68 protein-coding genes and 3 pseudogenes are annotated in these 48,181 nt (G+C 39.7%); 62 read left to right on the top strand and 9 right to left on the bottom strand.

The features are described from left to right. From J6O61_RS07360 to J6O61_RS07295, 14 genes and pseudogenes are all read left to right on the top strand, one after another. Positions 1–204 (top strand): AlkZ-related protein (locus J6O61_RS07360; RefSeq protein WP_330613744.1); only part of this gene is annotated, 204 nt, incomplete at its 5' end. Continuing rightward, complete coding sequence (locus tag J6O61_RS07355) at positions 191–442, top strand: hypothetical protein (RefSeq protein WP_292211387.1); 252 nt, start codon at positions 191–193, stop codon at positions 440–442. The genes J6O61_RS07360 and J6O61_RS07355, both read left to right, overlap by 14 nt. 65 nt (positions 443–507) lie before the next feature. Next, positions 508–798, top strand: a pseudogene (locus tag J6O61_RS07350) (DNA polymerase beta superfamily protein); the annotation flags it as partial. A gap of 460 nt (positions 799–1,258) precedes the next feature. Beyond that, positions 1,259–2,023: a YdcF family protein gene (locus J6O61_RS07345; RefSeq protein ID WP_292211385.1), complete on the top strand. Its 765-nt coding sequence runs from the start codon at positions 1,259–1,261 to the stop codon at positions 2,021–2,023. A gap of 574 nt (positions 2,024–2,597) precedes the next feature. Next, the gene (dcm, locus tag J6O61_RS07340; protein WP_292211381.1) at positions 2,598–3,821 is read left to right on the top strand and encodes a DNA (cytosine-5-)-methyltransferase; all 1,224 of its coding nucleotides are present in this window, start codon (positions 2,598–2,600) and stop codon (positions 3,819–3,821) included. 17 nt (positions 3,822–3,838) lie between these two features. Further along, positions 3,839–5,086 carry a type II restriction endonuclease gene (locus J6O61_RS07335; protein WP_292211379.1) on the top strand — a complete coding sequence of 416 codons (1,248 nt, stop codon included), beginning with the start codon at positions 3,839–3,841 and terminating at the stop codon, positions 5,084–5,086. Beyond that, positions 5,079–5,534, top strand: coding sequence for a very short patch repair endonuclease (locus tag J6O61_RS07330; RefSeq protein WP_292211376.1), 456 nt, complete (start codon positions 5,079–5,081; stop codon positions 5,532–5,534). The genes J6O61_RS07335 and J6O61_RS07330 overlap by 8 nt, the downstream gene beginning before the upstream one ends. A 104-nt stretch (positions 5,535–5,638) precedes the next feature. Beyond that, the gene (locus tag J6O61_RS07325; protein ID WP_292211373.1) at positions 5,639–5,869 is read left to right on the top strand and encodes a hypothetical protein; all 231 of its coding nucleotides are present in this window, start codon (positions 5,639–5,641) and stop codon (positions 5,867–5,869) included. Further along, entirely contained in the window at positions 5,845–6,090 is a 246-nt protein-coding gene (locus J6O61_RS07320) for a PaaI family thioesterase (protein ID WP_292211370.1), read from the top strand. The genes J6O61_RS07325 and J6O61_RS07320 overlap by 25 nt, the downstream gene beginning before the upstream one ends. Positions 6,091–6,106: 16 nt before the next feature. Next, positions 6,107–6,229, top strand: coding sequence for a hypothetical protein (locus J6O61_RS07315; protein WP_292211367.1), 123 nt, complete (start codon positions 6,107–6,109; stop codon positions 6,227–6,229). Then, positions 6,226–6,579: an arsenate reductase family protein gene (locus tag J6O61_RS07310; protein ID WP_292211364.1), complete on the top strand. Its 354-nt coding sequence runs from the start codon at positions 6,226–6,228 to the stop codon at positions 6,577–6,579. The genes J6O61_RS07315 and J6O61_RS07310 overlap by 4 nt, the downstream gene beginning before the upstream one ends. Before the next feature lie 395 nt (positions 6,580–6,974). Further along, on the top strand, positions 6,975–7,739 hold the full coding sequence (locus J6O61_RS07305; protein WP_292211362.1) for a prolyl oligopeptidase family serine peptidase: 765 nt from the start codon (positions 6,975–6,977) through the stop codon (positions 7,737–7,739). Between the two features lie 95 nt (positions 7,740–7,834). Then, entirely contained in the window at positions 7,835–8,362 is a 528-nt protein-coding gene (locus J6O61_RS07300) for an NUDIX domain-containing protein (RefSeq protein ID WP_292211361.1), read from the top strand. A gap of 27 nt (positions 8,363–8,389) precedes the next feature. After that, positions 8,390–9,292, top strand: coding sequence for a patatin-like phospholipase family protein (locus J6O61_RS07295; protein ID WP_292211360.1), 903 nt, complete (start codon positions 8,390–8,392; stop codon positions 9,290–9,292). A 9-nt stretch (positions 9,293–9,301) separates the two neighbouring features. Here the strand turns inward: J6O61_RS07295 and J6O61_RS07290 are convergent, their stop codons facing one another. Further along, entirely contained in the window at positions 9,302–9,745 is a 444-nt protein-coding gene (locus J6O61_RS07290; RefSeq protein ID WP_292211358.1) for a hypothetical protein, read from the bottom strand. Between the two features lie 177 nt (positions 9,746–9,922). Here J6O61_RS07290 and J6O61_RS07285 point away from each other — a divergent pair, with 177 nt between their 5' ends. The 8 genes from J6O61_RS07285 to J6O61_RS07250 all read left to right on the top strand — a co-directional run bounded on the left by J6O61_RS07285 (position 9,923) and on the right by J6O61_RS07250 (position 13,484). Beyond that, a complete protein-coding gene (locus J6O61_RS07285) occupies positions 9,923–10,348 on the top strand; it encodes a hypothetical protein (protein ID WP_292211356.1) in 426 nt (141 codons plus the stop codon). A gap of 17 nt (positions 10,349–10,365) precedes the next feature. Beyond that, positions 10,366–10,776 carry a hypothetical protein gene (locus J6O61_RS07280; protein WP_292211354.1) on the top strand — a complete coding sequence of 137 codons (411 nt, stop codon included), beginning with the start codon at positions 10,366–10,368 and terminating at the stop codon, positions 10,774–10,776. Positions 10,777–10,849: 73 nt separating this feature from the next. Further along, positions 10,850–11,080, top strand: a complete 231-nt coding sequence (locus J6O61_RS07275; protein WP_292211351.1) for a hypothetical protein — start codon at positions 10,850–10,852, stop codon at positions 11,078–11,080. Positions 11,081–11,092: 12 nt separating this feature from the next. Next, positions 11,093–11,287 carry a hypothetical protein gene (locus J6O61_RS07270; protein ID WP_292211348.1) on the top strand — a complete coding sequence of 65 codons (195 nt, stop codon included), beginning with the start codon at positions 11,093–11,095 and terminating at the stop codon, positions 11,285–11,287. A gap of 85 nt (positions 11,288–11,372) precedes the next feature. Next, entirely contained in the window at positions 11,373–12,203 is an 831-nt protein-coding gene (locus J6O61_RS07265) for a deoxyribonuclease IV (RefSeq protein WP_292211345.1), read from the top strand. A gap of 182 nt (positions 12,204–12,385) precedes the next feature. Beyond that, complete coding sequence (locus tag J6O61_RS07260; protein ID WP_292211341.1) at positions 12,386–12,604, top strand: macro domain-containing protein; 219 nt, start codon at positions 12,386–12,388, stop codon at positions 12,602–12,604. A gap of 252 nt (positions 12,605–12,856) precedes the next feature. Beyond that, positions 12,857–13,069: a hypothetical protein gene (locus J6O61_RS07255; protein ID WP_292144375.1), complete on the top strand. Its 213-nt coding sequence runs from the start codon at positions 12,857–12,859 to the stop codon at positions 13,067–13,069. A 25-nt stretch (positions 13,070–13,094) separates the two neighbouring features. Continuing rightward, the gene (locus tag J6O61_RS07250; protein ID WP_035764832.1) at positions 13,095–13,484 is read left to right on the top strand and encodes a DUF4342 domain-containing protein; all 390 of its coding nucleotides are present in this window, start codon (positions 13,095–13,097) and stop codon (positions 13,482–13,484) included. A 95-nt stretch (positions 13,485–13,579) separates the two neighbouring features. On the opposite strand, the gene J6O61_RS07245 is transcribed toward J6O61_RS07250, so the two are convergent. Continuing rightward, complete coding sequence (locus J6O61_RS07245) at positions 13,580–14,194, bottom strand: hydrolase (protein WP_292211338.1); 615 nt, start codon at positions 14,192–14,194, stop codon at positions 13,580–13,582. Between the two features lie 295 nt (positions 14,195–14,489). Here J6O61_RS07245 and J6O61_RS19455 point away from each other — a divergent pair, with 295 nt between their 5' ends. From J6O61_RS19455 to J6O61_RS07175, 15 genes and pseudogenes are all read left to right on the top strand, one after another. Then, entirely contained in the window at positions 14,490–14,939 is a 450-nt protein-coding gene (locus tag J6O61_RS19455; RefSeq protein WP_330613742.1) for a hypothetical protein, read from the top strand. Further along, a complete protein-coding gene (locus tag J6O61_RS19450; RefSeq protein ID WP_330613741.1) occupies positions 14,870–15,283 on the top strand; it encodes a class I SAM-dependent methyltransferase in 414 nt (137 codons plus the stop codon). Before J6O61_RS19455 ends, J6O61_RS19450 begins: the two co-directional genes overlap by 70 nt. 173 nt (positions 15,284–15,456) lie before the next feature. After that, positions 15,457–15,954: a hypothetical protein gene (locus J6O61_RS07235; RefSeq protein ID WP_292211336.1), complete on the top strand. Its 498-nt coding sequence runs from the start codon at positions 15,457–15,459 to the stop codon at positions 15,952–15,954. Between the two features lie 32 nt (positions 15,955–15,986). Beyond that, positions 15,987–16,223, top strand: a complete 237-nt coding sequence (locus tag J6O61_RS07230; protein ID WP_292211334.1) for a hypothetical protein — start codon at positions 15,987–15,989, stop codon at positions 16,221–16,223. Between the two features lie 17 nt (positions 16,224–16,240). Next, positions 16,241–17,173, top strand: a complete 933-nt coding sequence (locus J6O61_RS07225; RefSeq protein WP_292211332.1) for a methyltransferase family protein — start codon at positions 16,241–16,243, stop codon at positions 17,171–17,173. Between the two features lie 174 nt (positions 17,174–17,347). Then, a complete protein-coding gene (locus J6O61_RS07220; protein WP_292211330.1) occupies positions 17,348–17,893 on the top strand; it encodes a TIGR00730 family Rossman fold protein in 546 nt (181 codons plus the stop codon). A gap of 4 nt (positions 17,894–17,897) precedes the next feature. After that, entirely contained in the window at positions 17,898–18,200 is a 303-nt protein-coding gene (locus tag J6O61_RS07215; RefSeq protein WP_292211328.1) for a Dabb family protein, read from the top strand. A gap of 3 nt (positions 18,201–18,203) precedes the next feature. Continuing rightward, on the top strand, positions 18,204–18,614 hold the full coding sequence (locus J6O61_RS07210; RefSeq protein WP_292211326.1) for a peptide deformylase: 411 nt from the start codon (positions 18,204–18,206) through the stop codon (positions 18,612–18,614). Next, positions 18,614–18,700: pseudogene (locus J6O61_RS19585) on the top strand (arsenate reductase family protein); the annotation flags it as partial. The gene J6O61_RS07210 and the pseudogene J6O61_RS19585, both read left to right, overlap by 1 nt. A gap of 50 nt (positions 18,701–18,750) precedes the next feature. Beyond that, positions 18,751–19,263 carry an RNA 2',3'-cyclic phosphodiesterase gene (thpR, locus tag J6O61_RS07200; protein ID WP_292211325.1) on the top strand — a complete coding sequence of 171 codons (513 nt, stop codon included), beginning with the start codon at positions 18,751–18,753 and terminating at the stop codon, positions 19,261–19,263. Between the two features lies 1 nt (position 19,264). Then, positions 19,265–19,498 (top strand): purine biosynthesis protein PurH, encoded by a 234-nt coding sequence (locus tag J6O61_RS07195; protein WP_292194150.1) that lies wholly within the window; start codon positions 19,265–19,267, stop codon positions 19,496–19,498. Then, complete coding sequence (locus J6O61_RS07190) at positions 19,495–19,797, top strand: hypothetical protein (RefSeq protein WP_292211323.1); 303 nt, start codon at positions 19,495–19,497, stop codon at positions 19,795–19,797. The genes J6O61_RS07195 and J6O61_RS07190 overlap by 4 nt, the downstream gene beginning before the upstream one ends. Before the next feature lie 27 nt (positions 19,798–19,824). Next, positions 19,825–20,334, top strand: coding sequence for a GNAT family N-acetyltransferase (locus J6O61_RS07185; RefSeq protein WP_292211321.1), 510 nt, complete (start codon positions 19,825–19,827; stop codon positions 20,332–20,334). Positions 20,335–20,352: 18 nt separating this feature from the next. Continuing rightward, positions 20,353–21,093, top strand: a complete 741-nt coding sequence (locus J6O61_RS07180; RefSeq protein ID WP_292211319.1) for a nucleoside/nucleotide kinase family protein — start codon at positions 20,353–20,355, stop codon at positions 21,091–21,093. 267 nt (positions 21,094–21,360) lie between these two features. Next, positions 21,361–21,701 (top strand): annotated as a pseudogene (locus tag J6O61_RS07175) (DUF4869 domain-containing protein). Here J6O61_RS07175 and J6O61_RS07170 read toward each other — a convergent pair. From J6O61_RS07170 to J6O61_RS07155, 4 genes are read right to left on the bottom strand one after another with little or no spacing between them, the layout of a single operon-like run. Next, on the bottom strand, positions 21,625–22,158 hold the full coding sequence (locus tag J6O61_RS07170; RefSeq protein ID WP_292211318.1) for a DsbA family protein: 534 nt from the start codon (positions 22,156–22,158) through the stop codon (positions 21,625–21,627). The pseudogene J6O61_RS07175 and the gene J6O61_RS07170 overlap by 77 nt on opposite strands. 9 nt (positions 22,159–22,167) lie before the next feature. Continuing rightward, on the bottom strand, positions 22,168–22,527 hold the full coding sequence (locus J6O61_RS07165) for a phenylpyruvate tautomerase MIF-related protein (RefSeq protein WP_292211317.1): 360 nt from the start codon (positions 22,525–22,527) through the stop codon (positions 22,168–22,170). Continuing rightward, entirely contained in the window at positions 22,527–23,396 is an 870-nt protein-coding gene (locus J6O61_RS07160; RefSeq protein WP_292211316.1) for a DUF1749 domain-containing protein, read from the bottom strand. Before J6O61_RS07160 ends, J6O61_RS07165 begins: the two co-directional genes overlap by 1 nt. Positions 23,397–23,408: 12 nt before the next feature. Continuing rightward, entirely contained in the window at positions 23,409–24,431 is a 1,023-nt protein-coding gene (locus tag J6O61_RS07155; RefSeq protein WP_292211315.1) for an NADH:flavin oxidoreductase, read from the bottom strand. 131 nt (positions 24,432–24,562) lie between these two features. Between J6O61_RS07155 and J6O61_RS07150 the strand changes: the two genes are divergently transcribed. Further along, positions 24,563–24,919: a winged helix-turn-helix transcriptional regulator gene (locus J6O61_RS07150; protein ID WP_292211314.1), complete on the top strand. Its 357-nt coding sequence runs from the start codon at positions 24,563–24,565 to the stop codon at positions 24,917–24,919. A 143-nt stretch (positions 24,920–25,062) separates the two neighbouring features. On the opposite strand, the gene J6O61_RS07145 is transcribed toward J6O61_RS07150, so the two are convergent. Next, positions 25,063–25,494, bottom strand: coding sequence for a winged helix-turn-helix transcriptional regulator (locus tag J6O61_RS07145; protein ID WP_292211313.1), 432 nt, complete (start codon positions 25,492–25,494; stop codon positions 25,063–25,065). 112 nt (positions 25,495–25,606) lie between these two features. Between J6O61_RS07145 and J6O61_RS07140 the strand changes: the two genes are divergently transcribed. The 19 genes from J6O61_RS07140 (at position 25,607) to J6O61_RS07050 (ending at position 41,042) form a co-directional block, all read left to right on the top strand. Then, positions 25,607–26,443, top strand: coding sequence for an enoyl-CoA hydratase/isomerase family protein (locus J6O61_RS07140; protein ID WP_292211312.1), 837 nt, complete (start codon positions 25,607–25,609; stop codon positions 26,441–26,443). A gap of 15 nt (positions 26,444–26,458) precedes the next feature. Then, positions 26,459–26,746: a DUF1330 domain-containing protein gene (locus J6O61_RS07135; protein ID WP_292211311.1), complete on the top strand. Its 288-nt coding sequence runs from the start codon at positions 26,459–26,461 to the stop codon at positions 26,744–26,746. Positions 26,747–26,833: 87 nt separating this feature from the next. Then, a complete protein-coding gene (locus J6O61_RS07130) occupies positions 26,834–27,487 on the top strand; it encodes a flavodoxin family protein (protein ID WP_292211310.1) in 654 nt (217 codons plus the stop codon). A 42-nt stretch (positions 27,488–27,529) separates the two neighbouring features. Continuing rightward, the gene (locus J6O61_RS07125) at positions 27,530–27,721 is read left to right on the top strand and encodes a hypothetical protein (protein WP_292211309.1); all 192 of its coding nucleotides are present in this window, start codon (positions 27,530–27,532) and stop codon (positions 27,719–27,721) included. Between the two features lie 335 nt (positions 27,722–28,056). Then, a complete protein-coding gene (locus tag J6O61_RS07120) occupies positions 28,057–28,359 on the top strand; it encodes a Dabb family protein (RefSeq protein WP_292211307.1) in 303 nt (100 codons plus the stop codon). 1 nt (position 28,360) lies between these two features. Further along, complete coding sequence (locus tag J6O61_RS07115; protein ID WP_292211305.1) at positions 28,361–29,218, top strand: AAA family ATPase; 858 nt, start codon at positions 28,361–28,363, stop codon at positions 29,216–29,218. A gap of 13 nt (positions 29,219–29,231) precedes the next feature. Next, a complete protein-coding gene (locus J6O61_RS07110; protein ID WP_292211302.1) occupies positions 29,232–29,360 on the top strand; it encodes a hypothetical protein in 129 nt (42 codons plus the stop codon). Next, positions 29,357–29,722: a hypothetical protein gene (locus J6O61_RS07105; RefSeq protein WP_022762088.1), complete on the top strand. Its 366-nt coding sequence runs from the start codon at positions 29,357–29,359 to the stop codon at positions 29,720–29,722. The genes J6O61_RS07110 and J6O61_RS07105 overlap by 4 nt, the downstream gene beginning before the upstream one ends. After that, positions 29,719–29,970, top strand: a complete 252-nt coding sequence (locus J6O61_RS19440; protein ID WP_330613739.1) for a hypothetical protein — start codon at positions 29,719–29,721, stop codon at positions 29,968–29,970. Before J6O61_RS07105 ends, J6O61_RS19440 begins: the two co-directional genes overlap by 4 nt. Before the next feature lies 1 nt (position 29,971). Next, positions 29,972–30,628: a hypothetical protein gene (locus J6O61_RS07095; protein ID WP_292211298.1), complete on the top strand. Its 657-nt coding sequence runs from the start codon at positions 29,972–29,974 to the stop codon at positions 30,626–30,628. Beyond that, positions 30,621–30,749, top strand: a complete 129-nt coding sequence (locus J6O61_RS07090) for a hypothetical protein (RefSeq protein ID WP_292211294.1) — start codon at positions 30,621–30,623, stop codon at positions 30,747–30,749. The genes J6O61_RS07095 and J6O61_RS07090 overlap by 8 nt, the downstream gene beginning before the upstream one ends. Positions 30,750–30,864: 115 nt before the next feature. Further along, complete coding sequence (locus J6O61_RS07085; protein WP_292211292.1) at positions 30,865–31,623, top strand: hypothetical protein; 759 nt, start codon at positions 30,865–30,867, stop codon at positions 31,621–31,623. Between the two features lie 295 nt (positions 31,624–31,918). Beyond that, positions 31,919–35,614, top strand: coding sequence for a DEAD/DEAH box helicase (locus tag J6O61_RS07080; protein WP_292211290.1), 3,696 nt, complete (start codon positions 31,919–31,921; stop codon positions 35,612–35,614). A gap of 563 nt (positions 35,615–36,177) precedes the next feature. Further along, on the top strand, positions 36,178–36,816 hold the full coding sequence (locus J6O61_RS07075) for a hypothetical protein (RefSeq protein ID WP_292211288.1): 639 nt from the start codon (positions 36,178–36,180) through the stop codon (positions 36,814–36,816). A 42-nt stretch (positions 36,817–36,858) separates the two neighbouring features. Then, positions 36,859–37,215 (top strand): helix-turn-helix domain-containing protein, encoded by a 357-nt coding sequence (locus tag J6O61_RS07070; protein WP_292211286.1) that lies wholly within the window; start codon positions 36,859–36,861, stop codon positions 37,213–37,215. Between the two features lie 54 nt (positions 37,216–37,269). Beyond that, positions 37,270–37,971: a metallophosphoesterase gene (locus tag J6O61_RS07065; RefSeq protein WP_292211283.1), complete on the top strand. Its 702-nt coding sequence runs from the start codon at positions 37,270–37,272 to the stop codon at positions 37,969–37,971. A 92-nt stretch (positions 37,972–38,063) separates the two neighbouring features. Then, the gene (locus J6O61_RS07060) at positions 38,064–39,104 is read left to right on the top strand and encodes an ATP-binding protein (RefSeq protein WP_292211281.1); all 1,041 of its coding nucleotides are present in this window, start codon (positions 38,064–38,066) and stop codon (positions 39,102–39,104) included. A 622-nt stretch (positions 39,105–39,726) separates the two neighbouring features. Next, positions 39,727–40,416, top strand: a complete 690-nt coding sequence (locus tag J6O61_RS07055) for a tRNA(His) guanylyltransferase Thg1 family protein (RefSeq protein ID WP_292211278.1) — start codon at positions 39,727–39,729, stop codon at positions 40,414–40,416. Between the two features lie 50 nt (positions 40,417–40,466). Beyond that, positions 40,467–41,042, top strand: a complete 576-nt coding sequence (locus J6O61_RS07050; RefSeq protein WP_292211275.1) for a hypothetical protein — start codon at positions 40,467–40,469, stop codon at positions 41,040–41,042. A gap of 60 nt (positions 41,043–41,102) precedes the next feature. Here J6O61_RS07050 and J6O61_RS07045 read toward each other — a convergent pair whose 3' ends face one another. Next, positions 41,103–41,723 carry a hypothetical protein gene (locus tag J6O61_RS07045; RefSeq protein ID WP_292211273.1) on the bottom strand — a complete coding sequence of 207 codons (621 nt, stop codon included), beginning with the start codon at positions 41,721–41,723 and terminating at the stop codon, positions 41,103–41,105. 86 nt (positions 41,724–41,809) lie between these two features. Here J6O61_RS07045 and J6O61_RS07040 point away from each other — a divergent pair, with 86 nt between their 5' ends. Then, a complete protein-coding gene (locus tag J6O61_RS07040) occupies positions 41,810–43,186 on the top strand; it encodes an MATE family efflux transporter (protein ID WP_292211270.1) in 1,377 nt (458 codons plus the stop codon). 78 nt (positions 43,187–43,264) lie between these two features. Here J6O61_RS07040 and J6O61_RS07035 read toward each other — a convergent pair whose 3' ends face one another. Beyond that, on the bottom strand, positions 43,265–44,131 hold the full coding sequence (locus tag J6O61_RS07035; protein WP_292211268.1) for a LysR family transcriptional regulator: 867 nt from the start codon (positions 44,129–44,131) through the stop codon (positions 43,265–43,267). A gap of 197 nt (positions 44,132–44,328) precedes the next feature. Here J6O61_RS07035 and J6O61_RS07030 point away from each other — a divergent pair, with 197 nt between their 5' ends. The 4 genes from J6O61_RS07030 to J6O61_RS07015 are packed head-to-tail and all read left to right on the top strand — an operon-like array spanning position 44,329 to position 47,870. Continuing rightward, complete coding sequence (locus J6O61_RS07030) at positions 44,329–45,597, top strand: SLC13 family permease (protein ID WP_292211266.1); 1,269 nt, start codon at positions 44,329–44,331, stop codon at positions 45,595–45,597. A 52-nt stretch (positions 45,598–45,649) separates the two neighbouring features. Beyond that, the gene (ttdA, locus tag J6O61_RS07025) at positions 45,650–46,549 is read left to right on the top strand and encodes a L(+)-tartrate dehydratase subunit alpha (protein WP_292211263.1); all 900 of its coding nucleotides are present in this window, start codon (positions 45,650–45,652) and stop codon (positions 46,547–46,549) included. A gap of 11 nt (positions 46,550–46,560) precedes the next feature. Beyond that, positions 46,561–47,187: a L(+)-tartrate dehydratase subunit beta gene (gene ttdB / locus J6O61_RS07020; protein WP_292211260.1), complete on the top strand. Its 627-nt coding sequence runs from the start codon at positions 46,561–46,563 to the stop codon at positions 47,185–47,187. A gap of 44 nt (positions 47,188–47,231) precedes the next feature. Then, on the top strand, positions 47,232–47,870 hold the full coding sequence (locus J6O61_RS07015) for a YoaK family protein (protein WP_292211257.1): 639 nt from the start codon (positions 47,232–47,234) through the stop codon (positions 47,868–47,870). Positions 47,871–48,181: the final 311 nt, after the last annotated feature.

Here is a 48,181-nt window from a genome sequence, read left to right as displayed (position 1 = left end):
GAATGCCTGCATACAGTTCAGGATGCAATTGATTACATAAATGAAGTAGGATTTCTGCCACTTTTTAAGAATGATATTCCGGGATTTTCACTTGAGGAGCGTACTGCAGTTGAGTATTGGTGGTGTGGAAATCCTAAAGTGAACCCATGGGAGTGGCGGGAGCTTATTGCCAGGAGTGGAGAGGTTGCTTATGGCAAAATATGAACAGTCGAAGCAGGTGTATTACGATCTTGGCAGTATTAAAGGCCTTAGTTCCGATAATATCAAATGTCTTTTAAATATGGGAATTGATAACGTGGGGCTGCTTGTTCTTCTTGCCCGTCAAAAGAGATGGGAGTGGCAAGTATTTGGAATTGGTGACTATGCAGCTACGCATATAGAGAAGCTGCTATATGATGAGGGCCTGGATGTGGATATTCAGGATAGAAGTCATTTTGTTTGAGAAGGTTTCCATTTTGGGCAAAGGTTGTATGGGTACATTGTTAAGTAACGAGTTTTTAAATTGTAATGGATTTTAAGGAGTTAATGAACTCGGAGGAGTATGATTTCCTCCGGACAAATGAAAGACTTGGAAATAGAATAATGTTGCTGGGCCTTGGAGGCAGTTATTCATATGGTACCAACAATGAAGGCAGTGATATCGATTTCAGGGGAGTGACACTTCAGATGCCATCTGATCTGTTGGGGATGACTGAATTTGACCAGTACGAAGATGACAAGACAGATACAGTTATTTATGGTTTCAATAAGCTGGTTAAGCTTCTTTTGGAGTGCAACCCAAACACTTGTGAAATGCTAAGTCCCTGTTCATGACACCAAACGGTAGCATCTGAAAGAGCTTTTCCGGCTCTACAAGTCCAGAGTATGAGCTTGTTTCCTGCCGCTTTTTCTTTTAACAGATAGCTGATAAGCCTGGTATTGGGATTACCAAGTTCCGGCCAGTTACTGTAGCAGAGAGTACCATCGAAATCAACGGCTATGATCTTATAATTGTTGTCCATACGCATATCCTCATGAATGATTATCGAATGTATGTTTCGAACATCTTATCAGACTATTGTTTCAATTGAACAAATTATTAATTTTTTATTATTACAGATAAGGTATAATGAATGCATGTGCGGAAGATATTATTATGCTGATAAAACTGCAGAGGACGTGGAAGAAGAGCTTGGCCTGCCTGAGCTTAATAGAAAAAGCGACTATGAACAGCTGAACCTGTTCTGAAATATAAATGAAGGGATAAGGAAGATTTACTGTGAAATACTTGAGAGCCATTTTCTGCGTACTCACGGTCATATGCCTGATCTATTCTGTGAGCATATACATGGTAGGAAGTGGAACCTTTTCTTTTGCTATATGGCTGGTGGGTGCAGCATTATTCGGATGTGCATGGTTCTTTGCCGGTGATGACAGATGGATGAAGGTGCCGGCAGTACTAAGAGGAGCCTGTTACTGTTTTATTATTGTGGCGCTTATTGTCTTTACTGTCTGCATGACGGCAATGTTAAGCCACTTTGGTGACAAGGGAGTAAAAGATCTTGACTATATCGTTGTACTTGGAGCTCAGATGAGAGAAAACGGTCCGAGTATCATATTTAAGTACAGACTTGATGAGGCATATGAGTATCTTCTGGATAATCCCGAGACAATATGCATTGTCTCAGGAGGGCAGGGAAGAAATGAATCCGTTACCGAGGGAGAAGGAGGAAAAGAGTATCTAATCTCAAAAGGAGTTGAAGCGGGCCGCATCATAGCAGAGACAAGAGCCATGGACACAACAGAAAATATAGCAAATTCACTGGATATCATCGGAACTACTGGTGGGGAGTCAGATAAACTAAAGTCGATTGGGATTGTGACAAATAATTTCCATGTTTTCCGCGGAATACATTTGGCAAAAAAGCTTACGGAAGCGGATGTTTATGGAATTGCAGCCTATACAGTGCCATGGTATCTGCCCAACAACATGATAAGGGAATGCTTTGGAATAATAAGAGATATTACCATAATGAAGTGGTAGGCATTTGAAACTTTAAAGGATTAGATTAAAAGAGATGGATAATAAGGAAATTGATAAAAACATTAAGTCATATTCCAGGTATTATCGGAATGCGTTTATTAATGAAAATGTAAATGATATTGAAAAATGAATGCATGTCGAGATCTTTTCAAGTTATGGAATCAGACCCTTATGCAAGATATTCTGTAACACCGACCGTATAGCATATTCCGAACTGACTAGGCATGCCACGTTTGTGCGTCATTTAGACCTTTCAGATGGAGAAGCCTGCTTTGATGAGATAATAAAGAAATAGATAGCTGTCTATTTGAATAAAAACTACATATTGTATATTCAGCATGAAATAGAGTCCGAAAACCGCAACATATTCTGGGGTGATTATCGGACTCTTATTTTTTTTATGATGGATATAACAGAATACATGTGATACGAAGGAGGCTTTTGTAGTGTATTCAACATTTTGTGCAGGGAATTATCATATACCATAAATGTCCCCAATATATTGTAGTAAGAAATTGAATTTGCTATAATGGGATAGAATTGGTATGGGATAATACCCGGGGAGGAGTAAGATATGGCAAAGCAATTACATGTCAGACTTGATGATGCTGTTTATGAGGCATTGACTGGCTGCAACACCAATGAAAATTCATCACTGCAGGATGTGGTTTCATCTGCAATCATGCAGTATATAAATAATCAGAACAAGGAAGAAATTCCTGAAAATGCAAACTTCACATTCATAGATCTATTTGCCGGTATAGGTGGTATGAGACTTGCATATGAAAGTGCAGGTGGCCATTGCGTTTACTCCAGCGAATGGAATAAATACAGTCAGCAGACTTATTTTGCAAACTTTGGAGAACAGCCAGAGGGAGATATAACCAAAGTGGATGAGAATGAGATTCCTGATCACGATATTCTTGTTGCAGGTTTTCCATGCCAGCCATTTTCAATTGCTGGTGTTTCCAAGAAACAGAGCATGGGACGAGCAACGGGATTTGAAGATAAGACACAAGGGACTCTTTTCTTCGATGTGTGCAGGATTTTAAAAGCTAAAAGGCCTAAAGCGTTTATGCTTGAGAATGTTAAGAATCTCTGCAGTCATGACAGGGGAAGGACATTCCGGGTAATCAGGGAATCACTTGATGAATTGGATTATGAGGTTTTCTACCAGGTTATTGATGGGCAGGCTTTTGTTCCCCAACACAGGGAGAGAATTATCATCGTTGGTTTTGACAGAAAGCGTTATGGCAGCGATATAGGATTCTCTTTTGATATAAAGAAGATTGATCCAAAACCAGTCATGAAAGATATCCTTGAGACAGAGGTTGATTCCAAGTATACATTGTCAGACAAGCTATGGACATATCTTCAGGGATATGCTGCAAAGCACAAGGCGGCTGGTAATGGATTCGGATATGGCATTGCGGATCCTGATGGAATATCAAGAACACTAAGTGCCAGATACTATAAAGATGGATCAGAGATTCTCATTGCCCAGAAAGGGAAAAATCCAAGAAGACTTACGCCAAGAGAGTGTGCCCGCCTGCAGGGATTTCCTGATACTTTTAAAATTACTGTTTCAGATACACAGGCATACAGACAGTTTGGCAATTCTGTAGTAGTTCCTCTTATGAGCAATGTGGCACAGCTTATATGCTCTAAGATTTCAGAACTTGATGCGGCTGCAGAGCATAATAATGTATCTGTGAAAGCAGAAAAGCTTATGGCTGTGGGAGTTGATGGGGATATCCCTGAAATCAACGCCAAAAAGAAAATACAGGCAGTTGTATGAGAACTTAGGGGGAATGTATGGAAGCGGGATATTTAAATCAGTATTTTAAAGCTGTTGCTGTGAAGCGCCTCTCGGCAGTTGAAGCCGATGCCGCTGTAAGCAACCAGCATGAATATAATGGTGTGAGTCTGCTTAAGAAAATGTTTGGAACAGACGAGCAGAAAATAAGCATACCAACGCATTTTATTTATGTTACAGATGATGACAGTACTATTTCTGCGGATGGTGAGCTGACATGGTATGATGCCAGGTTTAATCATCCTACTAGAACAGAATGGAGACTGTATTATCCTACAAATACCGTCACAGAATCAGCTGTTGCAGAAGATTCACTTTTTATTTGCCTTAAAGCTGACGGAACGGTTCTTGAGATCATTGCAAGAAAAGACTCAATAATTGAGAACCAGCTTTTTTGGCTCTTTGACGTAAGACCGGATGAAAATCCGAACCAGTTTGTCGCCAAAACTGATATGACATCACAGCCATCTGACAAGGTGTCGTTTACAGCCAGAATGATTTTGTATGCCATTGGAGTTGAAACACAGGATGACAAAGAAGATTATACAGATATGCTTGTTGCCAAGTTTGGAAATGCGTTTCCATCTACGAGAGAATTTTCCAAGTTTGCAAGAGAAACGGTTGAAGCAGATCCGCTTCATGATCCTGATGGTGCACTTTTGCTGTGGTTTGACAGGGAAGAAAAAATGTTTAAGTGCATGGAGAGGTATCTGATACAGGAACGTCTTATGGTTGGATTCAAAACTGGAGACGATGTTGATGTTGATGCGTTTATCCAGTTTTCGCTCTCCGTTAATAACAGAAGAAAATCAAGGGCGGGTCTGTCATTTGAGAATCATTTGGAAGCGTTATTTGCTGAGCATAAAATAAGATATTCCCATACTCCTGTTACAGAGAATAAATCCAAACCTGATTTTATCTTTCCTTCAATAGATTATTACCGTGATGTGAATTATCCTGCCACACAGCTTACGATGCTTGGTGCCAAGACTACTGCTAAAGACAGGTGGAGGCAGGTTCTTGAGGAGGCAGATAGAATTGAGAGAAAGCATCTCATAACACTTGAAGGAGCTATTAGCGAGAATCAGACTAATGAAATGATAAGCCGTAAGTTACAGCTTGTTGTTCCTAAAGAAATTCATGCAACATATTCTGAGAAACAGCAGTCATGGTTATACTCGGTTGAGGATTTCCTGGGACTGGTCAAAGAGCGGCAGATATTTGCTGATGGGTATAAGAATGGCTGATGTACTTTCGAAAGAACAGCGCACGAAAAATATGAAACACATCCGGTCCAAGGATACCAGAATAGAAGTCATCCTGCGGAAGGCCCTATGGAAGAAAGGGTACAGATACAGGAAAAATTACGCTAAACTTCCAGGACACCCAGACATAGTCATCACAAAGTATAAGATTGCCATATTTTGTGATGGCGAGTTTTTTCATGGAAAGGACTGGGAATTATTAAAACCCAGACTGGAGAAAAGCAATAACAGTGAGTTCTGGATAAGTAAGATTTCGAGAAACCGTGAACGTGACAATGAAATTAACAAGAAGCTTCTTTTTGAGGGCTGGACGGTAATGCGTTTCTGGGGAACAGATATTAAGAAGAATCCGGATGAGTGCGTCAAAGTCATAGAAGAAGCCATATTTGACTCAAGGCTTAGTGGTAGAGAAGAAAAACCTGAGGAATGAATATGCTTGTCATGCCACTTATGGGAGACAGTATAATAAGAATCAGCGAAGAAACAGGAGAGGTTGGATAAAGGGAGTCCAGACATTGTGAGAAATTAAAAGGAATGAGAAAAGCTCGTACAGAAAAAGAAAAAGCAATCAGGGAGAAGATAATACCTGAGCTTTATGCAAATGAATATAACAAATTTATAGGCTTTGAGGTGATGGAATTAAGTCCGACTTACAGCAAGTCCAGGATAAAATGTGATACCAGACTTCATAATTCTTATGGGAGCATCCATGGCGGGCACTTTTGTCTTTTGTTGATGCCATGGCAGGTGCTACAGGCAGCATGAGCGGATATTATGTTACCACAGTTTCGGCTAATCTGAATTTTCTTTTGCCTGCGGTAAATACTGAATATATTTACTGCGAATGTATGAAACTCAAGACCGGAAAGCATATTCTTGTATTTGATATCAGAGTGACTGATGATGAAGGGAATCTCCTAGATAGTGGAGAGTTTTCCTTCTTTGCAAGCAAAGTCCCGGTGTTGGGAGATAATCTTAAGTTTTAAGCGCTATAATAGGAGAATGCTGCAGATTAAAGAGTGGAAGGACTTTTATGAGAACATGAGCCATGACATGTATCTCGATGAATATGAAACAGATCTGTACTGTGCTTTTGACTACTTGGTAATCAGGAGAAAACTATGAACAAAGTATACTGTTATTCGAAATGCTCTACATGTAAGAAAGCCCTTAAATGGCTTGATGATAATGGCGTGAGTTATGAGCAGGCAGACATTAAAGAGCAGCATCCGGATGAGGCTGTTCTCAGGGAGTATTATAAGAAGAGTGGAGTTCCGCTTAAGAAGTTCTTTAATACAAGCGGAAAAATCTATAAGGATCTTGAACTTTCAAAGAAACTGCCAGACATGAGCGAGGATGAACAGTTCAGACTCCTTGCATCGGACGGGATGCTTGTGAAAAGGCCACTGCTTGTAAGTGGTGACAGAGTTCTTACCGGTTTTAAAGAAGATGAGTGGAAGGATGCTTTGCTGTGAAATATATGAGAATTGCATGCAAATAAGACCAAGACTGGATTCTGGGAAGATGAGACTCGTTTGCCGGAGTACTATGATGGTACATACCGGTATTTGAAGAGTATAGGGTTTAAAGAGATTTATAGGTGCTGAAAGCATATTATAGGAATCGTGCTAAACATGAGATGCATCTGTAGATAGCATATAGAGCGTTGAATCGAAAAGGCAGTGAGGAAATAAAAGAGTATGGGATTACTGGATAGGATATTAGGCTATACCCGTTCAAAGGATATTGGAAAAAGACATCCATCAGAATCAGTATCTCAGCCACGTAAGAGAAAGCTGATAAGCGAGGAGCGTTTGACAAGAAAATATTCCTTGAAACAGTTACTGAAAATGCAAGATAAATTTTTTAAATGCTTATGAAATTATCATCTGACTGGGATGTTCCATCCCAAGGAAATAAAGATTTATGTGACAAATTCATATATGAAACGTTTGATTATTCTGGGAGCCTGCTATATAGGCTGTTTATACCAGATAGTCGCGATGCAGTTCCACTTGTAGTGTATCTTCATGGAGCAGATGCTTTCGGGAACGATAATGATCTTCAGCTGACCATGCATGATATTGGAACATCTTTCGCAAAGGATGAATGGCAGAAAAAACATCCTTGTTATGTTTGTGCTCCGCAGTGTAATCGGGGCAATCGCTGGTCCAATCTCATGACGCAGAACAAGATATGCAGCTTGATCAGATCACTTTTGGAACGGTATCCAAACATTGATGTCAGAAGAATCTATATTCATGGCTACAGTGCCGGTGGAGTAGGCTGTTTTGAAATTCTTAAATATCATCCTGACATTTTTGCTGCAGCAGTCCCAATATGTGGTGCCACAGGATGGGAGAACTTGAGGGAATTGACAAAGACATCAATATGGATGATCCACGCTGCAGATGACATGATAGTAAAGGCATCCTATAAGACTGATGGGAATACTGTACACTTGGGTTCAAGAGATATTTATGATGAACTAAAGGATATACACCCGGATTTACATTACACAGAGTATAAAGTTGGTGAACTGAAAGAAAGGTTTGGCATCAATCCTCATTGCAGCTGGGTACCGGCAGGGGAGGACGAAGAAGTTAAGGAATGGTTGTTTTCAAGATTTAAATGAAAAGATGGTTATAAAAAATGCAGACTCCGTTCTGTACTGCACATCCCATGATTTTCATGGAATACCTTTGATATGACACTAAAGAGGAAGAAAAATTGGAATATATAGACATTTTTACAAGGGATGGAATATTTACAGGAATCAGTAGGCCTAAGCATGATCCTAAACAGCCTGGTGAATATTACAGGCATGTGCTTATTATTATGAAGACAGCTGACAGCCCAGAGCCTGGGGAAGGCGAAGGGCAGTATATTGTTCAGCAGAGATCGTTGAAGGCAAAATATTATGCTGGTAAATGGGACATGACCGGCGGAGCTGTAATGGCTGGTGAGACTCCGGAGGCAGCAGCTGCAAGAGAGGTAAAAGAGGAACTTGATATAACAGTTCCTGCTGATGAGCTAAAGCTTGGATTTGAGAATATTGTTGACTGGGATGATGGAACAGGACTTCTTGTTTCTGTTTTTATGTGCAGAGTAGAAGTGCCTGAGGGCGGCTTTAAGTTTGATGCCAGAGAAGTAAACGATGTGAAAGTAATGCCGTTCCATGAATTTCTATATCATGTTTCTGACCACAACGACGAAGATTTCTGTAATAGCCTTAAAGAAATAGAGAAAAGACTTTGACGGGACATGTAAAGGATATTTAGTTTGATGATTACCAAAAAAGTATATGAAAAATTAAATGATATACCGGAAGGACATGCAAGAGGAAGACTTACCAAAGGATGCCTTGTGATTGAGGGCGGCGCTTTTCGTGGACTCTACAATCAGGGAGTAATGGACTTTTTCATGGAAAACAACCTGAACTTTGAGTGCGTCATTGGAGTTAGTGCAGGAGCTATGGCAGGACTAAACTATGCTGCAGGCCAGGTTGGACGGTCTGCCAGGTGCAACCTTGAATTCAGACATGATCCTGATTATATCGGTGCGCTGGCTCTTGTTCATGCGCATAGTCCGCTTAATATTGACTTTGCCATCCAGCCTAATGACAAGCTGGATAAGCTTGATGAAAGAACATTCTATGATCCGGCCAGGCGTTTTGTGGCTGTTGCGACTGATTGCAGGAGCGGCAAAACGGTTTATTTTGAAAAGGGAAAATGCAGAGATATCCTATCTGCTATCAAGGCATCTGCTTCAATGCCGTATGTATCTCCGATGGTGGAAGTAGATGGGAAGCTGTGCCTTGATGGTGGATGTAGTTGCCATATCCCATACAGATGGGCCATGGAGCAGGGATATGAGAATATAGTGGTAATCAAGACAAGAGAAAGAGGCTACAGAAAAAAAGTTAAAAAATCGGGAATGCCTCAGCGCTTTTATAAAAACTATCCTGAGTTCGCATCAAAGCTTGAAAATATGAATTCTGATTATAACAAAGAATGCGACGAGATCGACCAGCTTGAAAAAGAAGGAAGGATATTTGTAATAGCTCCTTCAGAACATGTTACAGTAAAGCGTGTTGAAGGTAACATGGATAAACTCGGTGATCTGTACTGGCTTGGCTACGAAGATGCTAAAAGGCAGCTATTTTCCCTGAACAAGTATCTTAATTGATAATTGGTACTATCTGACCCGAGCCTTTATCTGTTCAATCTTGTCTACCATAGTTTTGTTTGAAACAACATCAATAATGGAAAGCTGTTTGGTTTGAGGATTCTGAGCAATCTTTCCCACATTCCATTTTTCATCTTTCCAGTATTCTACCAGAGATCCAACCGGAACATGGGTATCTTCAAGCATGACAGTTCCATCAAGCTTTCTTTGAAGGATGCCCTCTTTCTTTACCGGTTTGTTTACGTATTCAACAAGCATTTCTATCATGTTAAGAACTGTTGAAAGCTTCATAGCTACGTCAGCCTTGAATTTGCTGTCGGCATCTGTTGCATTGAGCATGGCTGTGGCAAATTTCTCATCGAAGCTTTTTCCTGCCATGTATTCATGCATCTTCTTGGAAATAGCTTCCGTATGTCTAAAGAAATCATCAATATTTGGCTCTTTATTTCCCATATTATTCTCCGTTTCAACTTAATGTTATGATACTAAAAATAGCATATATTGTGGTGAAAACAAATGAAATCTCACTAAAACCACAATATGTAGCTGGTGTGATTATTGGACTCTATATTTTGTAAGATGAGTACAACAGATAACAACAAACATTATTGTACAACAAGGAGGTGTCCAATGTTACAGCATATATATCCGGAACAGATCACATCAAATGTCACATACAGCCTTATTAGTAAAAGAGCTATCGCCGGAAAAAGGCTTCATGATCTTTCCAGTTACACTGTAATCATTATAGCAGATGAACTTGAAGATGAGGTGCTAATAAAAAATATCGCTGATGACATCCTCACGAGAGGCTGCAAAAACATAGCATTCTGCGGTGAAGCTTCTGAAGAGATGCAGGACATCTTTGATCAGGAAGACAGAGAGATAAATGGCTTCAATGACATTACCGGTTATGAGGACTTTGCTGTAATAAGAAGATTTGAAGATATCGAGCAGCTTCCTGAAGAAATAGAAATGTGCTGGAACGAGGTACTTGTCATATGCGGTGATATGTCTCTTTTGAGAGACTGCCAAGGCATAATAGAGGAAAGTTGAGAAAGGACGTGAAGGTTATGAAAAGAATAGTGATTACATTGTCTACAATGGCTATTGTATTGCTGATCCTTGGAACAACAAGCATTACAGCTCAGGCCTATGACTGGCATGAGCATTACGAGAAGATGCGCGCCAAGAGAGAGCAGCAGGAAAAAGAACATATGGAGAAGTGGCTTGATGAACTAGAGGCTGATGGCAACCTTACTCCTGAAGCAATCAAAGCAGCAGGCAAGTATGGTGAAGGAAGAGTCCCTAATCATAAGTCAACATCAAGCAGCGGATCAGGAAGTTATGCTGGCGAAAGCACAGGCTCGTACTCGGGATCAGGTAAAGGATGGGTGTACTCCTGTGATGAGCTTCATGTAATAGGACTTCCGGAGGGAGAAAACGGGTACACATTACCCGGCTGGTATGGGGATATAGATTAACAATTTAGTTTGGGCGGGGGATGATCATATATCATTTCCTGCCCTGTGTCCTCTATGGAAGGTGGTGAAACACATGCTGTTTATGTTTGAACTGATAATTGCAGTAATTGTTGTCACTATAAGGCATTATCTGAAGCATAAAGACAAGTATAATATAAAGATAAAGAGAATAATTCTCAAAGTGCTGGCTACTGTACTGGCAATGGCTCTAGCTATAACAGTTTTGTTACAGGAGGTGTGTCAGCGACTATTGAACAGGATAAGCACTCAGGAAAAGCGGTTAAAGATTTTAGATGAACCATGATGGGAAAGAGAGGTGAATTCTATGTTTTTTGGAAAAAGAGATAAAGACGTTAGATTAACAGACAAGCAGTACAAGGATCTGGTAGGCAGCATGAGCAGGAAAGAGAAGAAGGAGTTCGACCGCCGTCAGGAACAGCTCCGCCGGGATAGAGAAGATGACAGGCTGGATGCGTGGCTGGACTTTGAAGATGAGATGGATGAGATGTGAAAAGGTGCTTTAGGTGAACTGGAAAGGCAGATATAATGTATTTTAGAGAATATGTTTAGAACTTAACTGGAGCAGATTTGCAATTATGATTTATATTGGTTGTCATTTGACAGTTACAAATGGATATGAAGCCATGGGCCATCAAATGCTGGATTTTGGAGGAAATACATTTGCGTGGTTTACCAGAAATCCAAGAGGAGGGAAGTCAAAGGAGATAGATCCTGAGGATGTGAAGTCTTTATCCAAGGTCCTTTTGGATAATAAATTTGGGAAGCTCGTGGCTCATGGCAGTTATACAATGAATCTGTGTTCATCCAATCCGGAAACAAGAGCTAACGGGCTGGATATGCTGCAGAAAGACCTTGAGAAGATGGAGTCTCTTCCGGGACAATACTATAACTTCCATCCTGGTTCACATACCGGTCAGGGGGCAGACGTAGGCATAGAACAGATAGTTGAAGGATTGAACAAAGCTCTTTTCCCTCAGATGAAAACAACAGTGCTCCTGGAAACAATGGCGGGGAAAGGGTCAGAAGTGGGTAGAAACTTTGAGGAGCTAAAAGCAATAATCGAGGGAGTAGAGTTGAACGACAAGCTTGGTGTGTGTTTTGATACATGCCATATCTGGGATGCGGGATATGATATAGTAGATAACCTGGATGGGGTGTTGGAGCAGTTTGACAAGATTGTAGGTCTGGACAAACTCAAAGCAGTTCACTTTAATGATAGTAAGAACGCATGCGGTGCTGCAAAGGATCGTCATGAAAAGCTGGGGCAGGGATTCATTGGCATGGATGCCATGAAGAGGATAGCGACGCATCCGGTATTCGACGGACTCCCTTTTATCCTTGAGACACCAAATGATGATAAGGGATATATTCAGGAGATTGCTACAGTGAAGAGCTGGTTTATTTAAACATTGATGCTGTGGATATATATAAAGCTGTAGCTCTTACGAACTGCGGCATAGTTTTAGGGAGAACCCGGTCAGGGGATGACCGGGATGTGTTATAAAAAAGTATGTTTTTATGAGGGGGCAAGAGGTTTTGTTCCTCTTGATGTATTTATTAGATCTTCACAACTGTTATTGGAACAGCCTTGAAGTGGCAAAAGCAAACAATCTTCACAGCATTGCTTTTCCCTGAGATATCTACAGGTGTCTATGGTTATCCCAAGAAGGACGCGGCAAGAGTTGCCCTTAAGACTGTAAAGGAGTGGCTTGAGGCCAATTCAGACTATGACATGGAGATAACCATAGTCAGCTTTAGTGAAGAGGACTACCTGATTTACCAGACTGTCGCAGCAGAATTATCTTGACATCATGGTGCTTAATTGCCCGTGAAGGTCAGAAATAGCGTAGGTTGACATGATGCTTTCCTTTTTAATTTGCTGAAAATGTGAAATAACCGTTCCGATATCACTGAAGTAATTATGTAAACTAAGAACGGGCACATCTATAATGATATCATCAACAGAAAAATATAAAAGTTTGTAAACAGATAGAAAGAGGAAAAACCGATGGATAGAAAAAGTAGTAACTGATGATGTTGTGCGAAAGAGGTGAGTGTTATGATGACATTGTTGTTTATGGTTTTATTTTTCGGTATATTTGGAAAGCTTATAGGATTCGCATTCAGGGCATCCTGGAGCATCATGAAGGTGATGCTGTATATCGTATTCCTGCCTGCGATATTGATGATAATGCTGTTTGGCGGGTTAATATATATTGCACTTCCGATACTTGTAATCGTAGGGTTGGTAAGTCTTTTCAGCCGTGCATGAGTACATGATGAAAGGAGAGAATATCATGAATATCACATTAGAAGCAATTGAAAAGGTAATGGAACAGACAGGGGTTGAGTATAAAGCTGCAAAAGAAGCACTGTTAAAGACAGACGGAGATCCCGATGCTGCAATTAAGCTCATTCAGCCTGATACAAAAGATATCAGTGAGGATATCAAAGAGGCAATGGATAAGCTTAAAAAGAAAGTTGAAGAGGGCAACGTGGACAGAGTACAGATCAAGAAAGGCAATGAAGTTGTGTTCAGTGTCCCTGTAAATGTAGGTATAGTCGGTGGCATAATAGGACTTGCAGCAGCTCCGTGGGCATTGATTGCCGGATCAGTTGCAGCATTTGGACTTGGCTGCAGACTGGAAGTGGTAAAGAAAGATGGAACCACGGACGAAATTAAGTAAGCTATCTGTATATGGCTTGGAAGAAAACTTTTTTAACGTAAAGCAAAGGCGCAGCTGGTGTTCATAGACATCGGCTGCGCTTTAGTGTAGACGGATTAAGCTGTTTTACTTGAGATGTGTTCAGCAGCAAGTTCATCATTTATTGTATCTTCACATGCCTGCATTGCCTGAAGTGTCATGGTGAGAAGTTTATCTAGCTCCCAACCAAGCTGGGTGGCGCCTCTTTCTATGACTTCTCTTGAGCACCCGGCAGCGAATCCTTTACTCTTGTATTTCTTTTTCAGAGACTTGAGCTCCATATCTTTTGTACTCTTTGATGGCCTCATAAGGGCAGCGGCCCAGATCAATCCGGTAAGTTCGTCCGCAGCGAAGAGTACCTTTTCCATTTCTAAGGTAGGTTCAACATCTATTGTGGTTCCGTTCCCGACAGTTATTCCATATCCATGGGAGCAAACGGAATGGATTATATCATCACTGACACCGCCATCTCTGAGAAGCTCGGGGGCTTTAAGGCAGTGCTCATCAGGGTAAAGTTCAAAATCTATATCATGGAGTAATCCAACGATACCCCAGTGTTCTTCTTCATTTGAATACCCGAGTTCATTAGCATACCATTTCATAACAGCTTCTACAGTCAGAGCGTGCTGAATATGAAAGGAATCTTTGTTATATTGCTTAAGAAGTGTAAATGCTTCGTCACGTGTAATCATAGTATCCTCCTATCTTTCAGACTATTCTACTCCAATTTGATTCATATGACGATTAGTTATTTACTATTGCTGGCGATAGCCTGGTCTTACAGATTTGCTGTTGTTTAGAACAATGAATATATACCTTCTTTATTAAGTGAATACTTTTCTCATATATAAAATAATATAAGATTTCATCAAATAGATGGGGATTGCTTAAATGCAGTCCCTATCTATTTTAAAATTATAGTTAGCAAGGACTAACAAAAAGAGTTATAATGGCGATATATATGGATAGAAGCGGAGGAAAAAGTGTATGAAAGCAGATTATAAAAACTGGATGCCAAAGGGTATGGTGATGGGAACCGGATGCGGAACAATAGCTTCACTGGTTCTTTTTCTTATTTTAGGGGTGTCTCCAATAGTGCCGGAAGGAAGCGCAAAAAGAGTTATTGGAATTGTGCTTTTGATCATTACAGTTATTTTTTGTGTCGTGACGATATGGATGTATTTGATGTACAGAGCTTTTTCTTACAACGGAAAGCGGCAGATGTCAAAACAGATTATTGAAGGGGTCGCCTCTTATGTAAGCATTCCTGTTGGTGGAAAGGGGCTTGATGTTGGATGCGGAAGTGGAGCTCTTACGATAGCCTGTGCAAAGAAGAATCCAGGAGCGTCTTTTACAGGAATTGACAGATGGGGGGGAAGGAGTATGCTTCATTCAGCAAAAATCTCTGTGAGAGCAATTCTAAAGCGGAAGGTGTAAACAATACTTCTTTTATGCAGGGAGACGCATGTAAACTGCCTTTTGAAGATGAGACCTTTGATGTAGTAACAAGCAACTATGTATATCACAATATTCCAAGCAGTGACAGACAGGCGATCCTTTTGGAGACATTACGCACTTTAAAGAAGGGCGGTACATTCGCAATCCATGACATTATGTCAAAGGTAAAATACGGTGATATGCAGGCATTTGTACAGAAGCTAAAAGACATGGGATATGACGATGTAAAACTTGTAGATACAACAAGCGGAATGTTCATGACTAAATGGGAGTCAACCTGGATGGGATTATCAGGTTCAGCTATTTTAATGGGGAGGAAGTAAGAAATGGGACTTTTTAAAGATTATGTGAGTCAGACAAGAAAACCGGAAGGCTTTCTTGGAAAGATGATGGTAAATGGTATGAATGGTGGACATAGCAGATGCCTTTTATGATTATAAATATAAACGATTTCACATGTATGATCTCATAAAGGAGTGATTTCGGAGGAATAGATATGTTATTAACCATATTTTTAGCAATAGTAGTATGTGCAGCAGTCGCACTTATGATGTTTGCCGGAGTTGCATTTATTCAGGATACAAAGCTGTTTTCATCAGCACCAAAAGAATTTAGGGAAGTATTAAAGCCAAGGGATAAGGAGCTGTTTTATGGAGCCAAGGCTATAGGATGGATGCTAATGATTTTTAGTGTAGTAATGATAATAGGAGCATTGGTCATCTCTGTTTGGGACAGTTTTAGATGTGAATATTCATTTTGGCAATTCTTTTTGCGCTTTGTAATGATTTTCACATTATATAAGCTCTTTGACATGATTTGCATTGACTACTTTCTTTTACTAAAGTTTCATTTCTTTCAGTTTTATTTCCCGGAAATTGAAAGCGTAAACCACGGCAGGAAGTATGGGTTTAACATAAAAAGCCAGCTACTTAAGCTTTTGGTTGTATTCCCGGCGATCTCTGCTTTAGTAGCTTGGATATGTACACTGATTTAATATGTTCTTATGGAAGTAAGGAGTTATTTTGATTGCAGTCTGCAATTTTATGTCTTGTTTTTGGGGGCGGAGTTTTTGACTGGTTATTTATTGATACCTTTTGGGTTGCTATGTCTGACTGGTGGCTTATTGAGTGCACCGAAGACTTAAATGATACCTGGCATAACGTGAATGTAAAAAAATGGAAGTTTTTAAAGCTGATTCCATTTGCAATTCCACTTGCGGCAATCGTTGGAGGATTATATTGGCTTATAGGGTTGAGATTATAGAAAGAGGGACTTGAAAAGTGTTAAAGAATTATAACAAGGATGGGCAAAAGCTACCGTTATTTGGAATAGGGCCATATATGATCTTTGGGATGGGCTTAGTTACACTGATAGGTATCATACTGTTTGGATATGTGTTTAAAATCTGGATATTGGAAACGCCCTGGGTAATAGTATTCAGGATAATGGGAGCCTTACTGATAATATCAGGCATATTTATATGGTTTATCGGTGCGGTTCGTTCAGATATGGATGATCATATAGAGAGCAATAAGCTTAAGACAAACGGAATATATGCTTGGGTCAGAAACCCAATGTACAGCGGATGGTGGATTGCCTTTGCAGGTATCACCCTTATGTGGCATAACATATGGATGCTTGTCTTGCCTGTGATAAACTGGATTATTATGACAATCACACTTATAAACTCGGAAGAGAAGTGGCTTTTGGATTTATATGGTGCTGAATATGAGACATATAAGACTAAGGTAAACCGCTGTATTCCGTGGAAGCCCTGCGAGGACAGGATATATGTAACAGAGATTTCAGATGTAAGATGGATAGCTTATGACATTCCGGGCAACGTGGGGTGGATTATTTACATAGTATGTCTTGCAAGGTGTTTTGCTGTAAAACCGGATTTCATTTCTTCATGGGGATTAGTTGGGATCGTTGTAATTTCAGTAATACCGGCTATTTTCATGATAATCGGAATAGCAGAGCTTGTTTCTGAAAGAATTGCAAAGCTCGACAGAAGACTCCCCAAAGTGCGACTTCTAAGAGGCTTTGGAGCACTTGTCCTCGGCGGCATTTTGGGGATGGCAGTAAGTATGCTCGGATTAGTATACGGATATTGGATAGGAGAAAGAAATCTGATTACTATATGGTGTATGCTGCTTGGAAGCTTTCTTTGTTTTATTTTTGCCGAACTTATTTATAAAACATACAGGTAATGTAAAGTTGGATGAAGAAGTTGAAAAATCATATATAAAAATTTCAGGATGCATGTTCAGATATGGTATTAGTAAGTGTAAAATAGTTGTATGCAATAAGACACATGTGTAAAGACTTGATTTTGAGAGAGTCAGGAGATATTTGAAAAAAGAAAAAAGGACTAGTGATAAAAGATGAATATAGCAGTTTATTGTGGATCAAGCAGTGGTAATAATCTAAGATTCATCGAATCTGCAAAAATTTTAGGAAAATGGATTGGGGAGAACGGGCATACTCTTGTATATGGAGGCGCAAACAAAGGGCTTATGGGTGCTGTGGCCAGTGCAGTTATTGAAGCCGGAGGGAAAGTGATAGGAGTCATCCCTGATGTGGCCATTATCCAGGCAAGGAAACATACCGGTCTGACGGAGCTTATCGAGACGAAATCAATGGCAGAACGAAAGTCTAAGATGATTGAGCTTGCAGATGTGTTTGTGGCTCTTCCGGGAGGAATCGGCACTCTGGATGAGATTACCGAGGTAATGTCGCTCTCAAGTCTGGAAATAATCAAGGGACCGATTGTTCTCTATAACACTGACGGATACTACAGACCATTAAAGGCAGTTCTGGATAATATACTAAGCGCAGAATTTGGAAGGAGAGAGTACTTTGAGAAAGTACTGCTTTCGGAGGATATAAAGGAAATAGCAGAATTTATAAGTAACAGGAAGGAAAAATAAATATATGGTAAAACATGTAATTTTATGGACATTGAAAGATGAGTTTTCCAAAGAACAAAAAGATGATATAAAAAAGGACATAAAGGAAGGTCTTGAGGGACTAAAAGCAAAGGTGCCGGGGATAGTTGATATCCAGGTCAACATCAATGGACTTGCATCATCAAATGCTGACCTTATGCTTGATTCAACTTTTGAAAGTGAAGAAGCATTAAAAAACTATGCAGTTCATCCTGCGCATGTGGCAGAGGCTGACTCAAAGGTAAGACCATATACCAAGTTGAGAAGCTGCCTGGATTATGAGGTCTGAGAAATGGTAAAAAAGATAGTCAGGGACCAGTTCTTTTTACAGCAGAAGGCAGAGCCGGCAACAGAAAGGGATAAGCAGGTTGTGGAAGACTTGCTTGATACATTAAGAGCTAATCAGGAAAGATGTGTAGGTATGGCAGCAAACATGATCGGGGTTAAGAAAAAGATCATAGTAGTTGCAATGGGACCTTTTGTATTTCCTATGATAAATCCTGTCATTACAAAGAAGAGAGGTGAATATCAGACAGAAGAGAGTTGCCTCTCCCTGGATGGGGTGAGACCATGCACCAGGTATAAAGAGATCGAGGTGGATTACCTAGATCAGGACTTTCAGCCCAAACATGGAAAATACAATGGATTCACAGCACAGATAATCCAGCATGAGATAGATCATTTTGAAGGAATACTTATTTGATGAATATACAGATTTTTGGAACTAAAAAAAGTAATGACACGAAAAAAGCAGAACGCTTTTTTAAAGAACATGGTATAAAGTATCAGCCTGAAATATGGAAAAAGTGGGAGTAAGAATATAAAGGAGATGGCTGCAGATGAGACTGTTCATAGCAATCTGTTTTGATGAAAATATGCTGGATTCTCTTAATGAGATCCAGGATGACCTGACAAGAAGTGGAGTCAAGGGTAACTATACTTCTCGTGAGAACCTGCACATGACATTGGCTTTCATTGGAGAGTATGATGATCCGGAGCAGATAGAAGAAGTCATGAAGAAAGTCCCACTCAGATCATTTTCTGTGAAACTTAGTGGTTACAGGCCATTTAAGGATATGTTCTTTGCAGATTTTGAAGAAAATGAAAATTTAAGAGACTATGTCAAACGGCTCAGAAGTGCTCTTTTGGATGAAGAGATTCCTTTTGACCGAAAGAAGTTCATGCCTCATGTCACGCTTATACGAAAAGCTGACTGTACAAAAGACAAGGCCTTTTTACCACAGTTTCAGGAGAGCGATCCGATGAGGGTGAATGGAATATCTCTTATGAAATCAGAGCGTGGGAAGCATGGAATGATATATACAGAGATTGGATATGTGAGGGCATTTTAGTATGGAATCAATTCTTATAAAAGATACAACACGTGAAGAGCGTGAACAGATAGTTGCAGAGTCTATAGGAAATATAAGCGGTTCATGTGATGGATGCATGTCAGGGCTTGCTGATATGTACCAGGATTATATTGATGGTAAGAAGGAAATCCGTGAGATAAATATGGAATTCAGGGCTCATTACGAGTCTGGAGTAGATGGACCTGAAAAGGCAGATTGCGGGTACAAAAGATGACAGAGAATCAGATTGAATGGTCCAGGAAACGTGATGAACTGGTATCTGCTGTATCAAAGCTCGGCTTCCCAAAAGAGCTTGGTGAGCAGATAGCAAAACAGCTTGGAAGCCCAAAGGCTATGGACAGGATGCTGGCTTATCTTTATAACGTGAAACCAAGAACAGCTGAGCTGGTGGTTGATGAGATGCTGGCAATCTGCAGCGATATCGACAGCTGGCATAGCAAGAAAGCTGCAGAGGAAGCAAACGCCAAGTACAATGAAATGCTGAACTATGGCCTTGGAACGGAGGAAGAGTAATGAGTAGATTAAAGGAACTCAGGACATATGTTGATAAGAAAAACAACTGATAATGATATAGAAAGAGTCATGGAAATATATGCACATGCCAGAAAGTTCATGGCTGAACACGGTAATCCCAACCAATGGGGTCCGACTAATTGGCCGCCGGAATATCTGATCAGGGAAGATATAAAAGAAGGTTGCAGTTATGCCTGCGAGAATGATGATGGCAGGATCATTGGCACTTTTTACTATAATCATGGCAAAAATGTAGAACCTACATATGAGAAGATAGATGATGGTAACTGGATCGGTGATGAGAATTACGGAGTTGTCCATAGGATAGCTTCAGATGGAACCGAGAAAGGCACGGGGAGCTTTTGTATCAGGTGGGCTCTTGAACAATGCCGTCATCTTAGAATAGATACTCACAGTGATAATATTGTGATGCAAAACATGCTTAAGAAGCTTGGATTTAGCTACTGTGGAACAATTTATGTTCATGAGGATAATGATCCCAGAATGGCATTTGAAAAAGTAAGCCACCGGATCTGATAAGAGGTTCAGGATTATATGAAGTATCAGGTAAACATAAATGGTATAGATGTTGAAGCGGACTTTGATGATAAGGCAGTTGACGAGATATTCAAGCCTCTTTTGCATAAACTATCCAGGATCAGGAAAGCAAAATCGAAAAGAGTCCTTGTTATGTTGGCTGCGCCTCCGGGGACGGGAAAGAGTACACTTGTCAGTTTTTTGGAATTCTTATCAAAAGAGACAATACCTGAGTATAAGGTACAGGCAATTGGAATGGATGGCTTTCACAGAAGGCAGGAGTACCTTAAAAGCCACACCATGATGTTGGATGGGAAAGAAGTAGTCATGGTCGATGTGAAGGGGTGCCCTGAGACTTTCGACTTGGATAAGCTAAAGGCTCAGATTGAAAAAGTAATGAGACAAGGAACATGCAACTGGCCGACATATGACAGACATCTCCATAATCCAGTTGAAAATGCCATCACCATAGACTCAGACATAGTGATTCTCGAGGGTAACTATCTGCTTCTTAATAAGCCTGGATGGAATGGATTATCAGAAGCGGCAGATTTCACGATTGCCATAAAAGCAGATGAAGATATGCTCCGAGAAAGGCTGATAGACCGCAAGCAGAAGAGTGGTAACACCCGGGAAAAATCAGAACAGTTTGTTGACTACAGCGATATGAGAAATGTGAGATTATGCCTGGAGTATACAAAGAAAGCTGATATGGAGCTTATGGTAAAAAGGGATGGTAATTATGAAATGATAAAGTGACATCCAAAAGCTGCTATAGCTCGAAGTTTCAGGAGGTCATAAATTATGATGTATCCACATTTAACACTAGATGATGAGACTGAGATAACACATTCTCAGATATTAGATGATGGTCGGGTAAAAGTATATATTATGGTAAAATTACTATATCAATAGTTGGGAGGTGGACGTATGTTAAGCATTGTATTTGGAGACGCGGACAATACTATATATCATCCACCGACATATTTTGACAATACCTATGAAGATAACTGGATTACAGCTTCATTGTCAGTTGAGATGATAAAGGATGTGGATAAATCTGAGGTGGTTGGTCCTCACTTATCCAGAGTCCAGTCCTTGGACCTATTTCAACCAAGGAACTGTCGGATGGTGTAAAAACTCTGATACTAATGGCATTTGACGAAACAGGCAAAGTGTTTAATGCTTCTGCCTGTGGAAATAACTGTGCAAAATGGATTTTGAAAATTGCGGAGAGTAAGGATTTAACTATCAATCTTCGACATGTGATGGATTTTGGAGATGGGGATTTTAATGCCAGGATCCTAAATAATGGCATCGTTGTGAATAGCATGAAAGAATATGTGGAGATTGCAGGGGAGTATTAATCCCTGTATCCTTTGCAACATTAAGTATTTCTGTGGTCAAGGTAGTCTGCCTGGCTTCTAAAACAGTAGCATGTCGCAGATTATATAGAAACAAGTCCGCTTTTTCATTGTCTGCAAGCTGAGCAGCTTTATAGGCGATGTTAAGAGGATATGAGGAGCGGTGCTCTTCATCAAAAAGATGAAAGCCTTTCATATTTATGGGGAGTCCTCCAATGGACTCCTCACTTTTATATATACCGGCAAGTCTTTTATTATATTTCTTAATTCCTTCTTTCGCAGGAAGAGCGAGTTCATCTGGAATCATAAAGTCGGAAACATCTCTTACAAGGCCTGCCATCACATATTTTAATTCTAAGGCATCTCCATAATACTCCTGCAATTTGTCATAAATGGGCTCACATTCGTATGTAAGGCCCATCATGGGATCTGTGAAAGTTGTAATAATGATTTTATCCATAAACCGTCCTCAGTAAATATTTCTGTCTATGTACATGCCGTTAACGCCCCAGCTGATGATATCTTCATACTTAATATATATGTGATCGTGTGCTATTCCTAAAACATCAGATATGATCTCTGTGACTTTGGCGGTGAATTTATCATAACCATAATGGGGTTCGTTCCCGAATATTGCAGCATCTATATAAGCAATCGGTTCTGAGTTGTCGCCACGCAGCCATAAGTGGCAGTCTGACTCAAACTCCAAAAGAAGATATTCTTCACTTTTTCCTGGGACAAGTTCTATGGCTTTCCCTATACGACTTTTAATCTCTTCTTCCTGAACTTTATCGATTTCACAGCTGACCTTTGTTTTGATAAAAGGCATTATGCACACCTCCATTCCTGAAGTTGATGAAGGATGTCATCAGCAAGCTCCTGATGTTTCATCTGGTAGGTGTGACCTGTTTTTTCTATAAAGATCAGCTTGTTATCCTTACAGGATGGCATATGGTTATTGAGGTTTCTGAGGAAATCAGAAGGATCACCGTCTGTAAAGTTGTCATATGTTCCCACGAGCAGTGCCCCGGTATGAGTGATTTTCTCTGCCTGTGAGAAATCGCCATTCTTAGCAGTATGTACATTATTAAGGATTTCGGAGAATTGCCAGTCATATGCAGTATCGGCGATGCATTCAACCCATCCCATAAATGGAAACGGCAGCATCTTTTCACCTTCCCCGCGTTCAACCTGATTTTTGATGGTCTGCTTTTCGCTGTCTGTCACGCCTGACATCATATAGGTGAGGTTTGCGGGGGAAAGAAGGAAAAAGTGATCAATCTTTGCATCCTGGTGTCTTGACAGGTAATTGATGACTTTATTGGCACCAAGGGAGTGTCCTGCAAGTATGATATGCTCATATCCCTGATCTTTGACAAAAGAAAGATAGGCTTCAATATCCTCATCTACATAGGAAAATCGCTCATTCCAGGAACCGATGATTTCTTTCTGACCGGTCGTTACATTCATTGTTTCAATTTCGCAAAAAGCATCATTTGTCTGGGCATAGATAAAATCAATGTCTCCGCCGTTTAAGGTATCCCCTACATTGTAATAAAATGGATTTGAATAAAAATTCCCGTGAATACCGGTTATGGCAATCATAACCGTATCATTCATTCTTTTTTCTGTGTCCCTAAAGAGTACTCCATTTAATAAAACACCTCTTTTTGTAGGGACATCAAGTCTGTACATCATGAGATTATCTCCTTATCTATTTCTAAAAATGCATTTGTGAGAGTCGGATCGGTAACAGCCATTACAGGAAACGCACTTTGATATATGGGATTTATCCTGTATCCAGATGTTTGGGAGATCCGGCTCACATAAAAGAGGTCTTGATAGAGAAATAAGTTCTATTCCGGAACTATTTAGAACATCTTCTATAACATCAAGGCTTCTAAAGCCCCCAACAACGATCACAGGACAGCTGACATTATCTGCAAGGACTTTAGCAAGTGGGACAAAATAGCCTTCGTTTACATGTGCTTTTATGCCTCCTACCGATGTTCCGTTTCCGCTGACTTCAATGGAATCAATCCCTGCTTTGTCCAGGAGAATCCCAATTTCAAGTGCGTCCTCTTTTTCGTTTCCACCAAAGGTGAAGTCACTGCTATTGAGCTTTATCGTTACATGGAGAGAAGGAGCAGCATTTTTTATACCATCCAGAATTTCAAGCAGTATGCGACTTCTGTTTTTAACAGAGCCTCCATAAGAGTCAGTTCTGTGATTGACGGCAGGAGATATGAAACGGCTTAAAAAGAAAAAGTGGGCTGCATGGATCTGCACACCATCAAAACCGGCCTTTTCGGCTCTTGCGGCTGCATCAATAAACTGCTGCTTTACAAGGGCAATTTCATCAGTCGTCATCGCATCGGGCTCTACCTGCTCATATCCTCCGGATGTGTTACGGTAATAAGCTCCGAGTGCAAGCTGCGAGATGGTTTTTGCTCCGTTTGTATGGATGATATCTACAAGTTTTTTATACTCCGGGATCAGCGCATCATCACAAAGTCTCATCATCCCTTCAAAGTAGTAGTCGTGAAGGCTGACGCTGGTAAATCCGGTAATTACAGTGCCTATGCCTCCTTTTGCAAGCTCTTCATAAATCTCATAGGATTCTTTTGTAATACTGCCATCGGGATTTGCAATTCCTTCCCAGGTAGCTGATCTGACTAATCTATTCTTAACAGATAAATTCTTTAATTCGACAGGTTCAAATACTTTTTTCATTGCAGACCTCCTTAATTAACTCAATGAAAAGCTTTACTTTTCACCTTGGCTTCATTATAATTTGGTACAAAGAAAAAACAAGAAGGCAGAATATTCTTTGTCACTACAAAAAATATAGTAAAGGAGTATTTATGGGGAAGAAAGAGTTACCAAAAGACGAAAATATATACAAAACTGACTGTCCGATTTTGTATGCAATGGATCTGATAGGACAGAAATGGAAGCTTCCTATTTTGTGGTATATTTCAGATGCAGAAAATCAGACATTAAGATATAGAGAGCTTGAAAGAAAGGTTGTAGGCATTACAGCAACGATGCTTACGAAATGTCTTAAGGAACTGGAAAAGGATAAGTTTATAAAGAGAAAGCAGTACAATACGATTCCGCCTACAGTCGAGTATTCTCTTTCTGAGCGTGGAAAAACACTGATTCCCGCACTTGAGTCTGTGTATAATTGGGCGGATGATCAGATGAAGGCAGAAAAATAAGCGATTTTGAAAAATGTCCGCAAAATGTCTGCAAAATGTCTGCTTGATGTCTGTTTTCAAGTGATTTTGGGTGTGTTATATTTACAATGGACAAAGAAATGAGGAAAGAAAAAATACCTCACTTCCGAGTCCATTTCTTTTTTTTATCTCAACTTTATAGGGTTATCCTCAGAGCCAGTCCTCTCATGCCATTTCCCATCAGCCTTTGCTTTTTCTACAACAAGAGCCATCTGATCATCGCCCCAGGCATGTATCTGTTTTAGTATTGGAATGAGCGTTTTACCTCTTTCTGTAAGAGAATATTCCACATGTGGTGGTACAGTTTCTAAATTATGTCTTTCTACAAGCATGGCATCTTCCAAATCTCTTAAGGACTGTGTGAGCATGATATTTGTGATAATAGGGATGCCTCGTTTCAGCTCATTATATCTGAGAGTTCCCTCATCAGCCAGGTGCCACAAGATAGGCAGTTTCCACCTCTGTCCGAGTATGGACATCGTATAAAGAACAGGGCATATTTCATCTGTTGTTTTAGCCCCTGTCTCAAGTAGTTCTGTTAGATCTTCAGCTTTCATTTTGACCTCCTATAAGCAAGGCAGTTTTTTCTGCGTACTATACATTTTCTTTCTTGCTCGTTATTATAGGTCTTGTAAAGAGAAATTGCAAACAAGAAAGCGAGGTTTTGACATGAATAGAGAATTAAAAAGACTTGAAGTTGTAAAGGTAAATGAAGGCTATTGGAGGGTTATCATAGGAAATCCTCCATACAACAACTGGGATCCATATCTTTTTGCTGAGTTAAATGTACTTATGGATCAGATGGATGCTGATAAGAAGTTAAAGGTTGTTGTATTTGAAAGTGCAAATGAGCATTTCTTCATTGATCACCATGATGTTGAACACAGACTTGAAGTACCTGATGTTCCCGGGGCAAAGCCTTTCTTTCATGAGTGGCCTACATTTGTGACACGTCTTGTAAACAGTCCTGTACTTACGATTTCAAAAGTAAGAGGACGTGCCTGGGCACAGGGATTTGAATTTGCCCTTGCTACAGATATGATCTTTGCTTCAAAAGAAAAAGCGAAGTTCTCTCTTGTAGAAGTAGGCGGCGGCTCAATTCCGGGAGGTGGCGGAGTCGAATGGCTTTCAAATCTCTGCGGCAGAGCAAGAGCTTTGGAAATTGTACTAAGTGCAGATGAGTATGGAGCTGAGCTTGGAGAGAAATACGGATTTGTAAACCGCGCCATTGATGATGACAAGCTGGATGATTTTGTTGATAAATTTGCAAAAAGAATAGCTTCATTCCCTAAGCGCTCACTTTATGTTGGAAAGAAACTTGTAAATGCAAGAGCTTATGCACCTGATGAGGGAACTCTTTTCACATCCAACTACATGCTTCATGCATTTGATGACTGGAAGGAAGGCCGTGAGGAATATCCTAACGATGGCAAACAACTTGATTTCAGCAACATTGAAGATTTGGAGCTTAATTTCCCGGCGCGTCTTGGCCCAGATGAAGAGTAATCCGGAGGTGATTTTATGAGCGCATATATGATTTATATCAGAGATGAGATTACTGATCAGAAGGAAATGGATATATACAATGAGGAGTCTAAAAAGGCTCCTCATGAATACGAGGCCGAGCCTCTTGCTTTTTATGGCAAGACGGTAACTTTGGAAGGGGCAACAGTAGATGGAGCTACCATTATAAAGTTTAATAATATTGAGGAAGCTAAAGCTACTTACGACAATCCAATTTATCAGGAGGCTATGAAACACCGCTTAAAGGGTGCCAAGTACAGAGTATTTATCACAGAAGGAATCTGACATTTGAAAGGTGTATGACATGGATTTTTTAGAATTATGTAAAAACCGATATTCAGTAAGGTAAACGTACTTTAATAGGAGATTTCTATGAGAATCGTAGCTATAAATGGTGGACCCAGGAAAAAATGCAACACAGCACAGTTACTGGATTCTTTTATCAAAGGTGTCAGTGATGCTAACCCGGATGCTGAGGTAGTAACATATAATCTTTATGACTATCTTTATACAGGATGTAAGAGCTGTTTTGCTTGTCAGCTTACCGCAAATAGGGCTGATTTAGGATGTAGGATTAAAGACAATATATCTGACATACTCTCAGAGACTTTTCATGCGGATGGAATCGTGTTTGGCTCTCCAATCTATTACCTGAATGTAACAGCTCAGCTTAGAGCATTTTGGGAACGACTCATGTATCCTGGGCGTTCTTCCAAGGTCATTCCGACTGCTTTGATATATACAATGAACATGAATGAAGAGCAGGAGGCACACTTTGCCAAAGCACCAATGGATATCATTAATATGTACATAAAAGACTGCTTTGGAACTGAGCCCGAAACACTTCATGCCTACGATACATTTCAGTATAATGAAAATACGGCTTTGAACGAGCAATTCAGGTCGAGGCTTGAAGAAAAGAAGGCAAAAAGAGAAAAGCAGTTTCCGATAGATTTGGAGAATGCATATAATATGGGGAAAAACTTGGTTTATCGAATTTTAACAATGGATAAGCCAGATGATTAAAAAGGATAAAATGATAGTTATAGCTCAAGACGTATAGGCCATATGGTTTATGCGTCTTTTTCTTTTGCTCAAAAGTACAACGTCATTGTACTTGTCTCAAGCAGTGGTGTTCACACTAAGGAAGCTAAAGGACTTCATGAAGTTATGGACAGAGCCTACAAGAATAAGGATTATTATAAGAATAATCCTATGCTCAAGAGCACGTTTGATTTTGACAGTATAATTTACTGTTAAATGGCTCTTTTTCTGTTATAGTAAAAATATGTTTTTTAAAGGGCAACGGACCCCGACGATCTGCCTGCCAAGGCGGACAAAAAACTTATCGAGAAAAATCTCAAAGTTCTGGATGCTTTTCAGAAAGGACCTTCCTGACTGGCAGGAAAACTACATGGAAAAGCTGATAAAAGAATACGTAGATTTCCTTAAAGGCGACGGACTTGCATCTGGCATCATTGGCGGGATATGAGGTTATCTCAATGAAGGACCTCGAGGGATTCAGTGACGAAACTAAAGAAATAATAGAGCGTATGCTTATGTGACTCATGATGGAAAGGATAAGGGGGACGAGAATGGTTAAGCATGTGATTTTGTGGACACTTAAGGATGAGCTTTCAGCAGAAGAGAAAGTAACTATCAAGCAGGGAATCAAGGAAGGTCTTGAAGGACTAAAGGGAAAGGTACCCGGAATCGTGGATATCAAGGTTAACATCAATGGCCTTGAGTCTTCAAATGCAGACCTGATGCTGGATTCAACTTTTGAGAACGTAGAGGCACTTAAGGGATATTCAGTACATCATGAGCACGTGGCAGTAGCTGATTCCAAGGTAAGACCTTATACCAAGATCAGAAGCTGCCTGGATTTTGAGGTTTAAAATGAGATATATTGACTCATTTAAGTTTCCAGGAGTGGAAAATGAAGAGCAGTTTGTAAACTATATAAGAAGAACGTGCTATACCTCGTTCTATCCGTTTGGGGTGTTCGCAGAGAATGAGCTGCGGGAGATGTCTTTTTCTGAAATAACGATTTTGTATGGAAACAATGGCTCAGGAAAGAGCACAGCCCTGAACCTTATGGCAGAGAAAATGAAAGCCGAAAGAGATACATTGTTCAACAGAAGTAGTTTCTTTGGTGATTATATCGGTATGTGTGATTTTGAGATGACACATGAAGGCAGACCTGAAGAAATCAGGATGATTACAAGTGATGATGTATTTGATTTTATGCTCAACTTAAGAGCACTGAACGATGGCGTTGACCGGAAGAAAGAGCAGGTTTTTGATGAATGGATTGAGAATAAGCATTCAAAGTTTCAGATGAAATCATTGGATGATTATGAGCAGCTCAAGAAAGTTGTGGATGCCAGATCCAAGACACAGTCAGAGTATGTCAGAGATACGATTGGAAATAACATTATAGAGCACAGCAATGGAGAAAGTGCTCTGCAATATTTCTCCGAAAAGATTAAAGATAATGGACTTTATCTGTTGGATGAGCCTGAAAACTCACTCTCGCCTCAGAGGCAGTTGGAATTGCTTGAGTTTATCCAGAATTCAGCAAGGTTCTTTGGATGCCAGTTTATAATAGCAACACATTCCCCATTTTTGTTGGCGTTAAAAGGTGCACTGATTTATGACCTTGATGAAAGGCCAGTAGATATCAAGAAGTGGACGGAGCTTGAGGGAGTAAGGACTTACTTTGATTTTTTTGAAAAGCATAAAAACGAGTTTTGATGAGGATTTGAACATGAATGAAATGGAAATGAAAGCAAGAGCAAATCACAGAAACGGAAATAACTGTTCTGCATCGCTCGCCATGGGCTTCGAAGAGGTTGGAGAGAAAGACGGAATCGTCAGCATGAGGATGGGATTATGAGATATCTGAAATGGCTGAATTTGATACCGCTTATTATGTTCTTCATTGTAGATCAGCTGAGAGGAACACTTATCAGCAGGTATTTACTTATCATAATTGTTGCACTTGGAGTTATGAATATGTTTCTTGCAAAAAGCATGAAAGAGTATGTGATTTCTTCTCTGATGCTTGTTGCATCCACGGTAGTGGGAATGGTTCTTTACACGTATTATTACTACTATTTTGTCAGTGCTAATTCTGAAGCGCCGATTTTTGGTGCGGCTCTCATGATGGTTTATGGCTTTATAGCGTTTGTAGTTGTTGCGGTTGGAACTGTTGTGGTGGTAATAAAAGAGAGAATGGCTGAGAAAAAGAAACAATGAGACGAAAAGAGATTGTTATCGTAGCGATGCTAATGTTTACCCTTGTGATAGCAGGCTGCGGAGAAAAAAACGAATCGGATGTGACAATTATTGGTGGTGCGGATGGACCAACATCTGTTTTTCTTGATTCGAAGAATGACAATGGACAGATTCATCCGATTGATTATGAGGATACTGATAGCTACCAGATAACAAAAATGTTTATCGAGAATAAGGAGCAGCTGCTTAAGCGGCTTTTGGAAGAGTGAAATGATAAAGAGATTTAAAGAGGTAAATGGTCTTTATATAGAAAAAATCTACGGCCAGGACAGGTTGGCGTTTGCAATGTCTGATACGTCTGATTTGTATGACTTGGTTGAATATGCCCAGCGCGGCGGATATCAGGGTTCTGTGATAAAGTTCTATGACTTTGAGAATGGAAATGTATACACTCCTTTTGAGAAAAAGAGAGACGTGATCTACTCAAAGCCTGCGTACGTTGATGGCTTTTATTATTTTCTGCAGGCGGATTATGGGCAGGGAAAAGTAACGCTGTATAAGTATCTGCCGAAAGATGTGCTTGAGACTGTGGCTGAGTTTGGCACTGATGAAGTGGATTTATACAATCTGCAGCTTGTCGGTGAGAAGGTACATGTCATCAGTCAGAATGGCGAGGTGTTCAAGTGTTACTATCCCGAGAAAATCTCTTTTCCCTTAGAAGGTTCTGAGACTGTGGAGATTGTGACAGATGACCGGGTCTATATTGAGAAGTGGATCGAAGAAGGCTGGGATGAGGAGAATGACTGTGCTACTGACGAGTATAAGTATTATGACAAGGTGCTCATAAAAGATCATGCCGGTAACACGTTATCAGAAGAAGTGGGTTCAATATATCAGGCTGCAGATGGGACATACTGGATTGCGTGATAGAGGTGAAACAAGAAGCGTTCCAAGTGGAAAGGCCTACAACCGCAAGAAGGAAAAAGAGAGGATCAGCAAAGAATTCAGAGATGGATTTGGAGATGATTCTTTTTTATTGGTGGTATAAACAATTAAAGAGAATTACCGATATATAAGATAGCAAAAGGAATGCGTGTCTTTTCAATGGATTGATTATCCTATGAAGGGGCACGTTTTTTGTTACCATCTAGGAGGCTGGCATTATGGGTATAACAGCATTGGCACTTGACCGTTATGCGGACAATACATATTCTGTAGCGGGAAAAGAGAATTATACAGGCGTAGATGAGACTTCTAAAAGCTTTGGTTCTCATCTCAGTGAGGCCAGTGAGAAGAAATGTCCTTATAACTTCCTGGCTAAGGATGGCATCATCAATTACAATGGCGTGATTTTTGAATGCGATTATCAGCAGAATGCCATAACCCTTGGAAACATGTATGAGAAAGAAAAGGTCCTTAAGATATATTTTCCAAGTGGCGGAGCTCTTCATGTGAACGTGGATAACATTGATCAACTTTCGAAGGCTGCCAGCATGTTTACGCCGGAAGATCTCAATGCGATCATGAGGGCCATTCATGAGTATAATCACTGCACAAGGAAGCGTTATGAGATCGAGGAAGAGAAGTCCAAGCCGATAGAGGATACTGCTGAGGAGAACGAGACTCCGGACGCGGAAAAAGAGCCAGAGATTAAGGAAAACTCTTTGATAGAACAGATAAACTCATATAAAACTGAGCTTTATCATAAGCTTCTTAACAATGAGACCGAAGTTAAGATCAAGATAGGAAACCAGGAGTTTACCGAAAAGGAATGGGATAAACTCATGGAACGCATAGATAAGGATCTGGATGACATTCAGGAAACTTTGAAGGAAAAAGAGGAAAAGCAAGCCGAAGAAGAATACGAAGATAAGATCCAGAAACTATTTGATGAGAGGAAGGAGCTTGCTTTGGTGAAGTGATATCAAGTACAGTAACATAAATATTGAATGATAACATTTATAATGTGACTATAGAATAAAAACGTTATCTAGGTGAAAACAAACTCATTTCTTCTTACGATTAGATAGGAGTATTCTACTACTATACAATGGATTGAGTAATGATAAGCTTCGAGATGTGGCCTTAAGGCAACTGAAACTGTTAGCGGAACTTTGATAATCTCTATAAATGCCATCTACAGACGCTTTAATATTCGGTATAATGGTTAATGTCGTTTATAAATTAAGTGTTAAGCTCCGTGGAGGGCATAGTTTTATGGAAAAACCACAGTTACTTGCTGAGAAAGTTTTAAATTACTGGTTTGCAATTGAGTTTTTATCGCAGGATAAATATCCAGATAATTATGATGTCATGAATAAAGTTAGGAGGCAGAAAGAAAAAGTTGCCATGGGAGCGACTGGTGTCAAAAGCCTCGAAACATTTATCAAGCTTAAAGATGACGATATGGATAAAGATCTGTTTCAAATAATCAGCGATGAAACAGAAAAATGTGGTATGCAATTATGGGGAGATATTTCTTTCTATGTTGGAAAGGTAAAGCGAGATTGTTGTATTGAAGAGATAACAAAGCATATCAAAGTTGATTATAATGATTTACCAAAGCGTCCTGAAAAATCAAATGAAAAAATTGCTATGGTAAGTTTCCAGATTACATCAGACGGAAAGTTCGCTGAAAAGTCATTGTCACTATCTCCAGTATTGTGGGCAATGAATAAATTAAAGGATACAGATGGTGATTTATCAGAGTATCTAAAGGCCAAAAAATATAGTTCGGATTGCAGAGACCTTGAAGAAAAGTTTTTTGATAAAAATATTGAAAGGCATGAAAGTACAGATGTTGTTACTGATGTTAACAAGGTAGCAACTGCTAAGAGTTTGGCTGTTGAAGCTGTTAAGCTGGAAACAGTAAAAAAACTCTATTCTTATATTGTTGATGAATATGTAAGAGGAAGTATCAAAAATACAGATGAAAATCCTGATGCATATGAAGTGATTTATGGATTGTCATTTCAAGTGTTTGCCGATGAGAAAACTAAGGATAAGAAAGAGGATGATAATTACTTAGGGCTTAGTCACGATTATTTTTCGACAGATATTAATATGGTTTTGGAAAAGGTCAAAAACAATAAGCTTGTTGAAACTGGCAAGATGACAGAAGATCTCCAAAAGTACATTGAAATTGCTGCTAATAGTAATCATGAACAGTTAGATCTTATTAATCCGATAAATAAGTATTTTCATGAATGTGTATTGAATATGTTACTAAGACCACAAGTAGCTCCACTGGGTAAGTGGCCTTCTAGGTTTATGCCAGCAATGATGCAGGAGGTAGCGATAAATGCAGCGCTGAATGGTGTAGGTGATGTAACTGATGGTAATGGTAATATTTTTTCTGTTAATGGACCTCCAGGAACAGGAAAGACAACTCTTTTAAAAGAAGTTATAGTAGGAAATATAGTAAACAGAGCGATACTGCTATCGAAGTATGATAATCCGGATGATGCATTTGATGAGCATAGATTTCAATATGGTGACAAGCAAAATAACGCATATTCAAAGTTTGTTCCAAAATGGTATTCACTGAAAAATGACTCCATAAATGACTACAGTATGCTTGTAACTTCATGCAATAATGCTGCAGTTGAGAATATTTCAAAAGAATTGCCAAAGAGCATGCTTTCTGATCTTAAACCTTTAGCCAATGATTCTGATGAATTGAAGGAAAAGCTGCGGGAAGTGGAAGATCTATTTGATCCGGATAAATCAGAAGATATAGAAACGACTAAATCGGGTGATGAATATCGAGATGTTTATTTCACAAAATATGCCCGAGAACTTTTGGATGATGCTAGTGCATGGGGATTGATAGCAGCTCCTCTTGGAAAAAGATCTAATCTTTCTCGTTTTTATGGGAATGCTTTGATGAAAATTGATATGGATTTCTACGTCAATAAGGAAGCCGCCGGTAAGAGACGAGAAAAATATATTAAGGCTAGAGATGCTTTTAACGAGCAGCTTGCTATAGTACGAAAACATCAAAAAGACTTGGATAATCTTCAATTAGCTATGATGAAATGTACGACAAGCAGGAAGCGTCTTGAAGAAACAAGAAATGATAGCAAGAATAAAATTAACGAGATATCAGAGCAAATTAATATTGTGCAGACAGAACTGGCTGATATAGAGGAAAACAGAGAAAAGCTTTTGATAGAGCGTGATAAGAGGTCTGAACTTTTAAGTGAGCTTGCGTATAGGAATCAGAATTTAGGACAGGAAAAAGAAAATCTTTATAAGCAGATTAAAGAAAATAATGAACTTTCGTTCAATACTAGAAGTAGTGTATCGTTTATTACAAAACTTCTAAATAAGAAAAAATATGATTCGGCAAACCGTCTGGCAGACAATTATGAATCGGAGGCTGCAAGGAAGCAGGAAGAATTAAATGTAATTGAAAAATCAATTGCGGAAGTACAAAAATCAGCTGCAGAAATGCAGAGACAGTATTCAGAATATACGTATAAACTCGATGGAGTCGATGATAACTTAAAAGAGAAACAGGCTAAGATTGATAAGCTAAAATCTGATGTTGAATCTGAGAAAATGAGAGTCGTAGCAAGTGAGAACGCATATAATGAGGCTGTTTCAAAATATGAGGCGCGGATAAAAGCTTATGATCAAAATGACTGCATGAGAAAACTTACAATAGCTGATGCTGCGTTTATAGAAAAACTTCTTTCAACTACTGAAGAATCAACTGATGCACAGGTAGAAAATCCATGGCTTACTGAGCAGTATAACAGAGAGAGAGAAAAGCTATTTGCACTTGCCATGAAGCTCAATAAAGAATTTGTATTATCCTCCAACCATTGCCGAGATAACTTTAAGACCTTGGGGCATTATTGGGGTGTCCGTATGGGAGATGATGGAAAGAAAATAGATTTTGCTCAGAGCGATAAGGATAACTTTGTGCAGGCAGTTTTGCAGACATTATTTTTGTTTGTGCCGGTAGTATCAACAACTTTTGCTTCAGTGGGAAATTTTTTGAGAGATGTTAAGAGACCTTCTGTGATAGGTACTCTTGTGGTGGATGAAGCAGGACAAGCTCAGCCACAGATGGCGGTTGGAGCATTGTATAGAAGTAGAAAGGCGATTATCGTAGGAGATCCAAGACAGGTAGAGCCTGTAGTTACAGATGATCTAGCCCTTTTAAAAATGGCTTTTAGCGATGTTGACCTTGACTTTTATAAAAATAAAACTTTATCCGTGCAGAGCTTTGCAGATACCCTTAATTGCTTAGGGACCAATTTGGATAATAATGAAGGCGGAGAAGAATGGGTTGGATCACCTTTAGTGGTTCATAGAAGGTGCATTTCTCCTATGTATGATATTTCCAATGCGATTTCCTACAATGGCATCATGAAAAAGAAAACTGCAGAGCCCAAAGCTGAGCTACAAAAACAATTTATTAAAGATAGATCTGAGTGGATTGATGTAGTAGGAAAAGAAAGAGGTAATGGGGATCATTTTGTAGAAGCACAGGGAGAAAAGGTTTGCGAGTTACTGGAAATAGCTTTTAGTAAGAATCCTGAGCCTAGCTTATATATTATTAGTCCTTTTACAACTGTTGTTGCAGGAATCAAAGAATATATAAAGCGATATTGTAAAAATCATCCTGATACTAAAATAGACAAAGACTATATGCTTGACTATGAGTATAAGAAAATCGGTACTGTACACACTTTCCAAGGTAAGGAGGCTAATGAAGTTATATTCCTTCTGGGATGTGATGATAGCGATAAAAATACAGGTATAGGCTTTGTTAACAAAAATATAGTCAATGTTGCGGTCACCAGAGCTAAGTATAGATTGTACATTGTGGGCGATGCAAAGGCATGGAAAAAATCAAGTTGTGTAGATATGGCAAGAGAGTTGATGGAGAAATATAGATAACTACATGGTTTAACTTGGTAATAAAAAGAATAAAAGGACGGTTAATGTCGGAAATTTAGTAGAATACAATCACAAAGAAAAAGTTTGACTTTTGCAGAGCGGCATTGCACATTGTGTGATGTTAGCTCTGTTTTTCGTTATATAGATATTTTTCGCCCCGGTTGGGGCTTTTTTCATGTTCGCATAATGCAAACGGTGTTTGCGCATTGCATCTCGATAGCTATTGTACGCTTGTTCTATGATTAAAGAGTCTTAAGAGTTGCGGTATAGCTCAATTGGTAGAGCACCTGACTGTTAAGTGAGATAGCAAATCTGTGATTTGCGTGATCGAACTTAGGCAGAGACGACTCAGGGCGTTGCAGGTTCCCCTCGCAGAGCTCGGAGTCGCAAGCATGGCATCCCACGGATGCCTGCTACCCGTTTCTAGGACTATTATTTAATCATTTTGATAGAGCGATTTTCTAATTTATCAACCACGGGTTTATATACAATAGAATTAATCTCCAATACAATATATATGAGAAAAGGCATAAGTTTATTGATTACATGGTATAAGAAGCGAAATGAATATTGAAAAAACAGGAAAAACATGCATTGAGAAAAAGTATAAAGGTTTTGAGAAGCCGGTTGATAAGATAAAACGATGGAAACGCAATATTAGGTTTATTATTCAGCGTGTAAAGTATGGCTATTGTGATTCCGATGTATGGAGCATTGATTACTGGTTTTTGATGGTGATGCCTGGGATGCTGAAACAATTGAAAGACACAACTCATAGCTACCCGGATTTTTGCGGAAACACTTCACATGCAGTATTTGGTACAGGTAGACCAGATGATATTGATAATGCAGGTATGAAGAAATGGGATGACATCTTGTCAGAAATGATATTTCTTTTGAATGAAGCAAATGAGGATACCTGCACTAAGAAAAACAAATATGAAGAGGATTATCATAAGGCATATCAGGAATTTAGAGAAAAATATGGGAAGCAGGGAGAAAAACTAAGAACAGAGGATGAAATTGCCAGGGAGAAACAAGAGGGCTTGTACAGGTTGTATCATCCAGGCGATGTGCCGGAATATAAAGAGATAGAAGGCCGATATTTTGAAGAAAGCAGGAAACTTGACCAATATAGAGACGAGTGCAAGGACAGGGCTATTGATATGTTTAAAGAATGGTTTTGGGACCTTTGGGATTGATGAAAAGATTACATTCAGAGTAGGCATAGAGGGAAAATATTTATGGATGAAGGATATGAAAAAATAATGGAAATCATGGAAATGAATAGATTTCAGCAGAGACTGGGACTATTGGATTACACAGCATGCTGGGAAGACCCTGACAGGGTAAAAGGACTTGACATTGAAGCTACAAAGAATAGGGTGTGTGATCTTATTAAAGCAAAAGGGTTAAAAGATAAGACTATCGCTGATAAATTGGGTATTACTCCACAGGCAGTTAATAAATGGCGCCATAAAGGATCATTTTTTGTGATTGAAAACCTTTATGTTCTCAGCGGTCTCTTGGGTGTAAGTGTTGATAAACTTTTAGTTCCTGTAGCCGTAAAGAAATGGGAAGTACTGATTGAGAAAAGATGAGAGCCATAATGTTAGTGAAGCAATGAATCAGTTTGGAATAATCGGAGTTTTGAAATGAGCAGAGTACTTGTGATTCCTGATGTACATTTAAAGCCATGGATTTTTGATATGGCTGATAGAGTTGATGAGAACAGCTACGATGACATTGTAATTCTCGGAGATCTGGTAGATGATTGGGGAAAGGGAAATGATTTAGACGCATATAACGAGACTTTGGACAGGGCTGCTGAATTTGGCAAAGAGCATGACCATTCATTGTGGTGCTATGGCAACCACGATGTATCCTATCTTTGGGATGCCATGGAATCGGGGTATTCTGTCCAGGCAAGGATAACTGCTATTGAAGGTATTATCAGACTGGAGCGTGTTATTGAAGAACGTTATAGATTTGTCCATAAAATTGATGATGTGCTGTTCAGTCATGCCGGTCTCACGGAGAGTTTTGTCTTTCAGACGTGTGGATATCATATGAAAGAGATTGATGATATCCTTGCAAGGATTAACCGTATGGGTAAGCAGGAACTGTGGAGGGATAATTCACCGATTTGGGCAAGACCTCAGGCTGATTTCTACCGAATGTTCAGGGATGATCTCTTTTATCAGGTTGTGGGACATACACCTGTAGAGGAACCACTTGATCTGGGAGGAGTACTGACGCTGGATCTTTTTTCAACATACTCAAATGGGGATCCGTATGGAAACCAGAAGATATACATTGTGGATACAGAAACGAGGAAATATATAGAAGCATTGTAATTTAATTATGAAAGTTTATGAAAACTATATTGAATTATGAAGAATTATGAAAGTATAATGGATTATGAAGAATTATGAAAGGATGTCATGTTATGAAAAAGAATAATCCATTTACTCTTACTTTTGGAAAACAGCCAAATGAATATATATCCAGATATGAAAATACGGATATGATCTTAAGTACATTTGAGGCTGACAATCCAATCAGTCAGGCATATCTTATCGAAGGAATCAGAGGAAGTGGCAAGACTGTACTTATGACTTCAATAACAAATGAACTTGGGAAGGATAAGGATTGGATTGTAATAGACCTAAATTCAACGCAGGATCTTATCAATGACTGTGCTATGCGTTTGATCGATTCCTGCAAGAAAATCCCGGATTTCTTTAAACAGGGATTCAACATATCCATCGCAGGTTTTGGTATTGGTGTTAATGGAAATGATACTCTTCAGGATAACGTAAGCATCATAGATAATATGCTTTCTTCATTAAAAAAGCATAATAAAAAAGTAATCATTACTATTGATGAAGTAATGCATGATGACAACATGCGTCACTTTGCGAGTCAGTTTCAAATTTTTGTTAGAAAAGATTATCCGGTTTTCCTGTTAATGACAGGATTATATGAAAATATCTATGCAATCCAGAACGACCCAGCTCTTACTTTTTTGCTTAGAACGCCGAAAATAACATTAGAACCACTAAGCTTGCATCAAATAACGAAACAGTATGCAGATATTTTTCAGATTGATGAAGACAATGCCAAGAACCTTGCACGGATAACTAAGGGATATGCTTTTGCATTCCAAGCGCTAGGTCTTCTATATTATGAATATAGAGATGAAATGGAGTTAAGAGAAATTCTCCTCAAGCTTGATGATATGCTTGATGATTTTGTATATAAAAAAATATGGTCCTCATTATCAAAGCAGGATAGAGCAGTCATTCTTGCAATAAAAAAGGATGAGACCAAAGTCAGTGAAATATGTAAGAAGGTAGGCATGACATCTGCTGTTTTCTCAAGATACCGTGATAGACTGATAAAAAGAGGTATAATCATATCTTCGGGACATGGTTATATTTCTTTGCTGCTTCCTCGATTTGAGATTGTTGCTAAAACTTATGAATAAGGTCTTCTAAACAAGCCTGTCCTATTTATTTTGATGCAATCATCAATATAAATATGCGGTCGCTTCCTTTTTTGTTAATTGGATTAAAACAGAAATACTACGAAAGGCAAGGTTTTAAGCTTTCAATGAGAAATATGATGTTTACAAATTTCACAGCCATAGAAACCAGAGCATATGATTGCACGATCGATATGCTTAGTACTCGTGCGCTCGATTTGGCGACATTACGCGGCAAAAAAGGCATAGAAAGAAATAGAAGGATAGATTATAAAGTCCGATGTTAGACTGATACCAGGCACATTGGAATAATAATCAGGGTTTTAGGATCTATCCGTGAAAGTGGGTAGGTCCTTTTTTGATGCACAAGACCGGTAAGCGAATGGATGCCTGCGACCCTGCTCCCGCGACTAAGCTATAGAAAACTTGCAGGTTTCAGCTTCATGTTTTATCAACCACGAGTTAACTGACAGTCAGTATGTATAGGGATATCATTTAATTAAATGGATTGTGCGCCGTCACATTAATCCGGAGGTGGTGTGAAAATCAGATGGTGTCCACCTATCGGGCGTCGCCGTAACAGTCGGATTTGCAAGATTTGGGAAAATAAGTATAGCAGGGAGAGATGATAGAAATGCGTTTTGATGAGATGGACAAAAAGATGCGTGTTTACGAGCAGTCCTTAGATCAGGTATTGCTTCCAGATATTTATATGGTGGCAAGGCTTGATGGCAGAGGCTTTACAAGACTTACTAAGGAAGTCTGTCATTTTGAAGCACCATTTGATGAAAAGTTTAGAGATATGATGGTGAAAACAACAAAAACTCTCATGGATTGCGGATTCAGAGTGGTATACGCCTATACAGAAAGCGATGAGATTTCATTATTGTTTGCGGCAGATGAAGATGCATTCGGCAGAAAAGTGCGCAAGTATAATTCAACACTTGCTGCTGAAGCAAGCGCAGTCTTTTCGCTTGAACTTGGGATGGCGGCAACATTTGACTGTAGAATGGTGCCTCTTCCAAATGCGGAGAGAGTTGAGGATTACTTCAGATGGCGTCAGGAAGATGCTAACAGGAATGCGCTAAATTCACATTGTTACTGGATGCTCCGAAAGGAGGGCACATCAGTTCATAAAGCTACGTCAGAGTTGAAAGGAAAAGGGGTTGCGTATAAAAATGAGCTGCTTTTCAGCAGAGGAATCAACTATGATAAGTTGCCCTTATGGCAGAAACGAGGCGTAGGGCAATCGGTAACGATAAGGATATCACTGATATCATGGCAGTGCTTGCACCGGCAAATGTTGAAAAACTGATTGTGGAGTATCCTGAGATAAGTAAATAAGAAAATGAGAGGAAGGTTTAAATGGGACGAGATGAAAATGTAGCAATATTCCAGGATACGGAAAAGATGTGCAAAGAAAACGATAGACTCAGAGAATCTATCAGACTGGCATCTGAGAATCAGAAGCTTATTCTGGAGGGCGATGCTGTACCTTCAATTGAAAATTATAAGGAAGGTAAAAACACATTTGTCAAACTGGTGCTTGAGCCAAAGGAATTATTAGAGCTTGGAAATGATATATTTGTTACTCCGGTGAGCGATGTTATCCATATAAAAAGAACAGACGAAGTAAAGGAGCTTCTTAAAGCTTCTGACTATGCACTTTCTGAGATCAGTATGCTAAATCCACCATCGGTAGAGACTTATGCTTGCTTTAAGAAAAGTGAGATTATCAGAGAATTTGAAATATTAGACGAACCTGAATGGGAAGAGCCTGACTCTATATATAGAATTGAGTTATGGAATTATGACCCTAAACAATTAAGCGATAAAGATAGGGTAGATAAACTTTCTTTGTTTTCTTCGTTGAAAGATACAAAAGATCCCAGAGTTCAGGGCGAAATAGAAACGGTATTGGAGGAGATAGAGTGGCAGTAATAGGAATTGACGAATTCGCTAAATATTTTGCTGGATATGAAGATTGTTACACCATAATGCCTATATCATCTCATAAGACCCTTTCCCTATTTTTTTGATAGCCCCAGATTTTTCCAGGGAATTTAAGATTCTTTGCAACTGTCTGGGACTGCAGTGGAGCTGATAGGCTGTTTTTTCAACACCCTTTAGGGCTTTGTCTTCACTGATATAAGTCATGTACGAAATGACCCGCTCTGTAAGAGAGCTGGGAGCAGCGTCCTGCAGGGCTATGGATTTAAATCTATCGGCCAGGGTTTTTGCAAGCACTCTTAGGAAAACTAAGTTTTCCAGGAGTGCTTCTTTACTGTCTTTGACTGAAAAAGCAAGGCACCTAAGTGTACCCGATGCCTCGCCATAAACACCATGGTTAGCGGTATCAAACAGTTCATTATCTCCCATGAAGGAATCTATATCTGAATATGCAAGATGGTAGCTGCTTCCGTCATTACGGATGAAGTAAATAGACATGCTGCCGGAGATGGTGATCTGAAACAGGCTGTTCTCCCTATAAGGGGCGACAACCATTTCGCCGTCTTCATATTCGCAGATGAACATAGGTACATCGAGGCTTTCCAGAACTTCTCTATACAAACTGTGCTCAATGGCTTCTTTTATGGTTTTTTTGTCATAGATTCTCTTCATGTTTTCCTCCAACAGGACATATGTCCGGTTTATTGATTCTATTTTATTTTAGAATATGTATTGTTTCAACACAGATTGGAGGTTTTATGTCAAACGTATTTGAAGAGAAAAATATACAAAAATTGATCGTGACCCTTGGTATTCCCGCTATGCTGGGAACTTTGGCCACACTTATCTATAACATGGCAGATACATATTTTGTATCAATGACCAAAAATCCGGCGCAGATAGCTGCAGTTACACTTTGCACGCCGATTCTTTTGATCATAATGTCGGTTTCCAGCATCTTTGGAATGGGCGGAAGCAGTGTGATAGCAAGAATGCTTGGGGAAAAGAAATCTGACCAGGCTAGGAAATGCATTACCTTCTGTATTTATGCAATGGCGGTTTCAGGTATTGTGATACTTGTGCTTGGATCTCTTTTCATGAATCAGGTGGCAGGCATTGCGGGTGCAGATGAAGAGAATCTGCTTTATACCAATGATTATCTCAGATGGATATTTTTCGGAGCACCAGTTATCATCCTGTCAAACGGAATGGTTCATCTGTTCAGATCTGCAGGGCTTATAAAGGAAGCTACTATCGGTATTGTCATTGGAAATGGGATCAATATCCTGCTTGACTGGGTATTTATCGTCCTCATGGAAAAAGGAACTGCCGGCGCAGCTCTCGCTACATCCGTGGGATTTTTGTGCTCAACTGTGTACTATTTTGCCTGCATGGTAAAAGAAATATCCAGGAAAAATGAGCTCTACAGCCTCTCTCCAAAGAGCCTTTCTGTTACACCTGCTATGACTTTTGATGTAGTAAAGATCGGAATCCCAGGAGCCCTGATCACAGTAATGATAAGTGTTTCCAATATTGTACTTAATAACTATATTGGCATTTATGGATCTGATGCTGTGGCTGCTTATGGAATTGCCTATAAAATCGATATGTTTCCAATCATGCTCAGTGTAGGTCTTAGCCAGGGTGTGGCCCCGCTTATGGGATACTGCTATGGCGCAGGACAGAAGACAAGATTAAGAAAAGTTATGCGCTATGCAACAGTTGATGGGATCATTCTTGGCGCATTATTCACAGCTCTTTTCCTGGTGGCAAGTCAGATCCTTACAGGCATATTCCTGTCAGAAAAAGAGCTTGTAGCATTATCAGCGTCATTCCTTCGCGTTCTGGCATTGTCAGCACCTTGCCTTGGGATAATAAATACGGTTACCTCGTATTTCCAGGCTCTGGGAAAAGCTGTAAATTCACTGGTTATAACCCTGATGAGGAATCTCATCCTTTTCATCCCCGGTGTCATTATACTAAACAAGCTATTTGGACTTGATGGTGCTATAGCAGCCCAGCCCGTAGTAGAAGTAATGCTCGCTGTAGTTTGTATTGCAATGTATCTGGGCGGTGCTAAGACAGAAGCATCCAAATCCGTTCCTTGTGATATTAAAGTATCTGATGCAGTGTGAAGAATGTTATCTCGCTATTTTATGTTCTATTGGTGCTAAGGGACTGGCGGGAGCAAGCCCCCGTTTGCGCGCCAATAATTATGACATATCAATTAACAGGTTTATTAGTGTACTTACTCTTTCACTGATAAATATACCTTTTTTCCATATTATTCCAAATTTGTTTGTGATGGCAGGAGAGATAGCCACCTTCACGTATTCATCATCCGGAACCGGAATGGATGAGTATAGAAAGGCGCTGCAATCTGCGCCTTTTAAGGTATTAAGGATTGTCGTAAGCTGACTTGAGTGCATGAAAATATTAGGTGTTACGTTCTGTGATCTGAAGCGATCACCTATCGTCTGATTTTGTACTGAGTCTGTGTTATAGAAGATAAGCGGCTCCATTTCAAGGTCTGCTATTGAGATTTCATTCTTCTTACTGAAACGATGCTTGTTGCTAAGGCATAAGACATAGTTATCCTCTAATAGAACATGATAGTTAAACCTGTCTAAGCCATAGAAATCCAAATTTACAATGGCCATATCCAGATCCTCCGAATCAACAAGACTACAGGCTCTGTTTGAACCGTACTCATAAAGGCTGATAGAGATGTCAGTCCTTTTTTTTATTTCATACAGATACTTTGGAAAAAACACAGTGCTCATAAGAGGTGGGATTCCGACTTTTATGGGCCTTTTTGATGAATTCATGGTCGAGAACTCAGCCTGTATTGAGTAGCTCTGGTCTACCAGCTGCTGCGCTTTTATGTAAAAAGCCTCGCCATCCGGAGTAAGGGTTATTTTATTCTTTTCGTGATTGAATAGCCTTAAATGGAATTCATTTTCAAGATCTCTTATGGACACAGAAATAGTAGGCTGGGAAACAAAAAGCTCGTTTGCAGCCCTTGTAATGGAGTGATATCTGCAGACCGCGCAGAAATACTGAAGCTGTATCAGAGTCATGAAAAACCTCCCTTATTGGTAAAGGTTCACAAAAAGCTATGATAAAATATGATGCTATAGTCTATAACTATACTATACATAAAAAGCATGAAATGTACAATATGGCTTTTTTACCGTACTATTAAGGCAAGAGATGAGCATTGGCCGATGCGTATCAATAGCGAATATGATGTATATGGGTAGGAGGATTACAACAGATGAGTGCATCAACAATAACTTTATTGTTCCTGGCATTTGCCATTGTGATGTTTGTCACAGAAAAGATCCCCCTTGGACTTACATCCATGATCGTATGTGTCGGTCTGGCTGTAACAGGTGTCCTGGATCTGAAAACTGCATTTGCGGGATTTATCGACAGTAACGTAATACTTTTTGTGGCAATGTTTATTGTAGGTGGAGCATTGTTTGAAACGGGAATGGCCAACGAGATTGGCGGCATTGTAACAAAGTTTGCAAAAACTGAGAGAAGCCTTATCATAGCCATCATGGTCATCGTGGGTCTTATGAGTGGGGTTCTTTCTAACACCGGAACAGCAGCAGTGCTTATACCGGTAGTTATAGGAATAGCATCCAAGTCAGGCTTTAAGCGTTCAAGGCTTCTTATGCCGCTTGTTTTTGCGGCTGCCATGGGTGGTAATCTTTCACTTATTGGTGCACCGGGGAACATGATAGCACAGAGTACTCTGGAGCCTTTAGGACTTAAGTTTGGATTCTTTGAATATGCTATCGTAGGACTTCCGATCCTTGCTGCAGGGATACTGTTTTATGCTACGATTGGCTATAAACTTCTTCCAAATCATGATACAAAGGACGACGGGTCGGTATTTGATGAAAAAAAGGATTTCAGCAATGTACCAAAGTGGAAGAAGATACTTTCATTAGTGATTCTTGTGGCAACACTTCTTGGAATGATCTTTGAAGATCAGATAGGGATTAAGCTTGCGATTACAGGTTGTATCGGAGCGATCCTTCTGATTGTAACAGGAGTCATTTCTGAAAAAGATGCGATCAAATCAATTGATCTTAAAACAATTTTTCTTTTTGGCGGAACTCTTTCACTGGCGGCTGCACTTCAGTCTACAGGCGCGGGAGAGAAGATAGCAGATACAGTAATGAGTGCGCTTGGAGCAAATCCTTCTCCATACGTTCTGACATTTGCAGTATTTATCCTGTGCTGCGTGCTGACTAACTTTATGTCCAATACAGCAACTACAGCACTTATGGCGCCTATATGTCTTGCTATTGCGCAGGGAATGGGTGCAGACCCCAGAGCAGTTCTGATGGCTTGTGTAATCGGCGGATCCTGTGCATATGCAACACCGATTGGAATGCCTGCAAATACCATGGTAGTTGGTGCAGGTGGATACAAATTTATGGATTATGTTAAGGCGGGAGTTCCGCTTATCCTGATCGCTACTGTAGTGAGCATGATAATCCTTCCAATAGCATTTCCGTTCTTCCCATAATCAAAAGCAAAGGGAAAACTGATCAAATAAACAGATAAGTAGGAGGTAGAAGATGGCAAACGAAGTACAAGTTGAAAAGATGACTGATCTGATGGCGAAGTTTATCGCACACACGGCAAAGAAACTTCCTGATGATGTAATAGCAAAGCTTCAGGAACTCAGAGACAAAGAAGATTCTCCAATGACAAAGGTTATTTATGACACAATGTTCAGAAACCAGGAACTGGCGGTACAGCTTAACCGTCCTTCCTGCCAGGATACAGGTGTTCTGCAGTTCTGGGTAAAATGTGGAACGGGCTTTCCGCTTATTAACGAACTGGAAGCATTGTTAAAAGAATCAGTTGTGAAAGCTACATTTGAAGCGCCGCTTCGTCATAACTCAGTAGAGACATTTGATGAATACAATACTGGTAAGAATGTGGGAAAAGGAACGCCGACCGTATGGTGGGATATTGTTCCGAACTCTGATGAGTGCGAGATTTATACATATATGGCAGGTGGTGGATGTACACTGCCGGGAAACGCCACCGTTCTTATGCCTGGCGAAGGATACGAAGGTGTGACCAAGTTTGTGCTGGACAGGATGACAACCTACGGACTTAATGCCTGCCCTCCACTTCTAGTAGGAGTGGGCGTGGCAACAAGTGTTGAGACAGCAGCTCTTTTGTCAAAAAAAGCACTTATGCGTCCCATAGGTTCTCATAATGATAACGAAAAAGCAGCCAAGATGGAGAAACTTCTTGAAGATGGTATTAACGCCATTGGTCTGGGACCTCAGGGAATGGGCGGTAAGTATTCAGTTATGGGAGTTAATATTGAGAATACCGCAAGACACCCATCTGCTATTGGTGTAGCCGTTAATGTGGGCTGCTGGAGTCACAGAAGAGGCCATATCATATTTGACAAATATCTTAACGTAACTATTACATCGCATTCAGGCGTTGAGCTGTAAGGAGGTTTGAGATGGTAGAGATTAAGGATGGAAAGAAGATTTTAGTTACTCCGGTTTCAAAGGAAGATCTTGCAGATATCAGTATTGGAGATATTGTCTACCTGTCAGGGAGTCTTACTACATGCCGCGATGTGGCTCACAGGAGAGTTGTTGAAGAAGGAAGACAGATTCCGGTAGATGTACGGGATAATGCTATCTTTCACGCAGGCCCCATCATCAGACCACTTGATGATGACAAATATGAGATGGTTTCCGTCGGGCCGACCACTTCAATGCGAATGGAAAAATTTGAGTATGAATTTGTTAAGGAAACCGGTGTAAGAGTCATTGTAGGTAAGGGTGGAATGAAGGAAAATACAGAAAGAGCATGCAAAGAATTTGGTGCGATTCATTGTGTTTTCCCAGCCGGAAATGCTGTAGTAGCTGCTACAGAAGTCGAAGAGATAGTGGATGCCAAGTGGAAAGATCTTGGGATGCCTGAGACTTTGTGGAACTGCAGAGTAAAAGAATTTGGTCCTCTTATTGTATCGATTGATTCAAGCGGAAGAAACTACTTTGAAGAAAAGAAAGTAGAGTATAATAAGAAAAAAGACGAACAAGTAGAACTCATCAGTAAGCAGGTTGGATTTATTAAATGATCAGTAAACAGCAAATAAAAAGCTGCCTAACGAGCCAGAAGCAAATGTCAGAATCGCTTATTCTGAATCTGCTTTTGGCTTTTAGTGGTGGATTTCAGGATGCATACACATATATTGTCAGGGATAACGTTTTTGCAAATGCGCAAACGGGTAATATAGTTTTGATGAGTACATGCCTCATTGGAGGAGACATCCGCAGAGGATTAATGTATTTATTTCCGCTATTCTCTTTTATTACAGGAATATTCATATCCGATAATATCCAATTTTATTTTAAAAATGCCAGGAAGGTCCACTGGCGTCAAGGGATAATAGCGGCAGAAATAATGATAATGTTGCTGGCAGCTTTTTTGTCACAAAGCTTAAATATGCTGTGCAACTGCCTGATATCATTTTCATGTGCCCTACAGGTGCAATCATTTAAAAAAGTCCATGGAAATGTTTATGCCAGCACCATGTGCATTGGAAATATAAGAAGTGGCGTGGTGTCATTTTCGAACTACTTAAGATTAAAAAAACACAATGATCTCCGAAAGACTTTGGATTATTTCTCTGTAATTGCTGTCTTTGCTATGGGCGCCGGTATAGGTGGAAATCTGTCAAAACTAATCGGGGAAAAGACTATTCTGGTCTCTTTTGGGATACTAATTGTATGTGGTATATTAATGGATCTCGACAGGTAATATGAATCGGCCTTGCAGAATAGGGGCCTTACGTTGAAGTGATGTATAACTGTCTGGTTGAGATTAAGGATAGAAGCATCTGCATTTATGGGGAATAGGTGATTGTTAAAAAACCGGAAACCTGAGTTTTCTAGGAACATAGTGCCTCGAACGGCTCATAGGGAATCTCTGGAGCAAGTTATATCATGCGTGCCAATGTTAGATGTTGGAAATGAGAGCATTTCTGCTTAATTGAGATTTGTTAATTATTTCCGTTAGAATCATTATATTTTTCGGCGAGAGAGGCAAAGAGGTCTTTCACCGAAAGATAT

This window comes from Butyrivibrio sp. (assembly GCF_017635265.1).
Lineage (GTDB): Bacteria > Bacillota > Clostridia > Lachnospirales > Lachnospiraceae > Butyrivibrio.
The sequence above is the reverse complement of the archived record's forward strand: the minus strand, read 5'-3'. Positions and strand labels throughout refer to the sequence as shown.

What these genes read in the sequence shown, in the direction of transcription:
- J6O61_RS07220 (WP_292211330.1), top strand. Translation starts at nt 17,348, where the DNA reads ATGAATATAGCAGTTTATTGTGGATCAAGCAGTGGTAATAATCTAAGA.
- J6O61_RS07315 (WP_292211367.1), top strand. Translation starts at nt 6,107, where the DNA reads ATGCTGCAGATTAAAGAGTGGAAGGACTTTTATGAGAACATGAGCCAT.
- J6O61_RS07095 (WP_292211298.1), top strand. Translation starts at nt 29,972, where the DNA reads ATGATAAAGAGATTTAAAGAGGTAAATGGTCTTTATATAGAAAAAATC.
- dcm (WP_292211381.1), top strand. Translation starts at nt 2,598, where the DNA reads ATGGCAAAGCAATTACATGTCAGACTTGATGATGCTGTTTATGAGGCA.
- J6O61_RS07065 (WP_292211283.1), top strand. Translation starts at nt 37,270, where the DNA reads ATGAGCAGAGTACTTGTGATTCCTGATGTACATTTAAAGCCATGGATT.
- ttdA (WP_292211263.1), top strand. Translation starts at nt 45,650, where the DNA reads ATGGCAAACGAAGTACAAGTTGAAAAGATGACTGATCTGATGGCGAAG.
- J6O61_RS07120 (WP_292211307.1), top strand. Translation starts at nt 28,057, where the DNA reads ATGGTTAAGCATGTGATTTTGTGGACACTTAAGGATGAGCTTTCAGCA.
- J6O61_RS07045 (WP_292211273.1), bottom strand. Translation starts at nt 41,723, where the DNA reads ATGAAGAGAATCTATGACAAAAAAACCATAAAAGAAGCCATTGAGCAC.
- J6O61_RS07285 (WP_292211356.1), top strand. Translation starts at nt 9,923, where the DNA reads ATGTTACAGCATATATATCCGGAACAGATCACATCAAATGTCACATAC.
- J6O61_RS07265 (WP_292211345.1), top strand. Translation starts at nt 11,373, where the DNA reads ATGATTTATATTGGTTGTCATTTGACAGTTACAAATGGATATGAAGCC.
- J6O61_RS07070 (WP_292211286.1), top strand. Translation starts at nt 36,859, where the DNA reads ATGGATGAAGGATATGAAAAAATAATGGAAATCATGGAAATGAATAGA.
- J6O61_RS19440 (WP_330613739.1), top strand. Translation starts at nt 29,719, where the DNA reads ATGAGACGAAAAGAGATTGTTATCGTAGCGATGCTAATGTTTACCCTT.
- J6O61_RS07015 (WP_292211257.1), top strand. Translation starts at nt 47,232, where the DNA reads ATGTCAGAATCGCTTATTCTGAATCTGCTTTTGGCTTTTAGTGGTGGA.
- J6O61_RS07255 (WP_292144375.1), top strand. Translation starts at nt 12,857, where the DNA reads ATGATGACATTGTTGTTTATGGTTTTATTTTTCGGTATATTTGGAAAG.
- J6O61_RS07330 (WP_292211376.1), top strand. Translation starts at nt 5,079, where the DNA reads ATGGCTGATGTACTTTCGAAAGAACAGCGCACGAAAAATATGAAACAC.
- J6O61_RS07275 (WP_292211351.1), top strand. Translation starts at nt 10,850, where the DNA reads ATGCTGTTTATGTTTGAACTGATAATTGCAGTAATTGTTGTCACTATA.
- J6O61_RS07235 (WP_292211336.1), top strand. Translation starts at nt 15,457, where the DNA reads ATGTTATTAACCATATTTTTAGCAATAGTAGTATGTGCAGCAGTCGCA.
- J6O61_RS07170 (WP_292211318.1), bottom strand. Translation starts at nt 22,158, where the DNA reads ATGGATAAAATCATTATTACAACTTTCACAGATCCCATGATGGGCCTT.
- J6O61_RS07140 (WP_292211312.1), top strand. Translation starts at nt 25,607, where the DNA reads ATGAATAGAGAATTAAAAAGACTTGAAGTTGTAAAGGTAAATGAAGGC.
- J6O61_RS07335 (WP_292211379.1), top strand. Translation starts at nt 3,839, where the DNA reads ATGGAAGCGGGATATTTAAATCAGTATTTTAAAGCTGTTGCTGTGAAG.
- J6O61_RS07210 (WP_292211326.1), top strand. Translation starts at nt 18,204, where the DNA reads ATGGTAAAAAAGATAGTCAGGGACCAGTTCTTTTTACAGCAGAAGGCA.
- J6O61_RS07030 (WP_292211266.1), top strand. Translation starts at nt 44,329, where the DNA reads ATGAGTGCATCAACAATAACTTTATTGTTCCTGGCATTTGCCATTGTG.
- J6O61_RS07305 (WP_292211362.1), top strand. Translation starts at nt 6,975, where the DNA reads ATGCTTATGAAATTATCATCTGACTGGGATGTTCCATCCCAAGGAAAT.
- J6O61_RS07215 (WP_292211328.1), top strand. Translation starts at nt 17,898, where the DNA reads ATGGTAAAACATGTAATTTTATGGACATTGAAAGATGAGTTTTCCAAA.
- J6O61_RS07050 (WP_292211275.1), top strand. Translation starts at nt 40,467, where the DNA reads ATGGGACGAGATGAAAATGTAGCAATATTCCAGGATACGGAAAAGATG.
- J6O61_RS07150 (WP_292211314.1), top strand. Translation starts at nt 24,563, where the DNA reads ATGGGGAAGAAAGAGTTACCAAAAGACGAAAATATATACAAAACTGAC.
- J6O61_RS07135 (WP_292211311.1), top strand. Translation starts at nt 26,459, where the DNA reads ATGAGCGCATATATGATTTATATCAGAGATGAGATTACTGATCAGAAG.
- J6O61_RS07310 (WP_292211364.1), top strand. Translation starts at nt 6,226, where the DNA reads ATGAACAAAGTATACTGTTATTCGAAATGCTCTACATGTAAGAAAGCC.
- J6O61_RS07040 (WP_292211270.1), top strand. Translation starts at nt 41,810, where the DNA reads ATGTCAAACGTATTTGAAGAGAAAAATATACAAAAATTGATCGTGACC.
- J6O61_RS07035 (WP_292211268.1), bottom strand. Translation starts at nt 44,131, where the DNA reads ATGACTCTGATACAGCTTCAGTATTTCTGCGCGGTCTGCAGATATCAC.
- J6O61_RS07085 (WP_292211292.1), top strand. Translation starts at nt 30,865, where the DNA reads ATGGGTATAACAGCATTGGCACTTGACCGTTATGCGGACAATACATAT.
- J6O61_RS07250 (WP_035764832.1), top strand. Translation starts at nt 13,095, where the DNA reads ATGAATATCACATTAGAAGCAATTGAAAAGGTAATGGAACAGACAGGG.
- J6O61_RS07290 (WP_292211358.1), bottom strand. Translation starts at nt 9,745, where the DNA reads ATGGGAAATAAAGAGCCAAATATTGATGATTTCTTTAGACATACGGAA.
- J6O61_RS07185 (WP_292211321.1), top strand. Translation starts at nt 19,825, where the DNA reads ATGTTGATAAGAAAAACAACTGATAATGATATAGAAAGAGTCATGGAA.
- J6O61_RS07115 (WP_292211305.1), top strand. Translation starts at nt 28,361, where the DNA reads ATGAGATATATTGACTCATTTAAGTTTCCAGGAGTGGAAAATGAAGAG.
- J6O61_RS07075 (WP_292211288.1), top strand. Translation starts at nt 36,178, where the DNA reads ATGAATATTGAAAAAACAGGAAAAACATGCATTGAGAAAAAGTATAAA.
- J6O61_RS07180 (WP_292211319.1), top strand. Translation starts at nt 20,353, where the DNA reads ATGAAGTATCAGGTAAACATAAATGGTATAGATGTTGAAGCGGACTTT.
- J6O61_RS07295 (WP_292211360.1), top strand. Translation starts at nt 8,390, where the DNA reads ATGATTACCAAAAAAGTATATGAAAAATTAAATGATATACCGGAAGGA.
- J6O61_RS07145 (WP_292211313.1), bottom strand. Translation starts at nt 25,494, where the DNA reads ATGAAAGCTGAAGATCTAACAGAACTACTTGAGACAGGGGCTAAAACA.
- J6O61_RS07160 (WP_292211316.1), bottom strand. Translation starts at nt 23,396, where the DNA reads ATGATGTACAGACTTGATGTCCCTACAAAAAGAGGTGTTTTATTAAAT.
- ttdB (WP_292211260.1), top strand. Translation starts at nt 46,561, where the DNA reads ATGGTAGAGATTAAGGATGGAAAGAAGATTTTAGTTACTCCGGTTTCA.
- J6O61_RS07280 (WP_292211354.1), top strand. Translation starts at nt 10,366, where the DNA reads ATGAAAAGAATAGTGATTACATTGTCTACAATGGCTATTGTATTGCTG.
- J6O61_RS07320 (WP_292211370.1), top strand. Translation starts at nt 5,845, where the DNA reads ATGGCAGGTGCTACAGGCAGCATGAGCGGATATTATGTTACCACAGTT.
- J6O61_RS07245 (WP_292211338.1), bottom strand. Translation starts at nt 14,194, where the DNA reads ATGATTACACGTGACGAAGCATTTACACTTCTTAAGCAATATAACAAA.
- J6O61_RS07060 (WP_292211281.1), top strand. Translation starts at nt 38,064, where the DNA reads ATGAAAAAGAATAATCCATTTACTCTTACTTTTGGAAAACAGCCAAAT.
- J6O61_RS07125 (WP_292211309.1), top strand. Translation starts at nt 27,530, where the DNA reads ATGGTTTATGCGTCTTTTTCTTTTGCTCAAAAGTACAACGTCATTGTA.
- J6O61_RS07325 (WP_292211373.1), top strand. Translation starts at nt 5,639, where the DNA reads ATGAGAAAAGCTCGTACAGAAAAAGAAAAAGCAATCAGGGAGAAGATA.
- J6O61_RS07055 (WP_292211278.1), top strand. Translation starts at nt 39,727, where the DNA reads ATGATAGAAATGCGTTTTGATGAGATGGACAAAAAGATGCGTGTTTAC.
- J6O61_RS07080 (WP_292211290.1), top strand. Translation starts at nt 31,919, where the DNA reads ATGGAAAAACCACAGTTACTTGCTGAGAAAGTTTTAAATTACTGGTTT.
- thpR (WP_292211325.1), top strand. Translation starts at nt 18,751, where the DNA reads ATGAGACTGTTCATAGCAATCTGTTTTGATGAAAATATGCTGGATTCT.
- J6O61_RS19455 (WP_330613742.1), top strand. Translation starts at nt 14,490, where the DNA reads ATGAAAGCAGATTATAAAAACTGGATGCCAAAGGGTATGGTGATGGGA.
- J6O61_RS07165 (WP_292211317.1), bottom strand. Translation starts at nt 22,527, where the DNA reads ATGCCTTTTATCAAAACAAAGGTCAGCTGTGAAATCGATAAAGTTCAG.
- J6O61_RS07195 (WP_292194150.1), top strand. Translation starts at nt 19,265, where the DNA reads ATGGAATCAATTCTTATAAAAGATACAACACGTGAAGAGCGTGAACAG.
- J6O61_RS19450 (WP_330613741.1), top strand. Translation starts at nt 14,870, where the DNA reads ATGGGGGGGAAGGAGTATGCTTCATTCAGCAAAAATCTCTGTGAGAGC.
- J6O61_RS07110 (WP_292211302.1), top strand. Translation starts at nt 29,232, where the DNA reads ATGAATGAAATGGAAATGAAAGCAAGAGCAAATCACAGAAACGGAAAT.
- J6O61_RS07130 (WP_292211310.1), top strand. Translation starts at nt 26,834, where the DNA reads ATGAGAATCGTAGCTATAAATGGTGGACCCAGGAAAAAATGCAACACA.
- J6O61_RS07155 (WP_292211315.1), bottom strand. Translation starts at nt 24,431, where the DNA reads ATGAAAAAAGTATTTGAACCTGTCGAATTAAAGAATTTATCTGTTAAG.
- J6O61_RS07190 (WP_292211323.1), top strand. Translation starts at nt 19,495, where the DNA reads ATGACAGAGAATCAGATTGAATGGTCCAGGAAACGTGATGAACTGGTA.
- J6O61_RS07105 (WP_022762088.1), top strand. Translation starts at nt 29,357, where the DNA reads ATGAGATATCTGAAATGGCTGAATTTGATACCGCTTATTATGTTCTTC.
- J6O61_RS07355 (WP_292211387.1), top strand. Translation starts at nt 191, where the DNA reads ATGGCAAAATATGAACAGTCGAAGCAGGTGTATTACGATCTTGGCAGT.